56 protein-coding genes and 1 pseudogene (1 of these 57 running past the window's edge) are annotated in these 56642 nt (G+C 59.0%); 16 read left to right on the top strand and 41 right to left on the bottom strand.

What is annotated here, in order from left to right:
* The 3 genes from htpG to NL64_RS01355 all read right to left on the bottom strand — a co-directional run.
* Positions 1–1820: the 5' portion of a molecular chaperone HtpG gene (gene htpG, locus NL64_RS01365; protein ID WP_034146414.1), read on the bottom strand. It extends 85 nt beyond the left edge of the window; the window shows 1820 of its 1905 coding nt (coding positions 1–1820); the start codon lies at positions 1818–1820; its stop codon lies beyond the left edge, outside the window.
* Positions 1821–1901: 81 nt separating this feature from the next.
* Positions 1902–2354, bottom strand: a complete 453-nt coding sequence (locus NL64_RS01360) for a PaaI family thioesterase (protein WP_034146356.1) — start codon at positions 2352–2354, stop codon at positions 1902–1904.
* Positions 2351–2827, bottom strand: coding sequence for a PaaI family thioesterase (locus tag NL64_RS01355; RefSeq protein WP_034146355.1), 477 nt, complete (start codon positions 2825–2827; stop codon positions 2351–2353). Before NL64_RS01355 ends, NL64_RS01360 begins: the two co-directional genes overlap by 4 nt.
* Positions 2828–2984: 157 nt before the next feature.
* On the opposite strand from NL64_RS01355, the gene NL64_RS01350 reads away from it, so the two are divergent.
* Complete coding sequence (locus NL64_RS01350; protein WP_034146354.1) at positions 2985–3221, top strand: hypothetical protein; 237 nt, start codon at positions 2985–2987, stop codon at positions 3219–3221.
* A 77-nt stretch (positions 3222–3298) separates the two neighbouring features.
* Here NL64_RS01350 and NL64_RS01345 read toward each other — a convergent pair whose 3' ends face one another.
* From NL64_RS01345 to sdhC, 12 genes are all read right to left on the bottom strand, one after another.
* Entirely contained in the window at positions 3299–3700 is a 402-nt protein-coding gene (locus tag NL64_RS01345) for an MAPEG family protein (RefSeq protein ID WP_034146353.1), read from the bottom strand.
* A complete protein-coding gene (locus NL64_RS01340) occupies positions 3700–4437 on the bottom strand; it encodes a DUF599 domain-containing protein (protein ID WP_034146352.1) in 738 nt (245 codons plus the stop codon). Before NL64_RS01340 ends, NL64_RS01345 begins: the two co-directional genes overlap by 1 nt.
* A gap of 262 nt (positions 4438–4699) precedes the next feature.
* Positions 4700–6013 carry a branched-chain amino acid transport system II carrier protein gene (gene brnQ, locus NL64_RS01335; protein WP_034146351.1) on the bottom strand — a complete coding sequence of 438 codons (1314 nt, stop codon included), beginning with the start codon at positions 6011–6013 and terminating at the stop codon, positions 4700–4702.
* Positions 6014–6477: 464 nt separating this feature from the next.
* A complete protein-coding gene (sucD, locus tag NL64_RS01330; RefSeq protein WP_008032672.1) occupies positions 6478–7359 on the bottom strand; it encodes a succinate--CoA ligase subunit alpha in 882 nt (293 codons plus the stop codon).
* Positions 7359–8525 (bottom strand): ADP-forming succinate--CoA ligase subunit beta, encoded by a 1167-nt coding sequence (gene sucC / locus NL64_RS01325; protein WP_007898980.1) that lies wholly within the window; start codon positions 8523–8525, stop codon positions 7359–7361. The genes sucD and sucC overlap by 1 nt, the downstream gene beginning before the upstream one ends.
* A 198-nt stretch (positions 8526–8723) precedes the next feature.
* Positions 8724–10160: a dihydrolipoyl dehydrogenase gene (lpdA, locus tag NL64_RS01320; RefSeq protein ID WP_034146350.1), complete on the bottom strand. Its 1437-nt coding sequence runs from the start codon at positions 10158–10160 to the stop codon at positions 8724–8726.
* Between the two features lie 98 nt (positions 10161–10258).
* Entirely contained in the window at positions 10259–11488 is a 1230-nt protein-coding gene (gene odhB, locus NL64_RS01315) for a 2-oxoglutarate dehydrogenase complex dihydrolipoyllysine-residue succinyltransferase (RefSeq protein ID WP_034146349.1), read from the bottom strand.
* A 42-nt stretch (positions 11489–11530) separates the two neighbouring features.
* Positions 11531–14362, bottom strand: a complete 2832-nt coding sequence (locus NL64_RS01310; protein WP_034146348.1) for a 2-oxoglutarate dehydrogenase E1 component — start codon at positions 14360–14362, stop codon at positions 11531–11533.
* 253 nt (positions 14363–14615) lie between these two features.
* On the bottom strand, positions 14616–15320 hold the full coding sequence (locus tag NL64_RS01305) for a succinate dehydrogenase iron-sulfur subunit (protein ID WP_008063297.1): 705 nt from the start codon (positions 15318–15320) through the stop codon (positions 14616–14618).
* Between the two features lie 11 nt (positions 15321–15331).
* Positions 15332–17104: a succinate dehydrogenase flavoprotein subunit gene (gene sdhA, locus NL64_RS01300; RefSeq protein WP_034146347.1), complete on the bottom strand. Its 1773-nt coding sequence runs from the start codon at positions 17102–17104 to the stop codon at positions 15332–15334.
* A 3-nt stretch (positions 17105–17107) separates the two neighbouring features.
* Positions 17108–17476 carry a succinate dehydrogenase, hydrophobic membrane anchor protein gene (gene sdhD / locus NL64_RS01295; protein WP_034146346.1) on the bottom strand — a complete coding sequence of 123 codons (369 nt, stop codon included), beginning with the start codon at positions 17474–17476 and terminating at the stop codon, positions 17108–17110.
* Positions 17470–17844 carry a succinate dehydrogenase, cytochrome b556 subunit gene (gene sdhC / locus NL64_RS01290; protein ID WP_016773673.1) on the bottom strand — a complete coding sequence of 125 codons (375 nt, stop codon included), beginning with the start codon at positions 17842–17844 and terminating at the stop codon, positions 17470–17472. Before sdhC ends, sdhD begins: the two co-directional genes overlap by 7 nt.
* Positions 17845–18207: 363 nt before the next feature.
* Here sdhC and gltA point away from each other — a divergent pair, with 363 nt between their 5' ends.
* On the top strand, positions 18208–19497 hold the full coding sequence (gene gltA / locus NL64_RS01285; RefSeq protein ID WP_017337241.1) for a citrate synthase: 1290 nt from the start codon (positions 18208–18210) through the stop codon (positions 19495–19497).
* 548 nt (positions 19498–20045) lie between these two features.
* On the opposite strand, the gene NL64_RS01280 is transcribed toward gltA, so the two are convergent.
* From NL64_RS01280 to NL64_RS01265, 4 genes are all read right to left on the bottom strand, one after another.
* Positions 20046–21704, bottom strand: a complete 1659-nt coding sequence (locus NL64_RS01280; protein WP_034146345.1) for a cation acetate symporter — start codon at positions 21702–21704, stop codon at positions 20046–20048.
* On the bottom strand, positions 21701–22012 hold the full coding sequence (locus NL64_RS01275; RefSeq protein ID WP_008061165.1) for a DUF485 domain-containing protein: 312 nt from the start codon (positions 22010–22012) through the stop codon (positions 21701–21703). The genes NL64_RS01280 and NL64_RS01275 overlap by 4 nt, the downstream gene beginning before the upstream one ends.
* 251 nt (positions 22013–22263) lie before the next feature.
* Entirely contained in the window at positions 22264–23115 is an 852-nt protein-coding gene (locus tag NL64_RS01270) for a glycine betaine ABC transporter substrate-binding protein (RefSeq protein WP_034146344.1), read from the bottom strand.
* 103 nt (positions 23116–23218) lie between these two features.
* Complete coding sequence (locus NL64_RS01265; RefSeq protein ID WP_223504510.1) at positions 23219–23380, bottom strand: hypothetical protein; 162 nt, start codon at positions 23378–23380, stop codon at positions 23219–23221.
* 34 nt (positions 23381–23414) lie between these two features.
* Between NL64_RS01265 and NL64_RS01260 the strand changes: the two genes are divergently transcribed.
* Positions 23415–25010 (top strand): beta-1,6-glucan synthase, encoded by a 1596-nt coding sequence (locus NL64_RS01260; RefSeq protein WP_034146343.1) that lies wholly within the window; start codon positions 23415–23417, stop codon positions 25008–25010.
* 77 nt (positions 25011–25087) lie between these two features.
* Here NL64_RS01260 and NL64_RS01255 read toward each other — a convergent pair whose 3' ends face one another.
* Positions 25088–25456: a hypothetical protein gene (locus NL64_RS01255; RefSeq protein ID WP_034146342.1), complete on the bottom strand. Its 369-nt coding sequence runs from the start codon at positions 25454–25456 to the stop codon at positions 25088–25090.
* A 225-nt stretch (positions 25457–25681) separates the two neighbouring features.
* Here NL64_RS01255 and NL64_RS01250 point away from each other — a divergent pair, with 225 nt between their 5' ends.
* Together NL64_RS01250 and NL64_RS01245 are read left to right on the top strand one after the other, a co-directional pair.
* Positions 25682–26980 carry a serine/threonine protein kinase gene (locus NL64_RS01250; RefSeq protein ID WP_034146341.1) on the top strand — a complete coding sequence of 433 codons (1299 nt, stop codon included), beginning with the start codon at positions 25682–25684 and terminating at the stop codon, positions 26978–26980.
* A complete protein-coding gene (locus tag NL64_RS01245; RefSeq protein ID WP_034146340.1) occupies positions 26973–27761 on the top strand; it encodes an MlaA family lipoprotein in 789 nt (262 codons plus the stop codon). The genes NL64_RS01250 and NL64_RS01245 overlap by 8 nt, the downstream gene beginning before the upstream one ends.
* A 156-nt stretch (positions 27762–27917) precedes the next feature.
* Here NL64_RS01245 and NL64_RS01240 read toward each other — a convergent pair whose 3' ends face one another.
* A complete protein-coding gene (locus NL64_RS01240) occupies positions 27918–28832 on the bottom strand; it encodes a DUF808 domain-containing protein (RefSeq protein WP_034146339.1) in 915 nt (304 codons plus the stop codon).
* Positions 28833–28965: 133 nt separating this feature from the next.
* Between NL64_RS01240 and NL64_RS01235 the strand changes: the two genes are divergently transcribed.
* Positions 28966–29571 (top strand): TetR/AcrR family transcriptional regulator, encoded by a 606-nt coding sequence (locus NL64_RS01235; RefSeq protein WP_034146338.1) that lies wholly within the window; start codon positions 28966–28968, stop codon positions 29569–29571.
* A 101-nt stretch (positions 29572–29672) separates the two neighbouring features.
* Here the strand turns inward: NL64_RS01235 and NL64_RS01230 are convergent, their stop codons facing one another.
* Together NL64_RS01230 and NL64_RS01225 are read right to left on the bottom strand one after the other, a co-directional pair.
* Positions 29673–30131, bottom strand: a complete 459-nt coding sequence (locus NL64_RS01230; protein WP_034146337.1) for an REP-associated tyrosine transposase — start codon at positions 30129–30131, stop codon at positions 29673–29675.
* A gap of 210 nt (positions 30132–30341) precedes the next feature.
* Positions 30342–30782, bottom strand: coding sequence for a GlcG/HbpS family heme-binding protein (locus tag NL64_RS01225; protein WP_034146336.1), 441 nt, complete (start codon positions 30780–30782; stop codon positions 30342–30344).
* A 267-nt stretch (positions 30783–31049) separates the two neighbouring features.
* On the opposite strand from NL64_RS01225, the gene gcl reads away from it, so the two are divergent.
* The 8 genes from gcl (at position 31050) to NL64_RS01185 (ending at position 40852) form a co-directional block, all read left to right on the top strand.
* A complete protein-coding gene (gene gcl / locus NL64_RS01220; protein ID WP_034146335.1) occupies positions 31050–32825 on the top strand; it encodes a glyoxylate carboligase in 1776 nt (591 codons plus the stop codon).
* A 173-nt stretch (positions 32826–32998) separates the two neighbouring features.
* Positions 32999–33781 (top strand): hydroxypyruvate isomerase, encoded by a 783-nt coding sequence (hyi, locus tag NL64_RS01215; protein ID WP_008026777.1) that lies wholly within the window; start codon positions 32999–33001, stop codon positions 33779–33781.
* A gap of 199 nt (positions 33782–33980) precedes the next feature.
* Positions 33981–34871 (top strand): 2-hydroxy-3-oxopropionate reductase, encoded by an 891-nt coding sequence (locus NL64_RS01210; protein ID WP_034146334.1) that lies wholly within the window; start codon positions 33981–33983, stop codon positions 34869–34871.
* Between the two features lie 165 nt (positions 34872–35036).
* Positions 35037–36317, top strand: a complete 1281-nt coding sequence (locus NL64_RS01205; RefSeq protein ID WP_034146333.1) for a glycerate kinase type-2 family protein — start codon at positions 35037–35039, stop codon at positions 36315–36317.
* On the top strand, positions 36307–37722 hold the full coding sequence (gene pyk / locus NL64_RS01200; protein ID WP_034146332.1) for a pyruvate kinase: 1416 nt from the start codon (positions 36307–36309) through the stop codon (positions 37720–37722). Before NL64_RS01205 ends, pyk begins: the two co-directional genes overlap by 11 nt.
* A 185-nt stretch (positions 37723–37907) precedes the next feature.
* A complete protein-coding gene (locus NL64_RS01195; RefSeq protein ID WP_034146331.1) occupies positions 37908–38819 on the top strand; it encodes an urea transporter in 912 nt (303 codons plus the stop codon).
* 21 nt (positions 38820–38840) lie between these two features.
* Positions 38841–39665, top strand: coding sequence for an ion transporter (locus NL64_RS01190; RefSeq protein ID WP_034146330.1), 825 nt, complete (start codon positions 38841–38843; stop codon positions 39663–39665).
* Between the two features lie 191 nt (positions 39666–39856).
* On the top strand, positions 39857–40852 hold the full coding sequence (locus NL64_RS01185) for a sulfate ABC transporter substrate-binding protein (protein WP_034146329.1): 996 nt from the start codon (positions 39857–39859) through the stop codon (positions 40850–40852).
* A gap of 134 nt (positions 40853–40986) precedes the next feature.
* On the opposite strand, the gene NL64_RS01180 is transcribed toward NL64_RS01185, so the two are convergent.
* Entirely contained in the window at positions 40987–41430 is a 444-nt protein-coding gene (locus NL64_RS01180; RefSeq protein ID WP_034146328.1) for a hypothetical protein, read from the bottom strand.
* A 229-nt stretch (positions 41431–41659) separates the two neighbouring features.
* Positions 41660–42289 (bottom strand): hypothetical protein, encoded by a 630-nt coding sequence (locus tag NL64_RS01175; protein WP_080757822.1) that lies wholly within the window; start codon positions 42287–42289, stop codon positions 41660–41662.
* 235 nt (positions 42290–42524) lie between these two features.
* On the opposite strand from NL64_RS01175, the gene NL64_RS01170 reads away from it, so the two are divergent.
* Positions 42525–43730, top strand: a complete 1206-nt coding sequence (locus NL64_RS01170; protein ID WP_034146327.1) for an MFS transporter — start codon at positions 42525–42527, stop codon at positions 43728–43730.
* 83 nt (positions 43731–43813) lie between these two features.
* Here the strand turns inward: NL64_RS01170 and NL64_RS01165 are convergent, their stop codons facing one another.
* A complete protein-coding gene (locus tag NL64_RS01165; protein WP_034146326.1) occupies positions 43814–44218 on the bottom strand; it encodes a type II toxin-antitoxin system HicB family antitoxin in 405 nt (134 codons plus the stop codon).
* Positions 44218–44430, bottom strand: coding sequence for a type II toxin-antitoxin system HicA family toxin (locus tag NL64_RS01160; RefSeq protein ID WP_034146325.1), 213 nt, complete (start codon positions 44428–44430; stop codon positions 44218–44220). Before NL64_RS01160 ends, NL64_RS01165 begins: the two co-directional genes overlap by 1 nt.
* Before the next feature lie 228 nt (positions 44431–44658).
* On the opposite strand from NL64_RS01160, the gene NL64_RS01155 reads away from it, so the two are divergent.
* Entirely contained in the window at positions 44659–45546 is an 888-nt protein-coding gene (locus tag NL64_RS01155) for a LysR family transcriptional regulator (protein ID WP_034146324.1), read from the top strand.
* Positions 45547–45644: 98 nt separating this feature from the next.
* On the opposite strand, the gene phnP is transcribed toward NL64_RS01155, so the two are convergent.
* The 14 genes and pseudogenes from phnP to NL64_RS30460 all read right to left on the bottom strand — a co-directional run.
* Entirely contained in the window at positions 45645–46394 is a 750-nt protein-coding gene (phnP, locus tag NL64_RS01150) for a phosphonate metabolism protein PhnP (protein ID WP_034146323.1), read from the bottom strand.
* Entirely contained in the window at positions 46385–46951 is a 567-nt protein-coding gene (gene phnN / locus NL64_RS01145) for a phosphonate metabolism protein/1,5-bisphosphokinase (PRPP-forming) PhnN (protein WP_034146322.1), read from the bottom strand. The genes phnP and phnN overlap by 10 nt, the downstream gene beginning before the upstream one ends.
* Entirely contained in the window at positions 46951–48096 is a 1146-nt protein-coding gene (locus NL64_RS01140; protein ID WP_034146321.1) for an alpha-D-ribose 1-methylphosphonate 5-triphosphate diphosphatase, read from the bottom strand. Before NL64_RS01140 ends, phnN begins: the two co-directional genes overlap by 1 nt.
* Complete coding sequence (phnL, locus tag NL64_RS01135) at positions 48086–48805, bottom strand: phosphonate C-P lyase system protein PhnL (RefSeq protein WP_034146320.1); 720 nt, start codon at positions 48803–48805, stop codon at positions 48086–48088. The genes NL64_RS01140 and phnL overlap by 11 nt, the downstream gene beginning before the upstream one ends.
* A 28-nt stretch (positions 48806–48833) precedes the next feature.
* A complete protein-coding gene (gene phnK, locus NL64_RS01130) occupies positions 48834–49640 on the bottom strand; it encodes a phosphonate C-P lyase system protein PhnK (protein ID WP_034146319.1) in 807 nt (268 codons plus the stop codon).
* The gene (locus NL64_RS01125) at positions 49637–50509 is read right to left on the bottom strand and encodes an alpha-D-ribose 1-methylphosphonate 5-phosphate C-P-lyase PhnJ (RefSeq protein WP_034146318.1); all 873 of its coding nucleotides are present in this window, start codon (positions 50507–50509) and stop codon (positions 49637–49639) included. The genes phnK and NL64_RS01125 overlap by 4 nt, the downstream gene beginning before the upstream one ends.
* Entirely contained in the window at positions 50502–51578 is a 1077-nt protein-coding gene (locus NL64_RS01120) for a carbon-phosphorus lyase complex subunit PhnI (RefSeq protein ID WP_034146317.1), read from the bottom strand. Before NL64_RS01120 ends, NL64_RS01125 begins: the two co-directional genes overlap by 8 nt.
* Positions 51578–52168: a phosphonate C-P lyase system protein PhnH gene (gene phnH, locus NL64_RS01115; protein WP_034146316.1), complete on the bottom strand. Its 591-nt coding sequence runs from the start codon at positions 52166–52168 to the stop codon at positions 51578–51580. The genes NL64_RS01120 and phnH overlap by 1 nt, the downstream gene beginning before the upstream one ends.
* Positions 52168–52617 carry a phosphonate C-P lyase system protein PhnG gene (phnG, locus tag NL64_RS01110; protein ID WP_034146315.1) on the bottom strand — a complete coding sequence of 150 codons (450 nt, stop codon included), beginning with the start codon at positions 52615–52617 and terminating at the stop codon, positions 52168–52170. The genes phnH and phnG overlap by 1 nt, the downstream gene beginning before the upstream one ends.
* Before the next feature lie 11 nt (positions 52618–52628).
* Entirely contained in the window at positions 52629–53333 is a 705-nt protein-coding gene (gene phnF, locus NL64_RS01105) for a phosphonate metabolism transcriptional regulator PhnF (RefSeq protein ID WP_080757821.1), read from the bottom strand.
* Positions 53334–53370: 37 nt separating this feature from the next.
* The gene (gene phnE, locus NL64_RS01100) at positions 53371–54153 is read right to left on the bottom strand and encodes a phosphonate ABC transporter, permease protein PhnE (RefSeq protein ID WP_034146313.1); all 783 of its coding nucleotides are present in this window, start codon (positions 54151–54153) and stop codon (positions 53371–53373) included.
* 135 nt (positions 54154–54288) lie between these two features.
* Positions 54289–55302, bottom strand: coding sequence for a phosphonate ABC transporter substrate-binding protein (gene phnD, locus NL64_RS01095; RefSeq protein WP_034146312.1), 1014 nt, complete (start codon positions 55300–55302; stop codon positions 54289–54291).
* Positions 55303–55345: 43 nt separating this feature from the next.
* Entirely contained in the window at positions 55346–56179 is an 834-nt protein-coding gene (phnC, locus tag NL64_RS01090; RefSeq protein WP_034146311.1) for a phosphonate ABC transporter ATP-binding protein, read from the bottom strand.
* A gap of 106 nt (positions 56180–56285) precedes the next feature.
* Positions 56286–56642, bottom strand: a pseudogene (locus NL64_RS30460) (hypothetical protein); the annotation flags it as partial.

The following is a 56642-nucleotide window of genomic DNA, read 5'->3' as shown; positions in this document are numbered from 1 at the left end:
GCCTGATCGAAGAGGATGTGCGACAGGTCGCCGAAGCGCTCGTCGCTCCGCTCGTTATCGAGCTTCTCGATCAACGGGTGAGCCGGGTTGAATTCGAAGATCGGCTTCGAATCCGGAACTTTCTGCCCGCTGGCTTCGAGGATTTGACGCATTTGCAGACCCAAGTCCTGCTCGCCGATGGCCAGAATCGCCGGCGAGTCGGTCAGACGGTGGGAAACCCGCACTTCAGCGACGGATTCGCCCAGCGCGGTTTTCAGACGCTCAACCAGTCCTTCTTTGGACTTGGCGACTTCTTCCGCGGCTTTCTTGTCCTCTTCCGAGTCCAGGTTGCCGAGGTCGAGGTCACCGCGCGCCACGTCGACAAAGCTCTTGCCGTCGAAATCGCTGAGGTAGCTCATCAGCCACTCGTCGATGCGATCGGTCAGCAGCAGCACTTCGATGCCTTTCTTGCGGAAGACTTCCAGGTGCGGGCTGTTTTTGACTTGCGCGTAGGTTTCGCCAGTCAGGTAGTAAATCTTGTCCTGACCTTCCTTGGCGCGAGCCAGATATTCGGTCAGACCGACAACCTGTTCGCCGTCTTCACCGTTGGTCGATGCGAAACGCAGCAAGCCAGCAATTTTTTCTTTGTTGGCGAAGTCTTCTGCCGGGCCTTCTTTCATGACCTGGCCGAAGTTTTTCCAGAAGCCTTTGTATTGCTCAGGCTCGTTCTTCGCCAGTTTTTCCAGCATGTCCAGAACGCGCTTGGTCAGCGCCGACTTCATGGAGTCGATGATCGGGTCTTTCTGCAGGATTTCCCGCGACACGTTCAGCGACAAGTCGTTGGAATCGACCACGCCTTTGATGAAACGCAGGTACAGCGGCAGGAACGACTCCGCCTGATCCATGACGAAAACGCGTTGCACATACAGCTTCAGGCCTTTCGGCGCTTCACGCTGGTACAGGTCGAACGGAGCACGGGCCGGCACGTACAGCAGCGAGCTATATTCGAGCTTGCCTTCGACCTTGTTGTGGCTCCAGCTCAGCGGGTTTTCGAAGTCGTGAGCAATGTGCTTGTAGAACTCCTGGTATTCCTCGTCCTTGATCTCGGTACGCGGACGGGTCCACAGGGCGCTGGCGCGGTTGACGGTTTCCCATTCAACAGCCGGCTTCTCTTCGCCTTCAGCGGCTGCCACTTCTTTCGGCAACTCGATCGGCAAAGCGATGTGGTCGGAGTACTTCTTGATGATGTTGCGCAGACGCCAGCCATCGGCAAATTCGTCTTCACCGGACTTCAGGTGCAGGACGATGCGAGTGCCGCGCTCGGCTTTCTCGACTGTCGCCACTTCGAAGTCACCTTCGCCCTTGGACGACCAGTGCACGCCTTCGCTGGCAGCACTGCCGGCACGACGGCTGTACACGTCGACTTTGTCGGCAACGATGAAGGCAGAGTAGAAACCAACACCGAACTGACCGATCAGATGCGAGTCTTTCTTCTGGTCGCCGGTCAGGTGCTTCATGAAGTCGGCGGTGCCAGACTTGGCGATGGTGCCGAGGTGCGTGATCGCATCTTCACGGCTCATACCGATACCGTTGTCTTCAAGGGTGACGGTTTTAGCGTCTTTGTCGAAGCTCACGCGGATTTTCAGTTCGGCGCCACCTTCCAGCAATTCTGGCTTGGACAGCGCTTCGAAACGTAATTTGTCTACAGCGTCAGAGGCGTTCGAGATCAGTTCGCGAAGGAAAATTTCCTTGTTGGAATACAGCGAATGAATCATGAGGTGCAGCAGTTGCTTCACCTCGGTCTGGAAGCCCAGGGTTTCCTTTTGAGTTTCCACACTCATGGTCATCAAACTCCAATCAGATGGCATAAGCCGCGACCTTGAGGGTCGGCGGCGGGTTGTCATCAGAGTTGGGGGCTGTGTTCAGGATTTCAAGGGCTCATCAAGTTTGAAATGCGCCCGGGCCGTGGCGATGGGTTCCGCTTCGGTACTTTGCCAGGCTGTAATCGCCACGTTTGCCACTCGACGCCCCTGGCGACACACCTGGCACCGAGCCCAGGTATCGCGAGATTGCCCGGCGCGCAGGTAGTCGAGAGAGAAGTCGATAATTTTTGGCACGCCGGGTGAACCGGTAAACACCAGCAGATGAAGTGCGGCGGCCAACTCCATGAAACCGGCAATCACACCACCGTGGATCGCGGGCAATAAAGGGTTACCAATGTTGTCCTTGTTGGCCGGAAGACGAAACAGCAGCTCATCCCCCACGCGTGAGCATTCGACGCCAATCAATTGGGCGTAGGGAATCAGGTCCAACAGCGGGCCGTAGTCCCCCCGCTCATGGGCCTGTTGCAGTTGCTCCTTGAATGACTCGCTCATTTCGCACCTCCGGCGATGGCGCCGCCAAATCCTTTGGTCCCTTTAATGGCTTTGCCCATGCGCATGAAAGTGCCCACCACATGGGCAATGGGTTGCTGGGGATCATCCTGATAGGCGAAGCCGCGGGCGAAAATCACGTCGGTGGTTACCCGGTAGCACTGGGCGAAGCCGTAGACATCCTTATGCGGCTCGGCGGCGTGCATGTAGTCGATGCGCAGGTCGAGGGTGGGGCAGACTTCAAATTCCGGCAACACGCAGAGGGTGGACATGCCGCATGCGGTGTCCATCAGGGTAGTCAGCACACCGCCGTGGATCACACCGGTTTGCGGGTTGCCGACGATCTTCGGGCTGTACGGCAGGATGACCGTTAGTCCGTCGCTGCTGGCGCTATGAACGCGCAATCCAAGTACCTGGCAATGTCTGAGCGCCGAAAGAAATCGTGTCGCGCGCTCAAAAACGGGGTTCTCGGTCATGTGATAAACACTCTTCTTAGTATGCAAAAATCGTATTGGGCGGATTCGTAAAAGTTCCCGTGGGAATAATCTTATATATCTGAACGAATTGAGGAACTTAACCCTAATGGCCATGCTCGAAAGGCCAGTAGATATTTTCCATAAGGAGAAACACCCCATGCGTAAGACTTTAGCTATTGCCTTGATGTTGACCGCTTCCCTCGGTCTCGCTGCCTGCGATAAAAAATCCGAGGACAAAGCTCAAGATGCCAACCAACATGCTGAGCAAGCTCAGCAAGACATGAACAAAGCTCAGGATAAAGTGAACGACGCTGCGAAAGAAAACGCCGAAGCTGCCAAAGCTCAGGCCGAATCGAACGAAGCCGCCGCAAAAGAAGCCGCACCTAAAAACTAAGTCGTTTTTAGCGTGTGAAAAGAAAACCCGCCAAGTGCGGGTTTTCTTTTGTCTGCTGTTTTGTTGCCTTCCCGGCGTTAGAGCAAAATCGTTCTAAAAGTCGGACTAATCATCAATAACAACGAACAGATTAAACCCACCAGCCAAACCAGACTGCGCTGCCAGGCGAGATCTTTCCAGTAACACACCAAGTAGATAATGCGCGCGATCACAAAGATGATCGCCAGCCAATCGATCAGCCATCCCGCCGTTTGCGTGGTATGCGCCATCAGCACACCCACCGCAAACAGTATGAACGCCTCGAAGCTGTTCTGATGCGCCGCCACTGCACGGGCACCAAACCCCGTGAGCTGATCTTGTTGCTGGCGCGGCAGGTGATTGTTGTACCCGCCCTGCTCTTTCATCGCCTTGGTCACAGGCATTCGCGCCACGTAAATCAGCAAGGCACTGATAAACACACACCAGAAAGGAATACTCATCAAACAGCCTCTTTACTCACCTCGGGCAACGGCGCCTCAGTAGGGGTATAGACCATCACATCAAGAACGTCGGAGTGAAACTCGCGACGGTACAAAACCAACACCACACCGGCACTCATCAACATGAACAACCATGGACTGACAAACCAGGCCAGCATCGTCATGCCGAAGTAATAAGAACGCAGGCCAAAGTTGAACTGGTTGGCGGCCATTGAGATGACACGCGCAGCGCGGGCGGCAAAAGCTTTGCGCTCCTGTTCGGAGACATGTCGCTCGCCGACCATGGGTGCCGAGCCCACCAGGATGGCCGCGAAGTTGTACTGACGCATGCACCAGCTGAAAGTGAAAAACGCATAAACGAACACCAACGCCAGGCACAACAACTTGATCTCCGACATCCCCTGGGACGCCTGTTGCACCATCGGAATATCCGCCAACAACGACACCGCGCGTTCGGAAGCCCCGAGCACCGTGAGAATACCGGCGAGGATAATCAACGTACTGGAGGCGAAGAACGAAGCGTTGCGCTCCAGGTTGCCAATCACGCTGGCATCGGCGATGCGGTTGTCACGCAGCAACATTCGACGCATCCAGTCCTCACGATACAAGTGCAACACACTGGCCAGGCACGCGGTGTCACGGCCTTTCCATGAGGCATAGCGGGTGTAACCGCCCCAGCAGATGACAAACCAGATGGCAGCAAGGATATGGATCAGATTGGCTTGGATGAACGACATGCAGGTCCTTGTGATGTATTTGCGGAATACACAATCCCTGTAGGAGCAAGCTTGCTCGCGATTGCGACGGGTCAGTCAACAGCACTACTGAATATACCGACGCCATCGCGAGCAGGCTCGCTCCCACAAAGGGTTTTGCAGTGCTTCGACGTTAGCCCAAGAAAAAAGACACTGCATCCAGCCCATAAAAAATGCCCCGTATCGATTGATACGGGGCATTTCTGTTTTGCTCACAGGCCCGCTTGTGACGGGCCGGCAACGCTTAAGCCAACGCTTCTTCGCGCTTGCCCAGCAGACGGTCGCAAACCACAGCAACCACCAGGGTCATTACCGACGGCACCAGCCACGCCAGACCCTGCTCGCTCAACGGCAAATGCGCCATTTGGCTCGGCATCCAGTCCGCCAGGCCGGCACCCTTGAGAGCGTCGATCAGGCCGAAGATGAACGACACCAGCATGACCGGACCGAGGATACGACCCTGCTCATGCCAGAAGTCCTTGCAGAAGCTCAGCGCCACCAGAACGATGCATGGCGGGTAGATCGCGGTGAGTACCGGGATCGAGAACGCAATCAGCTTGGTCAGGCCCAGGTTGGACACCAGCAGCGAGAACGCGGCGAGGATGATCACCAGGGTCTTGTAAGACAGCGGCACCACGCGACTGAAGTACTCGGCGCAGGCACAGGTCAGGCCGACCGCGGTCACCAGGCACGCCAGGGAGATCAGCACCGCAAGGAATCCGCTGCCCAACGAACCGAACGTGTGCTGCACGTAAGCGTGCAATACCGCCGCGCCATTGGTCGCCCCAGCCGCCACTTCATGGCTGCCCGAACCGAGGCGGAACAGGCTGACGTAAACCAGTGCCAGACCTACACCGGCAATCAGTCCGGCGATGATCGCGTAACGGGTGATCAGCGCCGGCGACTCGACTCCGCGAGAGCGGATGGCGTTGACGATGACGATGCCGAACACCAGAGCGCCCAGGGTATCCATGGTCAGGTAACCATTGATGAAGCCTTGGGAGAACGGTGCGGCAACGTATTCAGGGGTGGCGTGACCAATGTCACCGGCCGGCAAGGCGAATGCAGCGATGCCCAGCACGGAGAGCGCGATGATCTTCAGCGGCGCGAGGAAGCGTCCAACAGTGTCCAGCAAACGCCCCGGATACAGCGAAATGAAGAACACCAGCAGGAAGTACACCGAGCTGTAGAGGAACAGCGCCAACGGGCTCTCGCCGGTCAATGGCGCCAGGCCCACTTCGAAAGATACGGTCGCAGTACGCGGTGTCGCGAACAGCGGGCCGACCGCGAGGTAGCACGCCGCGGCCAACAGGCCACCGGCGACTTTACCGATCGGGCTGCTCAGCGCGTCCATGGCGCCGCCAACCTTGGCCAGCGCCACAACTGTGATCACCGGCAGACCGACCGCCGTGACCAGAAAGCCCAGCGCCGCCATCCAGACATTAGGCCCGGACTGCAAACCGACGATAGGCGGGAAGATGATGTTGCCGGCCCCGACGAACAGGGCAAACGTCATAAAACCAAGTGCCAGGATGTCCTGGCCTTTCAACACTTTCATTAGGGAAATACCACACTACTGAATCGGAATTTAGAGAGGGATTTCCCTATGGGTGAGGGAAATGCTGTCGGTCCGTATGGGACCAACCCTTTTAGCGCGTTGCAGCCTTGTGGGCGCGGACGCAAAAATGGCGCGTAGCCTAACGAATTTGGGCGGTAAACGCACTGTTAAAGGGCGAACTATCCGATACGCGACATTTCTGTGTCGCGTTTACATATCTATATTTCATGAAATGTCCCTGTGGCGAGGGAGCTTGCTCCCGCTCGCCTGCGAAGCAGGCGTAATGCCAGACAACGCATTTCATCTTTTAAAACGCGGCAGTATGTTTTTGTTGGCTGCTTCGCAGCCCAGCGGGAGCAAGCTCCCTCGCCACAAAAAAAGCCTCATGTGTTTCTCATACCAGAAACGACAAAGGCCACCCGAAGGTGGCCTTTGTTTGGTGAAGCGTCAGTTAAGCGCGAGGCTTACTTGACAGCCCAACCAGTCAGCTCAGCCAGGGCTTTGCCGATGTCTGCCAGCGAACGCACGGTTTTAACGCCTGCGTCTTGCAGAGCAGCGAATTTCTCGTCTGCAGTGCCTTTGCCGCCAGAGATGATTGCGCCAGCATGGCCCATGCGCTTGCCCGGAGGAGCAGTCACACCAGCGATGTAGGAAACAACCGGCTTGGTCACGTGTGCCTTGATGTAGGCAGCCGCTTCTTCTTCAGCCGAACCGCCGATCTCACCGATCATGACGATCGCTTCGGTCTTCGGGTCTTCCTGGAACAGCTTCAGGATGTCGATGAAGTTCGAACCCGGGATCGGGTCACCACCGATGCCGACGCAAGTCGACTGACCGAAACCGGCGTCAGTAGTTTGCTTCACAGCTTCGTAGGTCAGGGTGCCGGAACGGGAAACGATACCGACCTTGCCTGGCAAGTGAATGTGACCTGGCATGATGCCGATCTTGCATTCGCCTGGAGTGATCACGCCTGGGCAGTTAGGGCCGATCAGGGTGATACCCAGCTCGTCGCACTTAACTTTAGCGTCCAGCATGTCCAGGGTAGGAATGCCTTCGGTGATGCACACGATCAGCTTGATACCGCCGAACGCAGCTTCCAGGATCGAATCTTTGCAGAAAGGAGCCGGAACGTAGATCACGCTGGCGGTGGCGCCAGTTGCAGCTACAGCGTCTTTCACGGTGTTGAACACTGGCAGACCCAGGTGCTCGGTGCCGCCTTTACCAGGCGTTACACCACCCACCATCTTGGTGCCGTACTCGATGGCTTGCTGGGTGTGGAAACTACCTTGCGAACCGGTAATACCCTGGCAGATAACTTTGGTGTCTTTATTGATCAGGACGCTCATTATTTGCCCTCCGCAGCTTTGACAACTTGTTGAGCAGCGTCGGTCAGGCTGGTAGCAGCGATGATGTTCAAACCGCTTTCTGCCAGTACTTTAGCGCCCAGCTCAGCGTTGTTGCCTTCAAGGCGAACAACAACCGGGATTTTCACGCCGACTTCTTTCACTGCACCGATGATGCCTTCGGCAATCATGTCGCAACGAACGATGCCGCCGAAGATGTTAACCAGTACTGCAGCGACGTTGGTGTCGGACAGAATGATTTTGAAAGCTTCGGTAACGCGTTCTTTGGTAGCACCGCCGCCCACGTCGAGGAAGTTGGCTGGTTTGCCGCCATGCAGGTTGACGATGTCCATGGTACCCATGGCCAGGCCAGCACCGTTGACCATGCAACCGATGTTGCCTTCCAGCGCTACGTAGTTCAGTTCGAACTTGGCAGCGTGCGCTTCGCGCGGATCGTCTTGCGACGGATCGTGGAAAGTCTTCAGCTTAGGCTGACGGTACATGGCGTTGGCGTCGATGTTGATCTTGGCGTCGAGGCAGTGCAGATCGCCGTCAGCCTTGATCACCAGCGGGTTCACTTCCAGCAGGGCCAGGTCGTGATCCTTGAACAGTTTGGCCAGACCTACGAAGATCTTGGCGAACTGGGCAACTTGCTTGCCTTCCAGACCCAACTGGAATGCCAGCTCGCGACCCTGGAATGGCTGAGCGCCAACCAGTGGATCGATAGTGGCTTTCAGAATTTTTTCTGGAGTGTCGTGAGCGATTTTCTCGATGTCCACGCCACCTTCGGTGGAAGCCATGAACACGATACGACGGCTCGAACGGTCAACGACAGCGCCCAGGTACAGCTCTTTAGCGATATCAGTGCACGATTCAACCAGGATCTTGGTGACTGGCTGACCATTGGCGTCAGTCTGGTAAGTCACCAGACGCTTGCCCAGCCACTGCTGTGCGAATGCCTTAGCGTCTTCTTTGCTGCGAACCAGCTTAACGCCGCCCGCTTTACCGCGACCACCAGCGTGGACCTGGGCTTTGACAACCCACTCGGTGCCGCCGATTTTGTCGCAAGCTTCTGCTGCTGCTTCCGGGGTGTCTACCGCGTAACCGGTGGAAACTGGCAGGCCGTACTCAGCGAACAGCTGCTTACCCTGATACTCGTGAAGATTCATGCTTATTACCGTCTTCGTTAGGTACTGCGCATTCGGTGCTGCACTTATTGAAGTGCCGCACCACCTGTGACTGCTGCTTGCGTAGCCTTTCCGGACAACCGGTGCAGCTACGCAAGACTGCGTCCAGCGGACATTCCGCGGTGAGTCTTGCATGCAAGGCTCACGACGGGCCGTACCGCCGTGGTTTCTTATTGTGTCTTAACGCTTCTTGCGGTTGGCGATGTGAATGGCGCCGCCATTCACTGCCAGAGCAGCTTCGTGCAAGGCTTCAGACAGGGTCGGATGGGAGAAAACCATCATGCCCAAGTCTTCAGCGCTGGTGCCGAATTCCATACCGATTGCGCCCTGCTGAACCAGTTCTGCAGCGCTTGGGCCGATCACGTGGACGCCCAGTACGCGGTCGGTCTTGGCATCTGCGATGACCTTGACGAAACCGCCGGTATCGTTGGCAGCCATGGCACGGCCAGAGGCTGCGAACGGGAAGGTGCCGACGTTAACTTCTACGCCTTCAGCTTTCAAGGCCTGCTCGGTTTTACCAACCCACGCGATTTCCGGGTGAGTATAAATAACCGAAGGGATCAAATCATAGTTCATCTGGGCTTTGTGGCCCTTGATGCGCTCGACAACCATGATGCCTTCTTCGGACGCTTTGTGCGCCAGCATCATGCCGCGAACCACGTCACCGATGGCGTAGACGCCCGGTACGGTGGTGGCGCAGTGATCGTCAACGTGCACGAAACCGCGCTCGTCCAGGGTCACGCCGCAATCAGCGGACAGCAGATCAGTGGTCACCGGACGGCGACCAACGGCTACGATCAGCTTGTCGAAAGTGATGTTCTGTTCGCCGTTGGCATCGGTGTAGTTCACAACGACTTCGTCGCCGTTCACTTTGGAACCGGTCACGCGAGCGCCCAGCTTGATGTCCAGACCCTGTTTGGTCAGGGTTTTCAGCGCTTCCTTGGAAACGGCAGCGTCAGCGGCCATCAGGAAGGTGTCCAGGGCTTCCAGGACAGTCACTTCTGCACCCAGACGCGACCAGACCGAACCCAGTTCCAGACCGATAACGCCAGCGCCGATCACGCCCAGACGCTTAGGTACGGATTGGAATTCCAGTGCGCCAGTCGAATCGACGATCACATTCTGGTCGACCGGAGCCGGTGGAATGTCGATCGGACGCGAACCTGGAGCCAGGATGACGTTTTCGGCTTCGATGATTTCTACCGAACCGTCAGGCTTGGTGACTTCAACTTTCTTGCCAGCCAGCAGCTTGCCGTGACCCTCGATGGAGGTCACGCCGTTGGCTTTGAACAGGGTCGCAACGCCAGAGGTCAGGCCTTTGACGATGGTGGCTTTACGGCCAACCATTGCACCCACGTCCATGGTCACGCCAGCGTGATTGATACCGTGGATCGCGAAGCCTTCTTTCGCTTCCTTGTATTTCCAGGAGCTGTCCAGCAGCGCCTTGGATGGAATGCAGCCGACGTTCAGGCAAGTACCGCCCAGTGCCAGTTTGCCTTCCTTGTCGGTGTACTTCTCGATGCAGGCAGTGGAGAGACCCAGCTGCGCGGCCTTGATGGCAGCAACGTAACCGCCAGGGCCCGCACCGATCACTACTACGTCAAATTTCTGCGACATTCAAAAAATCCTCTTTAGCGAAAAGCTTCAAGCCGCAAGCTGCAAGCCAAGCTGCGGGTTTTCCGACAGCTCGAGCTTGCAGCTCATGGCTGCTTCTATCAGATATCCAGCAGCAAACGAGCCGGATCTTCCAGCAGGTTCTTGATGGTCACCAGGAAGGTCACAGCTTCTTTGCCATCGATCAGACGGTGATCGTAGGACAGAGCCAGGTACATCATCGGACGGATAACGACCTGACCGTTGATCGCCATAGGACGCTGCAGAATGTTGTGCATGCCCAGGATAGCGGCTTGCGGCGGGTTGACGATCGGGGTCGACATCATCGAACCGAAAGTACCACCGTTGGTGATGGTGAAAGTACCACCGGTCATTTCGTCCATCGACAGCTTACCGTCGCGGGCTTTCTTGCCGAAGGTGGCGATGCCGCCTTCGATTTCAGCCAGGCTCATCAGTTCGGCGTTACGCAGAACCGGTACAACCAGGCCGCGATCGCTGGAAACTGCAACGCCGACGTCAGCGTAGCCGTGGTAAACGATGTCGCCGCCGTCGATCGAGGCGTTGACAGCCGGGAAGCGTTTCAGCGCTTCGGTGGCCGCTTTCACGAAGAACGACATGAAGCCCAGGCGCACGCCATTGTGGGACTTCTCGAACAGATCCTTGTACTTCGAACGCAGGGCCATGACTTCGGTCATGTCGACTTCGTTGAAAGTGGTCAGCATCGCCATGTTCGACTGAGCTTCAACCAGACGCTTGGCCACGGTGGCGCGAACGCGGGTCATCGGTACGCGCTTCTCGATGCGGTCGCCAGCGGCGAACACAGGAGCGGCGGCCGAAGGAGCAGCAGCCTTTGCAGGCGCGGCAGCCGGAGCGGCTTTCTTGGCAGCAACAGCTGCAACCACGTCTTCCTTGGTCACACGACCGCCTTTGCCAGTGCCGGCAACGGAAGCGATGTTGATGCCGTTTTCTTCAGCCAGCTTGCGAGCAGCCGGTGCAGCAACAGGATCGTCTTCGCCTTCGGCAGCTGGAGCAGCAGCTTGTGCAGCGGCCGGAGCAGCAGCGGCAGCCGGGGCAGCCGGGGCAGCAGCAGCGCCGCCCGCTTCGATGGAGCCCAGGACTTCGTCGGACAGAACGGTGTCGCCTTCGTTCTTGACGATAGCGCCCAGCACGCCGTCAGCAGTGGCCAACACTTCCAGCACAACCTTGTCGGTTTCGATGTCGACGATCAGGTCATCACGCTTTACAGCGTCGCCCGGTTGTTTGTGCCAGGTGGCAACGGTGCCGTCGGCAACCGATTCCGGGAAAGTGGGGGCTTTGATTTCGATAGCCATTATCTGTGGGTCCTTAAATTCGGTTTCAGGTGCGCGAAGGCGTTAAACAGTAAAGGCGTCTTGCAGCAGTTTTTCCTGCTGCTCAGCGTGCATCGATGCATAACCGCATGCGGGTGCAGCAGAAGCCTCACGGCCCGCGTACTCGAGTACGAGAGACTTGTCGAGGTTGCTGATGCTGCGACGCATGTGGTGTTGGCTGCAGTACCACGCACCCTGGTTCATCGGCTCTTCCTGACACCAAACGGCATGCTTGACGTTGGTATAAGGAGCCAGGACTTCTTTCAAGTCGTCCTCAGGGAATGGGTACAGCTGCTCGATACGCACGATGGCGATGTCATCACGACCTTCGGCACGGCGTTTTTCCAGCAGGTCGTAGTAGACCTTGCCGCTACACAGGACAACGCGCTCGACCTTGGACGGGTCTTGAGCATCGATTTCCGGGATCACGGTCTGGAACGAACCTTCGGCCAGATCTTCCAGGGTCGAAATGGCCAGTTTATGACGCAGCAGCGACTTCGGAGTCAGAACGATCAATGGCTTGCGCAGTGGGCGAATCACCTGACGGCGCAGCAAGTGATAAATCTGAGCCGGCGTTGTCGGTACGGCTACCTGAATGTTGTGCTCGGCGCACAGTTGCAGGTAACGCTCGAGACGAGCCGACGAGTGCTCCGGACCCTGACCTTCATAACCGTGCGGCAGCAGCATGGTCAGACCGCAGAGACGGCCCCACTTGTGCTCGCCACTGGTGATGAACTGGTCAATAACGACCTGGGCGCCGTTGGCGAAGTCGCCGAACTGGGCTTCCCAGATAACCAGCGCATCAGGCGTGGTGGTCGAATAACCGTACTCGAACGCCAGTACCGCTTCTTCGGACAGGAACGAGTCGTACAGGTCGAAACGTGGCTGACCGTCGTACAGGTTCTGCAACGGGATGTAGGTGCCCGCGTCTTTCTGGTTGTGCAACACGGCATGACGGTGCGAGAACGTACCGCGGCCGATGTCCTGGCCGGTCATGCGGATCGGGTGACCTTCGAACGCCAGGGTCGCGTACGCCATGGTTTCGGCGTAACCCCAGTTGATCGGCAGGCCGCCGGCTTGCATCTTCTGACGGTCTTCGTAGATTTTCGAGACCTGGCGCTGTACCACGAAGCCTTCCGGGATTTCCAGCAGCTTGGCGGACAGTTCCTGCAAGGTCTTGAGGTCGAAGCGAGTGTCGTGACGCGCGGTCCAGGCGTGGCCCAGATACGGACGCCAGTCCACGAACAACTCTTTGTTCGGCTCTTTGACCAGGCTTTTCACTACGTGCAGACCGTTGTCCAGCGCGTTGCGGTATTCGTCGACTTTCGCCTGAACACGCTCTGCGTCGATGACACCGCTCTGGGTCAGACGATCGGCATACAGCTCACGGGTGGTGCGCTGTTTGGTGATCTGCTGATACATGATCGGCTGGGTGCCACTTGGCTCGTCGGCCTCGTTGTGGCCGCGACGACGGTAGCAGACCAGGTCGATCACCACGTCACGCTTGAACTGCATGCGGTAGTCGATGGCCAGTTGGGTCACGAACAATACGGCTTCCGGATCATCACCATTCACATGGAGGATCGGCGCCTGGATCATTTTCGCGACGTCGGTGGCGTACTCGGTGGAACGCGAGTCCAGCGGGTTGCTGATGGTGAAACCAACCTGGTTGTTGATCACGATGTGCACGGTACCGCCGGTCTTGAAACCGCGGGTTTGCGACATCTGGAAGGTTTCCATCACCACGCCTTGACCGGCGAATGCCGCGTCACCGTGGATGGAGATCGGCAGAACCTTCTCACCGGTAGGGTCGTTACGACGATCCTGACGGGCACGGACCGAACCCTCGACCACTGGAGAAACGATTTCCAGGTGGGACGGGTTGAAAGCCATGGCCAGGTGAACTTCACCGCCGGTGGTCATGACGTTGGACGAGAAGCCCTGGTGGTATTTAACGTCACCGGAACCCAGCTCGACCTTCTTCTTGCCTTCGAACTCGTCGAACAGCTCGCGCGGGTTCTTGCCGAAGGTGTTGACCAGCACGTTCAGACGGCCACGGTGGGCCATGCCGATGACGATTTCCTTGGTGCCGTAGGAACCGGAACGCTGGATCAATTCGTCGAGCATCGGAATCAGGCTCTCGCCGCCTTCCAGACCGAAACGCTTGGTGCCCGGGTATTTGGTGCCCAGGTATTTTTCCAGGCCTTCACCGGCAGTGACGCGCTCGAGCAAGTGACCCTTGATGTCGGCCGAGTACGTCGGACGGCCGCGCACGCTTTCCAGACGCTGCTGGAACCACTGGCGCTGCTCGGAATCGGTGATGTGCGTAAATTCAGCGCCGATGGTGCGGCAATATGTCTGCTGCAACGCTTCGTGAATTTCGCGTAGGCTCGCTTCCTCTTTGCCGATGAACAGGTCGCCGGCACGGAAGGTCGTATCAAGATCGGCATTGGTCAAGCCGTAATGATTGATTGACAGGTCTGCAGGTGCAGGACGCTGCCACAGCCCCAGCGGGTCAAGCTGGGCTGCCTGGTGGCCACGCATACGGTAGGCCTGGATCAATCGCAGCACTTCAACTTGCTTCTTCTCGTGCTCACTGCTCACGCTGCCGGCGGAAACCGGTTGGGCGCGGCGCTGGTTCTTTGCCAGCAAGACGAAATGATCGCGAATTGTGGAGTGCGAAACATCGGTGGCAGTGTTGCCGTCAGCAGGCAACTTCTGGAAGTAGGTGCGCCACTCTTCTGGCACAGCGTTAGGGTCGTGCAGGTAGAGCTCGTAGAGCTCTTCCACATAGGCAGCGTTACTACCGGATAGGTAGGCGCTGTTCCACATGCGCTGCATCACGCTTTCTTGCATGCTTGGTCACCCTCGGTTAGGGGAACACCACCGGCGTCGACACCGAGCAAACTTGCAGAAGTCCGAATGCAGCGACTAAAACAAGCCACTAGGATCACACTGATAGTCCGGGTACCAGCCCGGATGCCCCTGCTTGTCTCATTTCTTCAAAATAAGAGCTGCAGCCTTTTAAGCTGCTGCTCAGGTTAAAACTACGGCGCCGGTTGAAGCCTGCGCCGCAGCATCTACGGGTACAGCGGTTACAGCAGCTGAATCACACGCCGCTCGAGAGCAACATGTTACGGATGTGACCGATGGCCTTAGTCGGGTTCAGGCCTTTCGGACATACGTTGACGCAGTTCATGATCCCGCGGCAGCGGAATACGCTGAACGGGTCATCCAGCGAAGCCAGACGCTCGGACGTCTTGGTATCACGGCTGTCTGCCAGGAAGCGGTACGCTTGCAGCAGGGCAGCTGGACCCAGGAACTTGTCCGGGTTCCACCAGAAGGACGGGCAAGAGGTCGAGCAGCAAGCGCACAGGATGCACTCGTACAGACCGTCGAGCTTTTCACGCTCTTCAGGGGACTGCAGACGCTCGATGGCCGGAGCCGGAGTATCGTTCTGCAGGTAAGGCTTAACCTTCTCGTATTGCTTGTAGAAGATGCTCATATCGACGACCAGGTCACGGATAACCGGCAAACCTGGCAGAGGACGAACGATCAACTTGTTACCTTTTACAACGGCGGACAGCGGCGTGACGCACGCCAGGCCGTTTTTGCCGTTGATGTTCATGCCGTCGGAACCGCAAACACCTTCACGGCAAGAGCGACGATAGGAGAAACCCTCGTCCTGCTCTTTGATCAGGGCCAGCACGTCCAGCACCATCAGGTCTTTACCACCGGTATCAACCTGGAATTCCTGCATGAACGGCGCGGCGTCCTGATCAGGGTTGTAACGATAAACGCTGACTTGCAACATGGCGGCCACCCTTAATAAGTCCGAATCTTAGGTTCAAAAGTCGGAACCGTCTTCGGCGAGAAGTTCACGGCACGCTTGGCCACGCGCTTCTCACCCGGGAAGTACAGGGTGTGGCACAGCCAGTTTTCATCGTCGCGATCTTCGAAGTCTTCACGGGCGTGAGCGCCGCGGGACTCTTTACGTACTTCGGCAGCGATGGCGGTAGCTTCGGCCACTTCCAGCAGGTTCTGCAGTTCCAGAGCTTCGATACGCGCAGTGTTGAACGCCTGCGACTTGTCGTTGATCTTGACGTTGGCGATGCGCTTGCGCAGATCAGCCAGCTGGGCAATACCCTTCTGCATGTATTCGCCAGTACGGAATACACCGAAGTAGTTCTGCATGCAGTTTTGCAGTTCGCGACGCAGGGTTGCCACGTCTTCGCCATCGGTACGCTCGTTCAGAGCGGACAGACGCGCCAGGGCCGCAGTGATATCGGCGTCGGTGGCGTCGTCGTATTCGATACCGTCGGTCAGCGCCTTTTCCAGGTGCAGGCCGGCAGCACGGCCGAAGACCACCAGGTCGAGCAGCGAGTTGCCGCCCAGACGGTTGGCACCGTGAACCGATACGCAAGCCACTTCGCCTACAGCGAACAGACCAGGGATGATGGTATCTACGCCTTCGGCGTTCTGAGTGATCGCCTGACCATGAATGTTGGTGGCAACGCCGCCCATCATGTAGTGGCAGGTCGGAACAACCGGAACCGGGGCAACAACCGGGTCAACGTGAGCAAACGTCTTCGACAGTTCGCAGATGCCTGGCAGACGGCTGTGCAACACTTCCTCGCCCAAATGGTCGAGTTTCAGCATTACGTGGTCGCCATTCGGGCCACAGCCGTTACCGGCGATGATTTCTTTAACCATCGAACGGGCAACAACGTCACGACCCGCCAGGTCTTTCGCGTTCGGAGCATAACGCTCCATGAAACGCTCGCCGTGCTTGTTGATCAGGTATCCACCTTCACCACGGCAACCTTCTGTTACCAGTACACCGGCGCCGGCGATGCCGGTCGGGTGGAACTGCCACATTTCGATGTCTTGTACCGGTACGCCAGCACGCAGAGCCATGCCGACGCCGTCACCGGTGTTGATCAGGGCGTTGGTGGTGGACGCATAGATACGACCTGCACCGCCGGTGGCCAGAACAGTAGCCTTGGCACGGATGTAGGTGGTTTCGCCGGTTTCGATGCAGATGGCGATCACGCCGACGAAGTCGCCTTGACCGTTTTTCACCAGATCAACAGCGTAGTACTCGTTCAGGAACGTAGTACCGGCTTTCAGGTTGCCCTGATAAAGGGTGTGCAGCAGGGCGTGACCGGTACGGTCGGACGCTGCGCAGGTACGAGCAGCCTGGCCGCCTTTACCGTAGTCCTTGGACTGACCGCCGAACGGACGCTGGTAGATGCGGCCTTGTTCGGTACGGGAGAACGGCAGACCCATGTGGTCCAGTTCGAAAACTGCAGCCGGGCCTTCCTGACACATGTATTCGATAGCGTCCTGGTCACCGATGTAGTCGGAACCCTTGACGGTATCGTACATGTGCCAGCGCCAGTCATCGTTCGGGTCAGCGGACGCGATCGCGCAGGTGATGCCACCCTGTGCCGATACGGTGTGCGAACGAGTCGGGAAAACCTTGGTGATTACGGCAGTCTTGTGACCACCTTGTGCCAGTTGCAGCGCTGCGCGCATGCCGGCACCGCCACCACCAATAATGATGGCGTCGAAAGAAATCGTTGGAATGTTAGCCATGACTCAGATACCCCAGAGAATCTGCACACCCCAGACGAAGTAAGCGAACATCGCAACGCCGCATACTGCCTGGAAAAGGAAACGTATTGCAGTCGCGGACTTGCCGAACGCCATTGGCGTCAGGTAGTCGGTCGCGATGGTCCACATGCCGACCCAGGCGTGAGCGCCGAGGGCAACGAGGGCCAGGAGACTGAAGATACGCATCCAGTTATTGGCGAACAGTTCATGCCATTGGGCGTACTCGAGGCCAGGGTGGGCCACGACGTATCCGATCAGGAAAATGAAGTAAGCCGCGAGAACGACCGCAGACACACGTTGCGCCATCCAGTCATAGAGGCCCGAACGCGACAGGTTCGTGACGTTAGTTACCATATCCAAACTCCTGCCAGAACGATTACCACCACGGAAACGGCGATAACGATTTTCGAGCCCAGCTTGCCGCCTTCCAGCGTCTCACCGATGCCCATGTCCATGATCAAATGGCGCACACCGGCAACCAAGTGATACAGCAGAGCGGACAGGATGCCCCAAATCACTAGCTTGGCTAGCGGACTGGTCAGACACGCTTTCACCTGACCGAAGCCTTCCTCGGAACTCAGCGACTTGTCCAATGCGTAAAGCATGATGGCAAGGCACACGAAGAGGATGACACCGGAGATACGGTGAAGAATGGACGTGTAAGCAGTGACTGGGAGTTTGATGGTCCTTAGGTCTAGGTTTACAGGTCGTTGGCTTTTCACGGCTTTTTTTTCACACTGAAGAGCCCCTAACAATCAGGGCAAAGTTGTTGGGGAGTGCACTGGTCAGGTAACCACCACCCAGGGAGGCGACCCCCAATAAAGCAAGCCCAAAAGCCCTTGGCGGTCGGCTGCCGAGTATAGACAGTTAGGCTACTAATGACAACGCAAAGACCTCACCCAAACAGCTGATTGCACAACTGACATAAAAGGCGTAAATGGCAGGCAATTTCGAGAAAAAAGTGCGGTTAAAGCCTTCTGGAGCAATACTTTAGGCAAATTGACATTCGAATTTATCTCACTATAGTGGTGCGGGCCCTGCGTGGGGGGTCTGTCTGATGATTTCAAGCATAAATAGGAGGCCACATGGCTGACAAAAAAGCGCAGTTGATCATCGAGGGCGCAGCCCCCGTCGAGCTGCCCATTTTAACCGGCACCGTTGGTCCCGATGTTATCGATGTTCGGGGTCTGACGGCCACGGGCCGCTTCACCTTTGACCCTGGTTTCATGTCGACCGCTTCCTGCGAGTCGAAGATCACCTATATTGACGGTGACAACGGCATTTTGTTGCACCGCGGTTACCCGATCGAACAGCTGGCTGAAAAGTCGGACTATCTGGAAACCTGCTATCTGCTGCTCAACGGCGAACTGCCGACCGCAGAGCAGAAGGCCCAGTTCGTCAGCACCGTGAAGAACCACACCATGGTTCACGAGCAGCTGAAGACTTTCTTCAACGGCTTCCGTCGTGACGCCCACCCGATGGCTGTCATGTGCGGCGTAGTCGGCGCCCTTTCGGCGTTCTACCACGACTCCCTCGACATCAATAACCCGCAGCATCGCGAAATCTCCGCGATCCGCCTGGTTGCCAAGATGCCGACCCTGGCAGCGATGGTTTACAAGTACTCCATGGGCCAACCCATGATGTACCCGCGCAACGACCTGACGTACGCGGAAAACTTCCTGCACATGATGTTCAACACCCCGTGCGAGATCAAACCGATCAGCCCGGTGCTCGCCAAGGCCATGGACCGGATTTTCATCCTCCACGCCGACCACGAGCAGAACGCATCGACCTCTACCGTTCGTCTGGCGGGCTCTTCGGGTGCCAACCCGTTCGCCTGTATCGCCGCCGGTATCGCTGCACTGTGGGGCCCTGCCCACGGCGGCGCGAACGAAGCTGTTCTGACCATGCTTGACGAAATTGGCGATGTTTCGAACATCGACAAGTACATCGCCAAGGCCAAGGACAAGAACGATCCGTTCAAACTGATGGGCTTCGGTCACCGCGTTTACAAAAACCGCGACCCACGCGCCACCGTAATGAAGCAGACCTGCGACGAAGTGTTGAAGGAACTGGGCATCAACAACGATCCGCAACTCGAACTGGCCATGCGCCTGGAAGAGATCGCCCTGACCGACCCGTACTTCATCGAACGCTCGCTGTACCCGAACGTCGACTTCTACTCGGGGATCATCCTCAAGGCGATCGGCATTCCAACCAGCATGTTCACCGTGATCTTCGCCCTGGCGCGGACCGTTGGCTGGATCTCCCACTGGAAAGAAATGCTCTCCAGCCCGTACAAGATTGGCCGTCCACGCCAGCTGTACACTGGCTACGAGTCGCGTGACATCACCAAGCTGGAAGACCGCAAGTAAGAGTTCTCTTGCTATAGCGTGTTGAGTTGCACCGGAAACGGCCTCCTGCTTTATATAAAGAGCAGGAGGCCGTTTTTGTTTGTGCTGCTTTTAGCGATCAAAAGATCGCAGCCTTCGGCAGCTCCTACAGAGATTACTCATTCCCCCTGTAGGAGCTGCCGAAGGCTGCGATCTTTTGATCTTGCTGTTGCTTTGGCTTTTACTCCACTCACCGCCATTGCCGACAAGCCGGATTCCTACAGGTAGATAAAGGGCATCAGGAAAGAAAATGCCCCGATCTCTCGACCGGGGCATCTCGTAGAACTGCGTTACTTATATAGCAGCCTTCGGCAACTCCTACAGAGGGTACGCATTCCCCCTGTAGAAGCTGCCGAAGGCTGCGATCTTTTGATCTTGCTGTTGCTTTGGCTCTTACTCCACTCACCGCCATTGCCGACAAGCAGGACCCCTACAGATAGATAAAGGGCGATCAGCGAACAAAAAAATGCCCCGATCTCTCGACCGGGGCACCTCGTACAACTGCGTTACTTATATAAAAGCTTCAAGCCTTAGTGCGAAACCGCCCCACTCGCCCCAAGACCTGTCTGCGAACGAACAAACTGCGGGAAGAACAGCGCCCGCTCGTTATCAGCCGCAGTCGACTTGTCGGTGATCGAGAAGAACCAGATCCCGACAAAGGCAATGATCATCGAGAACAGCGCCGGGTACTCGTACGGGAAGATAGCCTTCTCGTGATGCAGGATCTGCACCCAGATGGTCGGACCGAGCACCATCAAGCCAACGGCACTGATCAAGCCCAGCCAGCCGCCGATCATCGCACCGCGAGTGGTCAGCTTTTTCCAGTACATGGAAAGCAGCAGGACCGGGAAGTTGCAGCTCGCCGCGATGGAGAACGCCAGGCCCACCATGAACGCAATGTTCTGGCTTTCGAACAGGATGCCCAGGCCGATCGCCAGCACCGCCAAAGCGATGGTGGTGATTTTCGAGACGCGGATTTCATCCTTCTCGTTGGCCTTGCCCTTCTTGATCACGCTGGCGTACAGGTCATGGGACACCGCCGAAGCACCGGCCAGGGTCAGACCGGCAACCACTGCCAGGATGGTCGCGAACGCTACCGCCGAGATGAAGCCCAGGAAGATACTGCCACCGACCGCGTTGGCCAGGTGCACCGCCGCCATGTTGTTGCCACCCAACAGCGCGCCAGCCGCATCTTTGAACGCAGGGTTGGTGCTGACCAGCAGGATCGCGCCGAAGCCTATGATGAAGGTCAGGATGTAGAAGTAGCCAATGAAGCCGGTAGCGTACAGCACGCTCTTGCGAGCTTCTTTCGCGTCACTCACGGTGAAGAAGCGCATCAGGATGTGCGGCAGGCCAGCAGTACCGAACATCAGTGCCAGACCAAGGGAGAACGCCGAAATCGGATCTTTCACCAGACCGCCCGGGCTCATGATCGCTTCACCTTTCGGGTGAACCTTGATCGCCTCGGAGAACAGTGCGTTGAAGTCGAAGTTGACGTGCTTCATGACCATCAGCGCCATGAAGGAAGCGCCGGACAGCAGCAGGACAGCCTTGATGATCTGAACCCAAGTGGTCGCCAGCATGCCGCCGAACAACACGTACATGCACATCAGGATACCGACCAGGATTACCGCAACGTGGTAGTCGAGACCGAACAGCAGCTGGATCAGCTTGCCGGCACCGACCATTTGCGCGATCAGGTAGAACGCCACCACCACCAGCGAACCGCAGGCGGACAGCGAGCGGATCTGGGTTTGCCCAAGGCGATAGGACGCCACGTCGGCAAAGGTGTATTTACCCAGGTTACGCAGGCGCTCGGCGATCAGGAACAGAATGATCGGCCAGCCCACCAGGAAGCCGATCGAGTAGATCAGGCCGTCGTAGCCGGAGGTGAACACCAGCGCGGAAATACCCAGGAAAGACGCCGCAGACATGTAGTCACCGGCAATCGCCAGACCGTTCTGGAAACCGGTGATCTTGCCGCCCGCCGCGTAGTAGTCGGAGGCCGACTTGTTTTTCTTGGACGCCCAGTAAGTGATGCACAGGGTCGCACCAACGAATGCGACGAACATCAGAATCGCGGACACGTTAAGCGGTTGCTTCTGCACGGCGCCGGTCAGGGCGTCAGCCGCCCAGGCGCCCGGTGCGAAGGCTGCGATGCTCAATAGAGCCATTAGACGCCGGATCATTGCTGAGCCTCCTTGAGAATCGCATTGTTCAGGTCGTCGAATTCGCCATTGGCGCGTCGCACGTAGATACCGGTCAGTATGAAAGCCGAAACAATCAGCCCGACACCGATCGGTATGCCCCAGGTAATCGATGACTCAGGGCTGATTTTCGCCCCCAGTACATGCGGCCCGTAAGCAATCAAAAGGATGAATCCGGAGTAAAGCCCTAGCATGATCGCCGAAAGAATCCAGGCGAATCGTTCCCTCTTGCTAACCAGCTCCTTGAAGCGCGGGCTGTTTTGAATCGAGAGGTAAATGCTGTCGTTCATTGTTTTTATCCTCGCAGCACAGATTTAGTTGGAACGGTATCCACTCTATGCGGCTGCGGGGCAGGTTCCAGACGACCTTAGTCTTAGAACCACATGACGTATTTGCCAATTATCAGCAGGAAACAATTTCCCGACCTTCCACATGACTGTAGGAGCTGCCGCAGGCTGCGATTTTTCGATTTTGCTTTTTAAAGCGAAGATCAAAAGATCGCAGCCTGCGGCAGCTCCTACAGGGTCAAGCGCGGTGCCTGTTATTTGATCCAGTCAGCCACACGCTCCGGGTGTTTGGCGACCCAATCCTTTGCCGCGGCATCAGGCTTGGCGCCTTCCTGGATCGCCAGCATGACTTCGCCGATTTCGTCTTTCGAAGCCCACTGGAAGTTCTTCAGGAACTTGGCCACTTCGGGTGCCTTGGTGGCCAGTTCTTTGCTGCCGATGCTGTTCACGGTTTCAGCCGCGCCATACACGCCTTTCGGATCGTCGAGGAAGCGCAGTTTCCACTTGGCGAACATCCAGTGCGGCACCCAACCGGTGACGGCAATGGATTCGTTTTTCTTTTCGGCACGGGTCAGCTCGGCAATCATGCCGGCGCCGGAACTGGCCTTGAGTTGATAGCCGGTCAGGTCGTAATCCTTGATGGCCTGCTCGGTCTTGATCATCACGCCTGAACCGGCGTCAATGCCAACGATGCGTTTTTTGAAGCTGTCATCGGTTTTCAGGTCTTCAAGCGACTTGGCCTTGACGTAGTCCGGCACGATCAAGCCGATTTTCGCATCCTTGAAGTTAGGGCCGAAGTCGACGACCTGGTCTTTGTTCTTGGCCCAGTAATCGCCGTGGGTCACCGGCAGCCAGGCCGACAGCATGGCGTCCAGTTTACCGGTGGCCACGCCCTGCCACATGATCCCGGTAGCGACGGCTTGCAGCTTCACGTCGTATCCGAGTTTCTGCTTGATTACTTCAGCCGCAACGTGAGTGGTCGCAACGCTGTCGGACCAGCCGTCAACGTAACCGATGCTCAGGGTTTTGTTCTCGGCATTGGCGAATGTGGAGCCAATCGCAAGCACCAGAGCGGCACCTGCGCCTAAAAGTCGTCGCATCTTCATCGTTACTTCCCCGAAAGTGCTGCGCTCGACGGATGCCGAGTCGCGTCAACGTATAGTTATGGTGCACAGCGCCCCCATCACGCCCCACCCGCAAACTCGATCATCAGCGCGATTTATCAACGAGGGTACTGACGCCTCCGATAATCAACCTGACGCCCATGGCGACCTGCTCTGCCAGCGACCTCAAGGCATCGAGAAACGACATCAGAACGCCATGAGTCAGCAACAGCGCCAACGCACCGGCCGATCCGCCCGAACTTTGCATGTCAAAATCATGCAGCGCACCAAGCGCGGGACAAATGCAGGTAACATGCGCCGCTTTGCTCCCAGACGGCCTGATCATGCCCGCGACATCGCGCTTTCCTTTTTCTGCTTATCTATTCGCCTGCCTCCTGGGGCTGTTTGCCCTCGGCGGGTTCTGGTACGGCCTCGGTAAACCGGTGATTCTGCCGGACGCCGCCAGCGCCACGCACAAGCTGCAATGTGCCTCCTATACCCCGTTCGACAAGGACCAATCGCCGTTCGACGTGCCGTTCAACTTGCGCCCCGAGCGCATGGACGCCGACCTTGGGTTGCTGTCGAAAAGTTTCGAGTGCATTCGCACCTACTCCATGACCGGCCTCGAAGCCCTGCCCGACCTGGCGCGAAAACACGGTTTGAAGTTGATGATCGGCGCTTGGGTCAACAGCAATCCGGTGGACACCGCGAAGGAAGTCGACCTGCTGATTGCGTCGGCCAACGCCAACGCCGACGTGGTGACCGCCGTCATCGTCGGCAACGAAACACTGCTGCGCAAGGAAGTCACCGGCGCACAATTGGCGAAGCTGATTAATAAAGTCAAAAGCCAGGTCAAACAGCCTGTCACTTATGCCGACGTCTGGGAGTTCTGGCTCAAGCATCCTGAAATCGCACCGGCCGTGGATTTCCTGACTATCCATTTGCTGCCGTACTGGGAAGATGATCCGTCGAACATCGACGCGGCGCTGCAACATGTGGCGGAAGTGCGCCAGGTGTTCGGCAACAAGTTCGCACCCAAGGACGTGATGATCGGCGAAACCGGCTGGCCGAGCGAAGGCCGCCAGCGTGAAACTGCGCTGCCGAGCCGGGTCAACGAAGCTAAATTCATTCGTGGATTTGTCGCCATGGCCGAGCAGCAAGGCTGGCACTACAACCTGATCGAAGCCTTCGACCAACCGTGGAAACGCGCCAGCGAAGGTGCCGTCGGCGGTTACTGGGGGCTGTTCGATGCCGACCGACAGGACAAAGGCGTGCTGGCTGGTCCGGTAACAAACGTGCCGTACTGGTCGCAGTGGCTGGTGGTCGGCGGGTTTATCTTCTTTGGCACACTGATTCTCGGTGGACGTGTGCGCAACACTCGCTCCGCGTTGGTTCTACCGCTGCTGGGTGCCTTGGCCGCGTGCTCGATTGGCGCCTGGGGTGATCTGGCGCGGGTCACCACACGCTTTACCAGCGAGTGGCTGTGGGTCGCTTTGCTGACCGCATTGAATGTGTTGGTGCTGGCCCACGCCGCACTGACTTTGAGTCCGCGTACTGGTTGGCGTGGCTGGGCGTTCAATGCGTTGGAACGTCGGGCGGGCTGGATACTGGCAGTGGCCGGTTTTGCTGCTGCGGTGATGATGCTGGAATTGGTGTTCGATCCGCGCTATCGCAGCTTCCCGAGTGTCGCCTTCATCGTGCCGGCACTGGTGTATCTGTGCCGCCCGGTGAGCGTGCCACGTCGGGAAATTGCACTACTGACCTTCATCATCGGTGCCGGCATTGCGCCGCAGTTGTTCCGTGAAGGTTTGCAAAACCAGCAGGCCTGGGGTTGGGCGCTGGTGAGTGTGTTGATGGTGGCGGCGTTGTGGCGGTGTTTGCGAGTTCGCAAAAGGTAAAAATCAAAAGATCGCAGCCTGCGGCAGCTCCTACACTGATCTCTGTAGGAGCTGCCGCAGGCTGCGATCTTTTTCCATCAGGCGCGTCGGCCTTCTCGAACCAACCGCAACCCCGCAATCACCACCGCAAACACCGCCATCGTCGTGTTGTACAACGCCAGCGCCGGAAACCCGAACACCAGTGCCAGCACCGCCAGCCACCACCCTGCCCGGCCCGGCAACACAAAGCCGATCACGGCAGCCGCCAATGCTCCCCAGCCCAATACCTGGAAGTGAATCATCAGGCCCAGACTCGAGCGGACCTGGCATTCCCAGCGACTCGCCTCATCCACGCAGATGCCAACCCATTGCGCATCTTCCATGAAGCCATAACGCGCGCCATAACTGGCGGCCAGCCACAATGGCAGCAAAACAAGCAGCAGAATCACGGGCAAACGGCGGGACATGGAGCACTCCAAAAAGCGAAAAACGGCGGCCAGCTTAATCGCCCGGCAAGCTTACGCAAGCGCTAACAACACTTAACTAGTCATTCAATCGCTGCAAAGTGTATCGTCCAGCTACTATTACTTCGAAATTAGGCCTGTTTGGTGCCGATGCGTGGCACTTTGGCGCAAATCCGGTGGTCATAGCCTGCGAACTTTATTCGGCACCTTTTTCTAAGGGATTTAGTCATGCTCCGATCCTTGCGCTTCGCCGCCCTGTTTGGCGGCCTTATATTGAGTGCGTCCGCACTGGCGGTCGATATCGACGCCGCCAGTTATGGCTATCCCTTGACCAACCCGTTTGAGGCGACCATTGCCACGACGCCGCCGGACCTGCGTCCGGAGTTGCCGCTGGACGATGACATCGAACAGTCGGACCGCAGCCTAACCTTGCGACCGGAGCGGGCCTTCGAATTGCCGGACAACTTTTGGGCGGTAAAGAAACTCACCTACCGTATCGCCACTCAGGATAAACCCGCACCGCTGATCTTCCTGATCGCCGGCACCGGCGCGCGTTATGACAGCAGCCTCAACGAATACCTGAAAAAGCTCTACTACAAGGCCGGCTATCACGTGGTGCAGCTGTCGTCGCCCACCAGCTTCGACTTCGTCAGCTCCGCCTCACGATTTGCCACGCCCGGCATCACCAAGGACGACGCCGAAGACATGTACCGTGTGATGCAGGCCGTGCGGGCGCAAAACCCGAAACTGCCGGTCACCGATTACTACCTGACGGGCTACAGCCTGGGTGCACTGGATGCAGCATTCGTCGCGCATCTGGACGAAACCCGCCGCAGCTTCAACTTCAAGAAAGTGCTGTTGCTCAACCCTCCGGTCAACCTCTACACCTCGATCACCAACCTGGACAGACTGGTCCAGACCGAGGTCAAGGGCATCAACAACTCCACCACCTTCTATGAGTTGGTGCTGAACAAACTGACCCGCTACTTCCAGCAGAAGGGCTACATCGATCTCAACGACGCACTGCTCTACGACTTCCAGCACTCCAAGCAGCACCTGACCAATGAACAGATGGCCATGTTGATCGGCACCTCGTTCCGCTTTTCGGCGGCCGATATTGCCTTCACCTCGGACCTGATCAATCGTCGTGGCCTGATCACGCCACCGAAAACGCCCATTACCGAAGGCACCAGCCTCACGCCGTACCTCAAGCGTGCGCTGCAGTGCGATTTCGACTGCTACATCACCGAACAAGTGATCCCGATGTGGCGCGCACGTACCGATGGCGGCAGCCTGCTGCAACTGATCGACCAAGTGAGCCTGTATGCGCTGGAGGATTACCTGCACAACAGCCCGAAAATCGCCGTCATGCACAACGCAGACGACGTGATTCTCGGCCCGGGCGACCTTGGTTTCCTGCGCAAGACTTTCGGCAATCGCCTGACCGTTTACCCGCTGGGCGGCCACTGCGGCAACCTTAACTACCGCGTCAACAGCGACGCCATGCTGGAGTTCTTCCGTGGCTAAATACCTCCTGCTTATCGCCGCGTTACTCTGTGCAGGCGTGGCCAACGCCGACAACAGCAAGGCCAATGCTCCGGTGGTCGTCGACAGTGACGGCTTCAAGGAGCCACTGAGCAAACTCAAATTCAACCCGGGCCTGGATCAGCGCGAATTCGAACGCTCGACGCTCAGCGCCCTGAACGTCTACGACCCGCTGGAAGAGTGGAACCGCCGTGTTTACCACTTTAACTACCGGTTCGACCAATGGGTGTTCCTTCCGGTGGTCGACGGTTATCGCTACATCACGCCGAGCTTCTTGCGCACCGGTGTCAGCAACTTTTTCAACAACCTCGGCGACGTACCGAACCTGCTGAACAGCCTGTTGCAGTTCAAAGGCCAGCGTTCGTTGGAAATCACCGGTCGGCTGTTGCTCAACACCACCATCGGCATCGCCGGCCTGTGGGACCCGGCCACCGCCATGGGCCTGCCGCGCCAGAGCGAAGACTTCGGCCAGACCCTTGGCTTCTATGGTGTTCCGGGCGGCGCCTACTTCGTGCTGCCGATCCTCGGCCCGTCGAACCTGCGTGATACCGGCGGCCTGCTGGTGGATTACAGCGCCGAGAATGCGATCAACTTCCTCAACGTGGCCGAAGTCAGCTCCAACCATCCGGAAGTCTGGATCCTGCGTGGCATCGACAAGCGCTACCAGACCAGTTTCCGCTACGGCCAGCTGAACTCGCCGTTCGAGTACGAGAAGGTGCGTTACGTGTACACAGAGTCACGCAAGTTGCAGATTGCCGAGTAATTTCGGCGGCAACAAAAAAGGCCATTCGATGCGAATCGAATGGCCTTTTTCATACCTTGTAGAAATCACCTGTAGGAGCTGGCTTGCCAGCGATGGCGTTCGTAAGAACCACGCAAGACTCAAGCCCCATCGCCAGCAAGCCGGCTCCTACAATTTTTAGCCTTTGATCGCGCGCCAGATCTTGCTGACAACCATCACCACCGCCAACACCACCGCCCCTGCCACAATCCCCGCCACCCCATTGAGTAACGTCGGCACGATAAATCCGGCACCGCCCGCCCCTGCGCTGACACTTTCAATCCAGTGATGCACCACCGGTACGCCGTGGGTGAGAATCCCGCCACCGACCAGGAACATCGCCGCCGTGCCGATTATCGACAGGCTTTTCATCATGTACGGCGCCGCGCGCAAAATCCCGCTGCCGATGCTTTTGGCCACTTGCCCAGGCTTCTGGGTCAGCCACAGGCCCAGGTCATCGAGCTTGACGATGCCCGCCACCAGTCCATAAACGCCGATGGTCATGACGATCGCGATACCCGAGAGCACCACGACTTGTTGGGTCAGCGCCGAGTCGGCCACGACGCCGAGGGTGATCGCGATGATTTCCGCCGAGAGAATGAAATCGGTGCGAATGGCACCCTTGATCTTTTCTTTTTCAAACGCCACCAGATCGACCGCCGGATCCGCCACTGCCTCGACCAATTCGGCATGTTCGGCCTGATCTTCAGCCTTGCTGTGCAGGAACTTGTGAGCGAGTTTCTCGAAGCCCTCGAAACACAGGTAAGCGCCGCCGAGCATCAACAAGGGCGTGACCAGCCACGGAATGAACGCGCTGATGGCCAATGCCGACGGCACCAGGATCAGCTTGTTGATAAATGAGCCCTTGGCGACCGCCCAGACCACCGGGATTTCCCGCTCGGCGCGCACACCGCTGACCTGCTGGGCATTGAGCGCCAGATCATCGCCGAGCACGCCGGCAGTCTTCTTGGCGGCCATTTTGGTCATCAACGCCACATCGTCCAGCACGGCGGCGATGTCGTCGATCAGCACCAGCAAACTGCTTCCTGCCATGAATCGGGTTCCTTCTTGAATGAATGCCGTGCAGCATAGCGCGGCCGAGCGCCGCACGGCGCATTCTTGAGCGCTGCCGAAGGCCGGTGATACCATGCGCAACCGCCAGAACAGGCAAGGAACCACCTGGTTTATGAGCACTATCCGCGAGCGCAACAAACAACTGATCCTGCGTGCCGCCAGTGAAGAATTTGCCGACAAGGGCTTCGCTGCGACCAAAACCAGCGATATCGCAGCCAAGGCGGGATTGCCCAAGCCGAATGTCTACTACTACTTCAAATCCAAGGAAAACCTCTACCGCGAGGTCCTGGAAAGTATCATCGAGCCAATCCTGCAGGCATCGACGCCGTTCAACCCGGACGGCGTGCCCAGTGAAGTGCTGAGCGGCTACATCCGCTCGAAAATCCGCATCTCCCGCGACTTGCCGTTCGCCTCCAAAGTGTTCGCCAGCGAAATCATGCACGGCGCCCCGCACCTGAGCACCGACCTGGTCGATCAGCTCAACGGCCAGGCCAAGCACAACATCGACTGCATCCAGACCTGGATCGACCGCGGCCAGATCGCCCCGATCGACCCCAATCACCTGATGTTCAGCATCTGGGCCGCCACCCAGACCTACGCCGACTTCGACTGGCAAATCAGCGCCATCACCGGCAAGGCCAAGCTCGATGAAGAGGACTATGAAGCGGCGGCGCAGACGATTATTCGGTTGGTGTTGAAGGGGTGTGAGGCGGACTGATACACCGCGGTGCGGCTTTTCGCGAGCAGCCTCACTCCTACATTGAAATGCGTTCCCTGTAGGAGTGAGCCTGCTCGCGAGGAAGGCCACTCGGTTCCAGCTCAAACCCAAACTGCATCCCACAACGGATAGTCGCCAAGCTTATCCACCAGTCCAGCCCGCAAAGGGTTGGCCACCACGTACCGAGCCATCTTCACCAAATCCTCCTCCCGCCGCAGTGCCCGGTCATGAAAGCCTCTCTGCCAGAAAAAGTTGCTTTGACCGTTAACCTGCCTAACCGCCTTGGTACTCATTGACTTGGTCTTTTGCATCAGCTCACTCAAAGATCCCTGCTGCAATTCAATCAACCAGTGAAAGTGGTCGGGCATGACAACCCATGCCAATGAATGCGCCAGTCCAAGATTCTGTGCATTTCGAAACTGATCGACCACTAACCTGCCCAAGGTGAAATCCCTGAAAGCCGGGGTCCTGTGAAGAGTGTTGGTGGTTAACAGATAGATTCGATTGGCTTCGGCATAGCGTCCGACTCGCAATCGGTGTGCAGCAGGTAGATCGGGCATTCCTTTGCCTCCCAAGATCAGGTCATGAGAAGGCTAGCTCTGCGGATTCAAGTGGGTAGGGCAAACCTTTGGCGAGATGTGTCTGGTAGATTGCTATCGCGAGCAGGCTCACTCCTACAGGGGATTTGTGGTGTTCAGACATTTTGTGTCCAACCCCGATCCTTGTAGGAGTGAGCCTGCTCGCGATGACATTAGATCAGGCGACGCAGATCAAGCCACAACCCCAGCATCCGCCCTCAACCCCAACGCCTCGATCGCATTGATCGCGCACTGTTCATCAACATCCGACAAATCCCCGCTGATCCCCACCGCTCCCAGCACATTTCCATCCTGATCCCGAATCAGCACACCGCCCGGTGCCGGCACCACGCTGCCCTGCCCCAGGCTGTTCAACGCCGCGATGAATGCCGGGCGTTGTTGGGCGTCCAGGGCCAGCAGGCGTGAGCCTTTGCCCAAGGCGATGGCGCCCCAGGCTTTGCCGATGGCGACGTGCGGGCGCAGCAGGCTGGCGCCGTCTTCGCGTTGCAGGGTGATCAGGTGCCCGCCGGCATCCAGTACCGCGATGGTCAGCGGTGCTGCGCCGATTGCACGCCCCGCGGTGATGGCCTCGTTGACCAGGTTGACTGCGACTTTCAAGGTTAAAGCGCTCATGGTGCCGTCCTCATTTTGTTTTTCGGAAAGCCGTTGGGCTGCGCGTTTGTGCCGCAGCCCGATGCAACAAATAGAACACAATGAGTTATTTTTTTGTATACAATAATTCTCGAAAAGCGCCACATGCGACGAAAAGCCACAGCAGATAGGGCTTCAGACGAATGAAACGAGCGCTTGAGAAAATGAATTGACCTGCGCCGTCCGCCGTGAATACACTCTGCGCAAAGCCACTTGTATACAATTACAAAACGTAAGAGGCACAAAACCATGAGCAAAATGAGAGCAATCGAAGCCGCCGTTCTGGTGATGCGCCGTGAAGGGGTTGATACCGCTTTTGGCATCCCAGGTGCCGCCATCAACCCGCTGTACTCCGCCCTGCAAAAGGTCGGCGGCATCGATCACGTCCTCGCTCGCCACGTTGAAGGCGCGTCGCACATGGCCGAGGGTTACACCCGCACCAAGGCCGGCAACATTGGCGTGTGCATCGGCACTTCCGGCCCGGCCGGTACTGACATGGTCACCGGGCTCTACAGCGCCTCGGCCGACTCGATTCCAATCCTCTGCATCACAGGGCAAGCACCCCGCGCCCGTATGCACAAGGAAGACTTCCAGGCTGTCGACATCACCAGCATCGTCAAGCCGGTGACCAAGTGGGCGACCACGGTACTGGAGCCGGGCCAAGTGCCTTACGCGTTTCAGAAAGCGTTCTTTGAAATGCGCTCCGGCCGCCCAGGCCCGGTGCTGATCGACCTGCCGTTCGACGTGCAGATGGCCGAAATCGAATTCGATATCGACGCTTACCAGCCACTGCCGTTGGCCAAGCCGACCGCCAGCCGCGTTCAAGTCGAGAAAGCTCTGGCCTTGCTCGATCAAGCCGAGCGCCCATTGCTGGTGGCCGGTGGCGGCATCATCAATGCCGACGCCAGCGATTTGCTGGTCGAGTTCGCCGAGCTGACCGGTATTCCGGTTATCCCGACCCTGATGGGCTGGGGCACCATTCCCGACGATCACCCGCTGATGGTGGGCATGGTCGGCCTGCAAACTTCGCATCGTTATGGCAACGCCACCCTGTTGAAATCCGACGTGGTGCTGGGTATCGGTAACCGTTGGGCCAACCGTCACACCGGTTCGGTCGATGTGTACACCGAAGGCCGCAAGTTCATTCACGTCGACATCGAAGGCACGCAGATCGGCCGTGTGTTCACCCCGGACCTTGGCATCGTTTCCGACGCTGCCGCCGCGCTGACCGTGTTCATCGAAGTCGCTCGCGAATGGCAAGCCGCCGGCAAGCTGAAAAACCGCAGTGCCTGGCTGCAAGACTGCCAGCAGCGCAAAGCCAGCCTGCAGCGCAAGACTCACTTCGACAACGTGCCGGTCAAGCCTCAGCGCGTTTACGAAGAGATGAACCAGGTGTTCGGCAAAGACACTTGCTACGTCAGCACCATCGGTTTGTCGCAGATTGCCGGCGCGCAGTTCCTGCACGTCTACAAGCCGCGTCACTGGATCAACTGCGGTCAGGCCGGCCCGTTGGGCTGGACCATTCCGGCGGCGCTGGGCGTGGTCAAGGCTGATCCGAACCGTAAAGTGGTGGCCCTGTCGGGGGACTATGACTTCCAGTTCATGATCGAAGAATTGGCAGTGGGCGCGCAGTTCAAGCTGCCGTACATTCACGTTGTGGTGAACAACTCGTACTTGGGGCTGATCCGTCAGGCGCAGCGCGGTTTCGAAATGGACTACTGCGTGCAGCTGTCCTTCGATAACCTCAACGCGCCGGAACTCAACGGTTACGGTGTTGACCACGTCGCGGTGGCCGAAGGCCTCGGTTGCAAGGCGCTGCGTGTGTTCGAACCGGCCCAGATCCAGCCTGCCCTGCGCAAGGCCCAGGAGCTGATCGAAGAGTTCAAGGTTCCGGTGATCGTCGAGATTATCCTGGAACGCGTGACCAACATTTCCATGGGTACCGAGATCAACGCCGTCAACGAATTCGAAGACCTGGCGCTGGTCGGCAACGACGCACCGACGGCGATTTCGTTGCTTGATTAACGGTTGATCGCTCCCTTTTGTGGGAGCGAGCCTGTGTGGCGAGGGAGCTTGCTCCCGCTGGGACGCGAAGCGGCCCCAAAAGCTTTGCGACTGCTTCGCAGCCGAGCGGGAGCAAGCTCCCTCGCCACACAGCTCGCTCCTACGGGGAACTCATACAAATTCTGGAGACCACCATGCCGCGTTTCGCAGCCAACCTGTCCATGCTGTTCACCGAACAGGACTTCCTCGCCCGTTTCGAAGCGGCCGCCAAGGCCGGTTTCAGTGGTGTCGAGTACCTGTTCCCCTACGACTTCAGCTCGGCCGAAATCAAGGCCAAGCTCGACGCCAACGGTCTGACCCAAGTGCTGTTCAACCTGCCGGCCGGTGACTGGGCCAAGGGCGAGCGCGGTATCGCGTGCCTGCCGGACCGGGTTGAAGAATTCCGCGCGGGTGTCGATCTGGCGATTGCTTACGCGCAAGTGCTGGGCAACACCCAGGTCAACTGCCTGGCCGGTATTCGCCCACAAGGCGTCGACGATGCCACCGTGGAAAAAACCTTCGTTGCCAACCTCAAGTACGCGGCCGACAAGCTGCAAGCGGCGGGTATCAAACTGGTGATGGAAGCGATCAACACCCGCGACATTCCAGGCTTCTACCTGAACAACACGGCGCAAGCCCTGTCGATTCGCGAGCAGGTCGGCAGCGCCAATCTGTTCCTGCAATACGACATCTATCACATGCAAATCATGGAAGGCGATCTGGCCCGCACCCTGCAATCGCATCTGGGCGAGATCAACCATGTGCAGCTCGCGGACAACCCGGGGCGCAACGAGCCAGGTACCGGTGAAATCAACTACCGCTTCCTGTTCGAACACCTTGACCGTATTGGTTATCAAGGTTGGGTTGGCTGCGAATACAAACCGCTGACCACCACGGAAGCGGGCCTGGGCTGGCTGAAAACCCATAACGCAATCTGATAATGACACCGGCTTATTGTGGCGAGGGAGCTTGCTCCCGCTCGGCTGCGAAGCAGTCGTAAACCTGCGAAACGGTTTGGCTTGATGCACCGCAGTGAATGGCTTTAGGGGGGCTTCGCCCCCCAGCGGGAGCAAGCTCCCTCGCCACAAGGTGTGCCAGGTTCATTAATTGGCAACACAAAAACAAGAGGATTTTCTCATGGCTAAAATCGGATTTATCGGCACCGGCATCATGGGCCACCCAATGGCGGCGAACCTGCAGAAAGCCGGTCACAGCCTGTTCCTTTCGCAACACCACGACGCCGCGCCTGCCGACCTGATCGCCGCTGGCGCAGTCGCCCTGGCGAACCCGAAAGAAGTCGCGCAAGAAGCCGAATTCATCATCGTCATGGTCCCGGATACCCCGCAGGTCGATGACGTGCTGTTCCGCGCCGATGGTATTGCCGCCGGTGTTGGCAAAGGCAAAGTCGTGATCGACATGAGCTCGATCTCGCCGACCGCCACCAAAGCCTTCGCCGCCAAGATCAACGAAAAAGGTGCGCAGTACCTCGACGCGCCAGTGTCCGGCGGTGAAGTCGGCGCCAAGGCTGCCACCCTGAGCATCATGGTCGGCGGTGATGCCGATGCCTTCGAACGCGCCCTGCCGCTGTTCCAGGCGATGGGCAAGAACATCACCCTGGTCGGTGGTAACGGCGACGGTCAGACCGCGAAAGTGGCCAACCAGATCATCGTGGCGCTGAACATTCAGGCGGTGGCCGAAGCCCTGCTGTTCGCTTCGAAAAACGGTGCCGATCCTGCCAAGGTCCGTGAAGCGCTGATGGGCGGTTTTGCTTCGTCGAAGATCCTCGAAGTGCACGGCGAGCGCATGATCAAGGGCACCTTCGATCCAGGCTTCCGCATCAGCCTGCACCAGAAGGACCTGAACCTGGCCCTGCAAGGCGCCAAGGAGCTGAACATCAATTTGCCGAACACCGCCAACACCCAGCAAGTGTTCAGCACCTGCGCGGCCATCGGCGGCAGCAACTGGGACCACTCGGCGCTGATCAAGGGCCTGGAACACATGGCGAATTTCTCGATTCGCGATAAATAACATTCGCCGCAATACCTGTGGGAGCTGGCTTGCCAGCGATGGCATCGCCTCGATCTACCTGAACGAGCGCGGCGCCTGAATCGCTGGCAAGCAAGCTCCCACAGGACCGGCGTCGCAACACCTGCTGTCGTCTTATCCCAATAACAAGAATTCCGGGAGCCCGCCATGTCGGTCGATCCGCAACAATTCCTGCGCGAGCTGTTCGCCACAGCCATCGACGCGGCCCATCCGCAGCAAGTCCTCGAAGCCCATTTGCCTGCCGACCGCAGTGGTCGTGTGATCGTCATCGGCGCCGGTAAAGCCGCCGCCGCCATGGCTCAAGTGGTAGAGCGTTGCTGGCAGGGTGAAGTGTCTGGTCTGGTGGTGACCCGTTACGGTCACGGCGCCCCGTGCGAAAAAATCGAAGTGGTCGAAGCCGCGCATCCGGTGCCTGATGCTGCCGGTCAGGCCGTTGCCAAGCGTGTCTTTGAACTGGTCAGCGACCTGACGGAAAACGACCGCGTGATCTTCCTGCTCTCCGGCGGCGGCTCGGCTCTGCTGGCATTGCCGGCCGAAGGCATCACCCTGGCCGACAAGCAATCGATCAACAAAGCCCTGCTCAAATCCGGCGCGACCATCGGCGAGATGAACTGCGTGCGCAAGCACCTCTCGGCGATCAAGGGCGGGCGTCTGGGCAAAGCCTGCTGGCCTGCCACTGTTTATACCTATGCGATTTCCGATGTGCCGGGCGACCTCGCCACGGTCATCGCCTCCGGCCCCACCGTGGCCGACCCGAGTACCTCGGCTGAAGCGCTGGCGATCCTCAAGCGCTACAACATCGAAGTGCCGGCCTCCGTGCGCAACTGGCTGCAAAGCCCGGAATCGGAGACGGTCAAACCCGGCGATCCGAGCCTGGCCCGCAGTCATTTCCAATTGATCGCCCGTCCGCAGCAATCCCTGGAAGCGGCGGCGGTGAAATGCCGTCAGGCCGGTTTCAGCCCGTTGATCCTCGGTGACCTGGAAGGCGAATCCCGCGAAGTAGCCAAAGTCCACGCCGGTATCGCCCGCCAAGTGGTGCTACATGGACAGCCGTTGCCGGCGCCGTGCGTGATTCTCTCCAGCGGCGAAACCACCGTGACCGTGCGCGGCAATGGCCGCGGCGGACGCAACGCCGAGTTCCTGCTCAGCCTGACCGACAGCCTCAAGGGCCTGCCTGGCGTTTATGCGCTGGCCGGTGACACCGATGGCATCGACGGCTCCGAAGACAACGCCGGCGCGATCATGACCCCGGACAGCTACGCCCGCGCCGCCGCCCTCGGTTTGAGCGCCAGCGACGAGTTGGACAACAACAATGGCTACGGCTATTTCGAGGCGCTGGATGCACTGATCGTTACCGAGCCGACCCGCACCAACGTCAACGACTTCCGCGCCATTCTGATCCTCGAGAGCCCTAAACATGACGCCTGATAAAAAGGTCAAAATCCTCGCCACCCTCGGCCCGGCCACCAACGGGATCGACGACATCCGCGAGCTGGTGCAGGCCGGGGTCAACATCTTCCGCCTGAACTTCAGCCACGGCGATCACGCCGACCATGCCAAGCGCTATCAGTGGATCCGTGAAGTCGAACGCCAGCTGAATTATCCGCTGGGCATTCTGATGGACCTGCAAGGCCCGAAGCTGCGGGTCGGCAAGTTCGCCGAGGGCAAGGTGCAGTTGCATCGCGGCCAGGCTTTGCGCCTGGACCTCGACGCCACGCCGGGCGATGAGCGCCGGGTCAACCTGCCGCACCCGGAAATCATCGCCGCGCTGGAGCCGGGCATGGACCTGCTGCTTGACGACGGCAAGTTGCGCCTGCGAGTGGTCACCAAATACGCCGACGCCATCGACACCACCGTGCTCAATGGCGGCGAACTCTCGGACCGCAAAGGCGTGAACGTGCCGCAAGCAGTGCTCGACCTCAGTCCGTTGACCGCCAAGGATCGTCGCGATTTGAGTTTCGGTCTGGAACTGGGTGTGGACTGGGTGGCGCTGTCGTTTGTGCAGCGTCCGGACGACATCCGCGAAGCCCGCACGCTGATCGGCGACAAAGCGTTCCTGATGGCCAAAATCGAGAAACCTTCGGCCGTTGAACAACTGCGCGAGATCGCCGAGTTGAGCGACGCAATCATGGTGGCTCGCGGTGATCTGGGCGTGGAAGTGCCCGCCGAAAGCGTGCCGCAGATCCAGAAAAACATCATCAGCACCTGCCGCCAACTTGGCAAACCGGTGGTGGTGGCGACGCAGATGCTGGAGTCGATGCGCTTCTCACCGGCGCCAACCCGCGCCGAGGTAACCGATGTGGCCAACGCCGTGGCCGAAGGTGCGGACGCGGTGATGCTGTCAGCGGAAACCGCGTCCGGCGAATACCCGCTCGAAGCCGTGCAGATGATGAGCAAGATCATCCGCCAAGTGGAAAACGGCCCGGATTATCAGACCCAACTGGACGTCAGCCGACCGAAAGCCGAGGCCACGGTTTCCGATGCCATCAGTTGCGCGATTCGCCGCATCAGCAACGTGCTGCCGGTGGCGGTGCTGGTGAACTACAGCGAGTCAGGCACATCGAGCCTGCGTGCGGCACGGGAACGGCCGACCGTGCCGATCCTCAATCTCACGCCGAACCTGCAAACCGCGCGTCGCCTGACTGTGGCGTGGGGTGTGCACTCGGTGGTCAATGACCGCCTGCGTCAGGTCGATGAAGTGTGTTCCACAGCGTTGGAAATTGCCCAGGCCCAGGGCATGGCGCAGCGTGGCGATACGTTGTTGATCACCGCGGGTGTGCCGTTTGGGCAGCCGGGGTCGACTAACTCACTGCGTATCGAGACGTTGATTTAACAAACATTATTTGTGGCGAGGGAGCTTGCTCCCGCTCGGCTGCGCAGCAGTCGTCGCTTTGATGACGGGTTCCACAGAGAAACCGCGTTCAGCGAATTAGGGCTGCTTCGCACCCCAGCGGGAGCAAGCTCCCTCGCCACAGAGTTTGTGCAAGACCTTGGTTTTCCCACTGCCCAGACTTCATCATGCCTGCCAACCATTTCAACACCTGCCCCGACTGGGCGGAAGCTTTGCTCAACGGCTTCAGCCAGATATTCCTCCAGCGTCATCCGCTGTTCGGTCTTTTGTGCCTGCTCGCCATCCTGTGTACCGCGCCTGCCTTGCTCGGCGGTGCACTGCTCGGCGGTGTCGCCGGGTTGCTCACCGCGCAGCGTCGTGGCTATGCCAAGGCCGATCGCCAGGCCGGGCTTTTCAGCTACAACGGCGTCTTGCTCGGACTGTTGCTGAGCCTTTATTTTCCCTGGTCGGCGATGATGCCGCCGCTGATTCTGGCTGCCGGCGGCCTGAGTGCGATGATCACGCAACAGTGGCTCAAACGCGTGCGGGTCAGCCAATACCTACCGGCCTACACCGCGCCCTTCGTCGTGCTGAGCTGGTTGCTGCTGTGCTTCGCAACCCCCTCGACCCAGGCGCATATGATCGAAGTCAGCACACTGAACATGCTTGCCGCACCACTCAAAGGGCTCGGCCAGGTGATGTTCCTCGGTCATCCGCTGGCCGGTGCGTTAATTGCCGCCGGTTTGCTGATCGCCGATCGTCGCGCGTTCTGCTGGGCGTTGTTGGCGTCTGTCGCGGGCATGGGTTGGAGCCTGCTGCACCACGACTTCTATACCGCATTGCTCGGCCTCGGTGGCTACAACGCCGTGCTCGCCGCCCTCGCCCTCAGCTCGCAACGCCAGCAGCCATGGCTGCCGCTGGTCGGCATTGCCTTGGCGCTGTTGCTGACGCCGATGTTTGCCGCCATCGGTCTGCCCACGCTGACCGCACCGTTCATTCTTGCCTGCTGGCTGGTTCGCAGTGCTGTGCAAATGTTTGCCAAGGCCACGGTCACCCGTACGCCTTGCACTCTGGAGGAGAATCAACCTAGGCTGCGCTGATCATTGAGTCAGGCGTTTTCCATGGACAGCAGCAAAAACTGGCGTGAAGAGCTTTACGTCATGATTTTCCAGAGCGACACCAAGGCGGGTCGGCGCTTCGACGGCATTCTGCTGTTGATCATCCTCGCCAGCCTGGTGATCGTGATGCTCGACAGCATCGACAGCATTCACAAAAACTACGCCGATGTACTCGCCTACATCGAGTGGGGTTTCACCGTCATCTTCCTGGGCGAATACATTCTTCGGCTGTATTGCTCGCCCAAGCCTTTGCGCTACGCCTTCAGTTTTTACGGGCTGGTGGATTTGCTGGCGATCGTGCCCGGGATCCTCGCGCTGTATTACGCTGATGCGCAGTATTTGCTGATTATCCGGATCATCCGGATGCTGCGGATTTTCCGCGTGCTCAAGCTCAGCCCTTACCTGAAACAAGCCAATTACCTGATGTCCGCCCTGCGCGGCAGCAAGCAGAAGATCGTGGTGTTTCTGGTCAGCGTCTGCACGCTGGTGACGGTGTTCGGCACGTTGATGTATGTGATCGAAGGCCCGGAACACGGCTTTACCAGCATCCCCAAAGGCATCTATTGGGCTATCGTGACCCTGACCACCGTGGGCTTCGGCGACATCGTGCCGAAGACTCCGCTGGGTCAGGTGATTTCGTCACTGGTGATGATCACCGGTTACTCCATCATCGCCGTGCCCACCGGGATTTTCACCGCCGAACTGGCCAACGCCATGCGCGGTGAACAGCTGCAACACAACTGCCCGGTGTGCCGCAAAAGCAACCACGAACACGGCGCCGCTTTCTGTTCCCGTTGCGGCAATGCCCTGTTCAAAAAACTGGAATAAGCAAAGTGCTTTTTAATCTTTAAAGGACTATGCGAGCCCGGCTATAGTCGCTGGCAAAATGGTATCGCTTTCAACACACAAAACCCGTAGGAGCTGCCGCAGGCTGCGATCTTTTGATCTTGATTTTCAGGAGCAAGATCAAAAGAACGCAGCCTGCGGCAGCTCCCACACAACAGAACAAGGAATTCGCAGTGAAAAAAATCTTTGGCGCTTCACTTCTGGCCGCTGGCCTGGCCCTGACCAGCATGGCTCAGGCCGCACCGACCCTGCTCAACGTTTCCTACGACGTGATGCGCGATTTCTACAAGGACTACAACACTGCGTTCCAGAAGCACTGGCAGGCCGAGCACAACGAAAACATCACCCTGCAGATGTCCTTCGGCGGTTCGAGCAAACAGGCGCGCTCGGTCATCGACGGCCTGCCGGCTGACGTGATCACCATGAACATGGCCACCGACATCAACGCCCTGGCGGACAACGGCAAACTGGTCCCGGACAACTGGGTCACCCGCTTGCCAAACAACAGCGCGCCCTTCACTTCGGCCACTGTGTTCATCGTCCGCAAAGGCAACCCGAAAGCGCTGAAAGACTGGCCGGATCTGCTCAAGGATGGCGTGCAAGTCATCGTGCCGAACCCGAAAACTTCGGGAAACGGTCGCTACACCTACCTGTCGGCCTGGGGCTACGTGCTGAAAAACGGCGGCGACGAAAACAAGGCTAAGGACTTCGTCGGCAAGCTGTTCAAGCAAGCGCCAGTGCTGGATACCGGTGGTCGCGCCGCTACGACGACCTTCATGACCAACCAGATCGGCGACGTGCTGGTGACCTTCGAGAACGAAGCTGAAATGATCGCCCGCGAGTTCGGCCGTGATCAGTTCGAAGTGATCTACCCAAGCGTCTCCGCCGAAGCTGAGCCGCCGGTGTCGGTGGTCGACAAAACCGTCGACAAGAAAGGCACCCGCGCCGCCGCCGAGGAATATCTGAAGTATCTGTGGTCGCCGGAAGGCCAGGAAATCGCCGCCGCCAACTACCTGCGTCCGCGTGACCCGGCCGTGCTGGCCAAGTACACCGACCGCTTCCCGAAAGTCGACTTCCTGTCGGTAGAGAAGACCTTCGGCGACTGGCGCACCGTGCAGAAGACCCACTTCAATGATGGCGGGATTTTCGATCAGATTTATGCGCAGTAAATAAAAGGCTGAGAAAAACGTAACCTTCTGTAGGAGCCGGCTTGCTGGCGATTGCGATTCGTCAGGCGACAACTGTGTCGACTGTACGTACGAGATCGCCAGCAAGCCGGCTCCTACAGGTTTAGCGCTCGCGATCAGCTCAAATTCCCGCAAAAGATAGCCTGATGGCCATCCGCCGGACTTTCCCGCACCACTAACGCATAACCGCCCGCCCGAAGTGTTTCCACGGCTACCGGTGCGCTTTTCCAGAAATATTGCATCGATGCCTGCGAATAAAACCGCGCATTCGGTCCTTCGTTCATGTCATAGGCCGGTTTCGAACCCAGGCTCGCGCAACTACCCGGATAGATGTAGGCCATCAAACGGCCTGGCAATGCGCTGCCCATGGACTCGCCACTGACCGCGAACCAGAACACCGTTGAATGCCCGTCGGGCATCATGATGGGCCGGGCGATATTCCCGGCATTAATGGAAGTAGCGTTCAAGGGAATGTTGGTGACCTGATTGTCAGGCACTGTCGAACACCCGGAGATGCACCCAACCGCTACCACCAACGCCAGCGAAGATACGATTTTCATCGTGGAACTCCCGCTTAACAAGGACGCGTTGAAGTGATTCCCCCTGTAGAGTCTAGCGTTCAGGGGATTACGGGCGGTTCTTCGGATGGTCGGTCATGGTGGTTTTGACTGTGTCCTGTAGGAGCTGCCGCAGGCTCGGGCCACGTTCGGACGATCTTTTGATCTTGATCTTTTAAAGTCAAAAGATCGCAGCCTCGTTGCACTCGACAGCTCCTACAGGGGGACGGGGTTACATCGGGGGTGTGACACCATCCTTGCCTGCGGAAATGGACTGTGCGGTGAGCGTACCGTCCGCGCTTTGGGTCGCGAACGTGACGATTTTCACGCCCACCTTGAGCAAGCTGCGGTCACCCGGTATCAGGTTGACGATCGGCACGTCTTCCGGCACCAGGATTTTCTGTTGGCCGCCCTTGTAGTTGACGGTCAGCACCCGGCCATTGCTCACCACCAGATCCCCGACGCTGCCGTTGGTCATGCTGCTGCCCTTGACCAGGTCGAAAGGCCGATGACCGTCGCCACTGCCGGCCAGCTCCGGCGGGAAGACGTGGACTTCCAGCGCCTTGAGGGTGCCATCCTCTTGAGGAATGGCGGCGGAACCAATGTAGCTGCCGGGCTTGATGTCTTCGATGTTGGCCAGGGTGACGGCGCGGACTTTGGTGTCCTTGGTCAGGTTGATGACCACGTTTTCGCCGCTGGTGGCGTGCACTTTCAGCACGTCAGGGCTGACGCCGGTAATCTCGCCGCGCACACCGATGCGCATGCCCGGTGCGTCCTGTGCCAGGGCCATGCCTGCCGTAAACAGGCTGACCAGCGTAGCAACCGAAACGCCGCGAATCAGGTGACGAACCATCGTATTCATGGAGTAGCCTTCCTGTCAGGAAACGTGAAGTGCGAACATAAGCACGCTATCGAACAAGATGTAAGTGAATGTATCATCGCTCCCTGAAGTTCTGACGCAACGGCCATCGGCCGACGGCACGCTCGTTCGTCACTCATTCCGCAATGGAATGACTGCTATCACTCCAATCCCACTTCCGCCGTTTCAGTCAGCCCTTTAGCCTGCGCGCATTCCCATCTGTTCAGCGAGACACGTTATGAACCCAGCGACTCAGGTGCCTCACGGCACCGCGACAATGACCCGAGGCATGGTGCTGCTGTTCGCCTTCTGCTGCGGCGCCATCGTGGCCAACATCTACTACGCCCAACCGATCATCGGCCTGATCGCGCCGGACATCGGCCTGACCAATACCATGGCCAGCCTGATCGTTTCTCTGACCCAGATCGGTTACGCGCTGGGCCTGTTTTTCCTGGTGCCGCTGGGGGATTTGCTGGAGAACCGGCGACTGATGATCATCACCACGCTGGTGGCGATTGCCAGCTTGTTGGGCGCGGCGTTTACCGATCAGCCGAATGTGTTTTTGCTGATTTCCCTATTGGTCGGATTCAGTTCGGTGTCGGTACAGATCCTGATTCCGCTGGCCGCACACCTGGCGCCGGAAGAATCTCGCGGCCGAGTGGTCGGCGGGATCATGGGCGGATTGTTGCTGGGGATTCTGCTGGCGCGACCCGTGTCCAGTGTCGTCGCCGACCACTTCGGCTGGCGCGCGATGTTTGTGATTGCGGCCGTGTTGATGGCGGCCATCAGCATCGTGCTGGCCCTGACGATTCCCAAGCGCCAGCCTGATCACAGTGCTTCCTATGGCCAACTGCTGGGTTCGCTTTGGACCCTGTTGCGCAAACAACCGGTCCTGCGCCAGCGTGCGTTTTATCAGGGTTGCATGTTCGCCACCTTCAGCCTGTTCTGGACCGCGGTGCCGTTGGAACTGGCGCGCAATCACGGCTTGTCGCAATCGCAGATCGCCATTTTCGCGCTGGTCGGGGCCATCGGTGCCATCGCTGCGCCGATCGCCGGACGACTGGCCGATGCCGGGCACACGCGCATCGCCTCGTTGCTGGCCCTGCTGTTCGCCAGCCTGAGCTTCCTGCCGGCCTTCATTCATCCGGCCTACAGCGTCATCGGCCTCGCGGTGACAGGCGTGGTGCTCGATTTCTGCGTGCAGATGAACATGGTTCTCGGCCAACGCGCGGTCTACGCCCTCGACGCCAAAAGCCGCAGCCGCCTGAATGCGCTGTACATGACCAGCATCTTTATCGGCGGTGCGTTCGGCTCGTCGGTGGCCAGTGCAGTGTATGAACACGGTGGCTGGTTGTGGATCGTGATCGTCGGCAGTGCGTTTCCACTGTTGGCGCTGTTGCGGTTTTTGAGTGTTTCAGAGAAACCATCGTTGGCGACGGCATAAGAAGCCAAAAGCATCGCGAGCAGGCTCGCTCCCACAGGTCTGATACGAACCTGTGGGAGCGAAGGCGATTAAGCTGACGCGACTCAGTGTCGAACCAGCTTCTCCATCGCCGCATCCGCCAAAAAAGACGAACGACTTTTGACGTTGTGCTCGCGAACGTAACGGTCGATACGCTGGATCACGTACCCAGGCAACGTCACATTGACCTTCTCGGTCTTGCCCATATAGGGCGAGATGTCGATTTCCAGCATGCCCCAGCCCATCCCGATGTAGTCGGGATTGCCGAGATGTTCAGCCGTCGACGTTGGCATCGGAATATCCCGGCCTTCGGCCGCGATTTCCTGCAGCAATAGGTGGGCAATTTCCACGGCGGCGTTATAGGCATCTTCAAACGTATCCCCGGCGGTTGCCGCACCGGGAATATCGGGGATCTGAATACCGATGGCGGTGTTCTCGTCGCCCCACTCGATACAGATGGGATATTGCATTATGGATCTCCTGCGTAACTGGCGGGCGGGCAAAATAGCCCGGCGCGCCTCCTGATGCTCTTGACCGTCCCGATCGGTAAATCCTTTTTCGGATGGGGGACGGGAATCGTGTGTGGGTTGTATCGGTGAGTGAAGATGTGATGACTGCCCGTGATTCGATCCAGCACCCAACCAGCCTCTTCCAGCTCCTTGATCAATAGCCTGCTCTGCACCAACAGCCTCCTTGCTACGGTCAAACAAAAATAACTCTAGAGTTATCTTTACTCAAGCACAGAAATACCGATCACGACGTCCGGTTGTTTTACAGAGTGTGATTCGTTACGCCGGGATCGACCCGGATTACACTCAACGGCCACGCGGACAGCGCTAATCCTTTGTAGGAACGAGCCTGCTCCTACAATGGCCCAGCGCCAACTTTCAGAATTGAAAAAGGACCTACGATGGACCGTCTCGCCGCAATGGAAACTTTCGTCTACGTGGTGGAAACCGGTTCATTTTCTGCTGCCGCACGACGCCTGAATATCGGCCAGCCCGCCGTTTCGAAAGCCATCGCGCAGCTTGAGGCGCGGCTTGCGGTTCGGCTGTTGTTGCGCTCGACCCGTGGCCTCACGCCCACCGAAGCAGGCCTGGCATTTTTTGAACGAGCCAAACGCGCCATCGAAGAATCCGACGAAGCTGACAACGCCGCTCGCGGCGCCGCCAGTGGACTGAGTGGCAACCTGCGCATTTGCGCCGCCGTGACCTTCGGCCGGCTGCACATCGTGCCGCAGCTGGGGCCGTTTCTCGATCAGAACCCGGAACTGAACATCGACCTGATGCTCGATGATCGCAACATCAATCTCGTCGAAGAAGGCGTCGACCTTGCCCTGCGCTTGGGCGCCCTGAGTGACTCAGGCCTCACCGCGCGCAAGATTGCCGAATGCCGGCGCGTAGTACTCGGTACACCCGCTTACTTTGCCAAACACGGCGAGCCCACCTGCCCCGCCGATCTGAGCGAACATCAGGCAATCATCTACAGCCTGGGCGGCAGCGCCAATGGGCCGTTCAAGAAGGCCGATGAAGAACAGCCCGTGATCATCAACGGTCGCATCCGCGTCAGTGCGGCCGAGGGTCTGCGTGCTGCGGTGCTCACCGATCAGGGGCTAGCCTTGGCGTCGGAGTGGATGTTTGCTTCAGAACTCGCCAACGGTACTGTCAGGGAAGCCATGCGGGATTGGACGCTGCCGAATCAAGACCTGTGGGCCGTGTTTCCAACCGGTAGAATGGCCAGTGCCAAGGCTCGGGCGTTCGTGGAGTATGTGCAGGGATTGCTGACGAAAGAGGTCTGAAGGCCCTCAAACAAGATCAAAAGATCGCAGCCTTCGGCAGCTCCTACAGGGAGTCGCGTGACTTGTAGGAGCTGCCGAAGGCTGCGATCTTTTCGGCGTCAAACCACACACCCATCAAACCCCACACTGACATTACCCGGCAGCTCACCTCGATGCTCCATCAACCACGCATCCAGCGTATGCCCGACATGCGTCAACACCGCCGAAGCCGGTTGCAACTCGCCAATGCACTGCAACGCCAGGTTCAGATCATTATGGTTGCGCGGCGCCTGTGGCTGCGGGGGCATGGAGCAGTCGAGCACCAGCACATCCAGCGGCTGGCGTTGCAGAAACTCCGTGGTGGCCGGTGGCAGGCCGACGGTGTCCGTCAGGTAAGCGATATGCCGCCCCTCGCCTTCCAGCAAATAACCGAGGGTCGGTTTGGAGTGCAGAAGAGGCAGCGCGGTCACGCTCAAGGTTCCGAAGGTTTGGGTTTCGAAGGCCTCGAACGGTTGGCTGAAATCGAGAATGCCGGGATGTTTGTAGAGGTCAGCCAACCCTTCCGGGTCCACGGGCCCATGAACCGGAATCACCAGGCCCTGGCCCCAGCGCAGATGCAGCAACCCTTGGGCATGATCGGCGTGATAGTGGGTCTGGAAAATGCCGTTGAAGCTGCGCGGGGGAAAGCGTTCGGTAAGGTTTGCCAGACCACTGTCGATCAGCCAGCGCTGATCAGCGCATTCGATCAGCGCGCAGCACGGTTGTCGGCGCCAGCGGTCATCGGTGTGCGCCCGAACACAGGCCGGGCATTCGCAACCGTAGACCGGCACCTGTCTCGCATCACCGGTGCCCAGCAGTGTCAGGCGCATGCGGCTGGCTCTTCAATGCAGGCCAATAGCCGTTCGACCGTGCGTTCGATCGGTCCGGAGTTGTCGAGCAAATGCACATCCGAATTGTCAGCCAGCAGATTTTCACTGAATCGCGCATTGCGCGCCAATCGCTGATCAATCTCCGCGACGGACTCACGCCCGCGCGCCAACAGTCGCTCGCGCAACACGGCTTGATCCACCGTCAGCAACAACACCAGCACATGCGGATAGCGCTCACGTGTTTGCTTCAGATGCCCGCGCGAACCATTGACCAACACGTCCTGACCCGCCGCCAGCCAATCATCGATTTCCAGCGGGATGCCATAGGCCAGACCATTGGCGTGCCAGCTCAGGGCAAACGCGCCCTGAGCTTCCATCCCGGCAAACCGCTCCGGGCTGACGCCTTGCGCCGCTTCACCCACCGCTTCCGCCGAGCGGGTGATGACCCGCCGCACGATGCGGCAGCCGCGCTCGGCCAACCGCGTTCGTGCGGCATCCAGCAGGCTGTCCTTGCCCGAACCTGAAGGCCCGATGAGATAGATCAACCTGCCCGCCATCAAAACACCCTCTTCGCTTGTCGCCAGACTTGTTGGACCACCGGCAGGCCGTCCAGGCTCCGTGCTTGCAGCAGATCCGCACGCAAGCCCGGTGCAATTTCACCACGATCACTCAACCCGGCAGCCCTGGCCGGGGCGAGGCTGACCATGCGCACCGCTGCGGCCAGGCCGATGCGGTTATTCTGGGCCGCCAGCGCAAATGCGGCTTGCAGCAGACTCGACGGGTAGTAGTCACTGGACAGGATGTCCAGCAGCCCTTCTCCCGCCAGATCAGCGGCGGCCACGTTACCCGAGTGCGAACCGCCGCGCACGATGTTCGGTGCGCCCATCAACACCTTCATGCCCTGCTCCCGGCAACCGCGCGCCGCCTCGACGGTGGTCGGGAATTCGGCGATGGTCATGCCGTAGCGAGCCGATTCTTCGACATGGGCCAGGGTCGCGTCGTCATGGCTGGCCACTGACAGGCCACGCGCCAGGCAATGCTCGACAATCGCCGCGCGATAGCGGTCGCTGTATTCCCGGGAGTTAGCCATCTGCAAGGTAATGAATTCGTCCATCTGGGTCGTGGTCAGGTGGTATTTGCCCATGTAGTACTCACGGTACTTGGACTCCAACACGAATTGGCGCTGACCCGGCGAATGGTCCATCACCGACACCAGTTGCACCAACGGATGCTCTACCAGATCGCGGAACACACTCAGAGTGTCCGGGTGGCACAGTTCGCAGCGCAAGTGCAGACGATGCTCGGCGCGGGTCAGCCCGGCGTCGGAGGCGCTGGAGATTGCTTCGAGCATCGCCGGCAATTTCTGCATGCGATTGCCCTTGGGGTTGACGTCGCCGATGGACACGGCGTCGAACACCGTGGTGATGCCAGCCGCGATGATCTGCGCGTCATGGCTGAGCACGGCCGAGCGCGACGGCCAGTCCACGCCGGGGCGCGGGGTCATGTGCTTTTCCAGGTTGTCGGTGTGCAATTCCACCAGGCCGGGCAGCAGATAATCACCGTTGAGATCCTGAGCCTGAGGCAAGCGACTCGGGCCTTCGGCGATCTCCGCGATCAAGCCGTCACGCAGCACCACGGTGCCGTAGAACACACGATCGGCGGTGACCAGTTGGGCATTGCTGAGGATCTGTTCAACGGGCATCGGCGTATTCCTCTTGGCTTGCAACGGCAGGCGTCATGTCCAGATGGCGGTCGGCAACCGCCTCGCGAGCGACACGGTCGTGGAAGATGCCGATCAGCGCGGCACCCGCTTCCTTGGCTTCGTTCATCAGTTCCAGCACCACCTGACGATTGTTGTCGTCCAGCGAAGCGGTCGGTTCGTCGATCAACATTACCGGCCACGCCACCATGAAGCCGCGGGCGATGTTGACCCGCTGCTGCTCGCCCCCGGAGAAGGTGCCGGGCGCCAGTTGCCACAGGCGTTGCGGAATGTTCAGGCGCGTGAGCAGCAATTCGGCGCGCGATTGCGCCAGCTGTTTCGACCACCCCCGGGCCAGCGCTGGCTCCATCACCACGTCCAGGCACGCCACTCGCGGAATCACCCGCAGAAACTGGCTGACGTATCCGAGGGTGCGTTGGCGCACTTGCAGAATGTCCCGAGGCTCGGCGCCCACCAATTCCAGCCACTGGCCGTCGTGCTGCACGCGGATGCTGCCGCCCGCCGGCAGATAGTTGCCATACAAGGTGCGCAGCAAGGTGCTTTTGCCGGCGCCGGACTGGCCGTGCAGCACCAGGCATTCACCACCCGCCACGCTGAAATCCACGCCACGCAGCACGTTGAGGACCACGCCGTTCTGCTGATGCAAGGTGAAGGTTTTCGAGAGGTCACGGACCTCGATCAAGGTATTCATCGCTCGGTTTCCACAGTTGGACGGGGCTTCACGGCTGCAACACCGAAGACACCAGCAGTTGCGAATAAGGGTGTTGTGGATCGTCGAGGATCTGGTCGGTCAGGCCGGTTTCCACCACCCGCGAACGGCGCATCACCATCAAGCGATCGGCCAGCAGACGCGCCACCGCCAGGTCGTGGGTGACGATCACCACCGCCAGGTCCAATTCCCGCACCAACCCGCGCAACAGATCGAGCAAGCGCGCCTGCACCGACACATCGAGGCCGCCAGTCGGCTCGTCCATGAACACCAGACGCGGGCTCGACACCAGGTTTCGGGCGATTTGCAGGCGTTGTTGCATGCCGCCGGAGAAAGTCCGGGGCAAGTCGTCGATGCGCTGCGGATCGATTTCCACCTGGCTCAGCCAGTCGAGTCCGGCACCGCGCAGTTGCTGATAATTGCGCACGCCTTGGGCCATCAAGCGCTCGCCGATGTTGGCCCCGGCGGACACGCCCATGCGCAAACCATCACGCGGGTTCTGCTCGACGAAACCCCATTCGGTGCGCAGCAAGGTGCGGCGCTCGGCTTCGCTGGCGCTGTACAGGTCCAGCCATTGGTCCTGTTTGTCGCGGTAACCGATGCGGCCGTTTTGCGGCGGAAGGCGTCCGCTGAGCAGCGAGAGCAAGGTGGATTTGCCCGAACCCGACTCGCCGACAATCCCCAGCACTTCACCGGGGTACAAATCGAAACTGACGTCCTGACAGCCTTTCTCCGGTCCATACAACAGCGACAAATCATGCACTTGCAGCAAAGGCTCGGTGGACACGGGCAGTTGGTTTTTCAGCGCCTGGTTCATTGGCCCTGCTCCTGCTGGCTGACGCGCTGGGCGCAGTAATAGGTGTCGGAACAGACGAAGCTCTGGGTGCCGGCGTCGTCGAGAATCAGCTCGTCAAGGAACGAGTCGTGGCTACCGCAAATGGCGCAGCACTCTTCCCACTTCTGCGCTTCGAACGGGTGATCCTCGAAGTCGAGGCTGGTGACTTTGGTGTACGGCGGCACCGCGTACAGACGCTTCTCGCGACCGGCGCCGAACAGCATCAGCGCCGGGCTCATGTCGAGTTTCGGGTTGTCGAATTTAGGGATCGGCGACGGGTCCATCACGTAGCGCTCATCGACCATCACCGGGTAGGCATAGGCCGTGGCGATGTGGCCGAAGGTGGCGATGTCTTCGTAGAGTTTGACGTGCATGACCCCGTAATCGTTGAGGGCGTGCATGGTCCGGGTCTCGGTTTCCGACGGTTCGATGAAGCGCAGCGGCTCGGGAATCGGCACTTGGTAAACCATGATCTGGTCGGCGTGCAGCGGCGTTTCCGGGATGCGGTGACGGGTCTGGATCACTGTCGCGTCCGGGGTGCTTTCAGTGGTCGCGACACCCGCCGTGCGAGCGAAGAAGCGACGGATCGACACGGCGTTGGTGGTGTCATCCGCGCCCTGGTCGATGACCTTGAGCACGTCGTCGTCACCGAGAATCGCGGCGGTCAATTGCATGCCTCCGGTGCCCCAGCCGTAAGGCAACGGCATTTCGCGACCACCGAACGGCACCTGATAGCCGGGGATCGCCACGGCCTTGAGCAAGGCGCGACGGATCATGCGCTTGGTCTGTTCATCGAGGTAGGCGAAGTTGTACGCCGCGTCTCGTACCGGCGCCTGGGTCATATCATTCATGGCTTTGCCCCTCGGCGGGTTTGCGCAGTTTGCGGATCAGTTCCAGTTCGGCCTGGAAGTCCACGTAGTGAGGTAATTTCAGGTGCGAAACAAAACCGGCGGCCTCGACGTTGTCGCAGTGCATCAGCACGAACTCTTCCTGCTGCGCCGGGGATTCGATCTCTTCGTTGAACTCCTTGGCGCGCAACGCACGGTCGACCAGCGCCATGCCCATGGCCTTGCGCTCGGCGTGCCCGAAGGCCAGACCGTAGCCACGGGTGAACTGCGCCAGCTCCGTTGCGGAACCGACGAACTGGTTGACCATCTCGCACTCGGTGACTTCGATGCAGCCCAGATTGATCGGGAACCCCAGCTCTTCAGGCTCGATCCACACCTCGACTTCACCGATACGAATTTCCCCGGCGAACGGGTGATTGCGCCCGTAACCGCGCTGGGTCGAATAGCCCAGCGCCAACAGGAAACCTTCATCACCACGGGCCAACGCTTGCAGGCGTTCGGCGCGGCTGGCGGGCAGTTCCAGCGGATCGCGGGTGATGTCGGCTACGGTTTCATTGTTGTCGGTTTCGTTCTTGATCAAGCCTTCCTGGGCCAGCAGACCAAGGACTCGCGGGCATGGTTCGAGGCGGGCGTTCGCGGTTGTTTGCGGTCCCGGATATTCGCCTTCGGCAAGCAAGGCAAAATCCAGCAGACGATGGGTGTAATCGAAGGTCGGCCCCAGCAGTTGCCCGCCCGGCACGTCCTTGAAGGTTGCCGACAAGCGACGGCTGAGCTGCATGTTCGAAGTATCGATCGGCAGGCTCGGGCTGAAGCGCGGCAACGTGGTGCGGTAGGCACGCAGCAGAAAGATCGCTTCCACCAGATCCCCCGCCGCTTGCTTGATCGCCAGCGCAGCCAGCTCTTCGTCGTACAGCGAGCCTTCGCTCATCACCCGCGCCACTGCCAGCGGCAGTTGCTGACGAATCTGCTCGACGCTCAGCTCAGTGACCGAGGTGTCGCCCCGGCGTTTTTTCGCCAGCAGGCGGTGGGCATTGTCGATGGCCTGTTCGCCACCCTTGACGGCTACGTACATCAGACGCGCTCCTTTGCGATGCGGGTGCTGCGCGGCAGACCGATCAGCTCATGGTCGGCGGTGAAAAACAGGTCGAGGCCCCGGGGGAATTCGTTGCGCCGTTCGCGTTCAGTCCAGAAGCCCTCGGCCACTGGCAGCGCCACGCCGTGTTCGGTTTCGATTCCCGGCCCGCGCCACATCAGCCCTGCTCCGCCGTCGAGAGTTGGCAGCTGAACCAGCAGCGTGCATGACTGATCGGGGTAGCGATCGTTGCCGTGATCGAAGCCGCTCAGGTCGAGCAAATCGTCGGCGGCAAGCAAGGCGAATCGCGCGGCCTCTCTGTTTGCGGTGAGCGGGCAGCCACAGTGGAACGTCAGGTTGGCGCGGATCTGCGGCGTGTCGAAGGACGGTGCCAGCCACAGTGGCGTGTCGACATCCAGCAGCGCGAGACACAAGGCGTAGGTCGCAGGCTCCAGCCCTTCGAGGCTCGGCGAGGCTTGCAGGGTCTGGATCAGACCGGGGCCGGCCAAGGCTTTCAGTGCCGCGCGGAAACCGCGTTGGGCATCCAGCACCGGGTCGGCGAACGCCGGTTGCAACAGCTGTGCGCTCATCAGTTTTCTCCTCGCACGAGGGTGAAGAATTCCACTTTGGTGGCGGCGGTTTCCGCCTCTTTTTGCGCCCGACGTTCGGCCTGAATGGCCGCCAGTGGCGTGATCATTTCCGCCAACCAGTGACGCTGTTGCACACCCTGCAAATGCGCGTCGGCCAAGGCGGCGAGTTCTGCGTGGACCTTGTCGCGCCCGGCCAGATAGCTGTGGCCGGTACGGCCATCAGCCAGGCGCACCACGCAACGGGTCACGCTCATTTCGCCAACGTTGAACGGCGCACCGTTGCCGCCCATGCGGCCACGCACCAGGGTCATGCCGATTTCCGGGGCGCGAATCAGTTGGTACTCGATGTCGCGCAGCGCCGCTTCATGGGGCTGTAATTCATCGCGGCGGGCGCGGGCCAGCACGCCGATCCAGTGCTGGCGTTCGGTGTGAGGAACAAGGTTCTGCATGGCGTTCTCCATCAGGTGACGACCTGGTACTGGAAGCGATCCGAACGGCTGGTGGACTGGGCAAGCTCCACCGCTCGGCCGTCGCGATCACGGGAAAGGGTGAACACACTCAGCGCCGGCAAATGCCGGGGCATCATCAAAAGCGCGGCTTCTTCGCGGTTGGGCAGGCGTGCGCCGATCAGACTTTGGGTGCGAATCAGGGGCAGGTCCCGCTCGCTCAGGTACTGGCGCAGCGAACCACCGGTGTAGTCAGCCAGCAGCGGCGCATGGCTGGCGCAGTAGCGATGGCGAATCAGGCTGACCGGTTGGCCGTCGAGCTTGCGCAGGGTTTGCAATTCGATCATCGGCGCCATCTCGCTCAGGCCCAGGTGCTGGGCTTCTTCACGGCTGGCGAAGCAGTAGCGACGCTTGAGCAACACCGCCTCGACGCCCAAACCCTGGGCCGACAGCGACTGGCTGTAGGCACTGTCGGCGGCCATCGGGTAAATCAGCGGCCGTTCCAGCACTTGGGTGCCTTTGCCCTGACGCCGAAGCAGGCTGCCTTCGAACACCAGCTCATCAATGGCGCGGCGCAAGGTATGGCGGTTGACGCCGAAGCGTTCGGCCAACTGCACCTCGGCGGGCAGGAAGTCCCCGGCGCGAAAGTCACTCAATTCACGACGCAGGATGTCGGCGAGTTCGCGGTACACCGGTTCATCTTGTCTAGACAACTGCATGCTTTAAAAAAAGCGCCCGCAGGCACCCCTCCGAAGATCAGATGAACTGCTTGCGCAGGCGTTGCGAGAGGATGTCGATCAGGCTGACAACGACGATGATCACCAGCAGCACGGCGCAGGTCTGGACAAACTGGAAGGCGCGGATGTTCTCCCAGAGGATCACGCCGATCCCGCCGGCACCGACCATGCCCACCACCGTCGCCGAGCGCACGTTGGCCTCGAAACGGTACAGCGCGTACGAAACCCACAGCGGCATCACTTGCGGAATCACGCCGTAGATCACCTCTTGCAGCGCACTGGCACCGGTGGCGCGAACGCCTTCGACCGGGCCTGGATCGATGGCTTCGACCGCTTCGGCGAACAGCTTGGCGAGTACGCCGGTGGTGCTGATCCACAGCGCGAGAACGCCGGCAAACGGACCGAGGCCGACCGCCACCACGAACAACATGGCGAAGACCATTTCGTTGATCGAACGGAACGCGTCCATCACCCGACGCAGCGGTTGATGAATCCACCAAGGAGTGATGTTTTCCGAGCAGAGGATGCCCAGCGGCACCGAGCAGACAATCGCCAACACCGTGCCCCACAGGGCGATTTGTACGGTGACGATCATTTCCTTGAGGTAAGCGCGCCATTCATGGAAGTCCGGCGGGAAGAAATCTGCGGCGAAGGTCGCCATGTTTCCCGAGTCGCGGTACAGCGCCATCGGATTCATTTCAGCGCCGTGCCAGGCCCAGGCCAGCAGGACCAGAAAAAGGCCCCAACCGGCGTACTGCGGCCAGGTTCGTTTGCCGACGGCTTCAGCGTGGAGAGTGGTCATGAGGGTTCTCTAAATTGCGTTACGCAGAACCTGTAGGAGCGAGCCTGCTCGCGATGGTCGTAAACGATGACGCGGGAAACCGGGAGAAATGCGGTGTCCCTACGTTCATCGCGAGCAGGCTCGCTCCTACAGGGGTTAGCCGTTGGCTGCGGATTTTTTGTCGACGGTTTTGTCGAGCAAGGTGATGCGCTCTTGCAGCTTCGCCAGCTCAGCATCGATATCGGCGAGCTTCTTGGCCTTGTCTCCCGCTTCAAGCTTGGTGTCGGCAATGATCGTTGTGCGCTGCTTGAACAGTTCCAGCTGACGAATCGGCAGCAACTGGTCGTCGCTCGACTTGAGGAACTTGCCCAACTGCATACCCGCAAGCACGGCCTTCTCGGCGTCGGTGTCGCCGTAGCTGAAGATGAAATCGCGGATCTTCTGCTTCTCGCTGTCGCTCAGCGCCTTGCTCCACACCAGCGGGTCGGCGGGGATCAACGGCGACTTCCAGATCACTTTCAGCAGCGCGGCTTTATCGGGCTGGGTGACTTCCAGGCGATCCCAGCTTTCGGTGTTGAAGGTCGCCACATCCAGTTGACCCTTGGCCACGCTCAGCGCGTTGACTTCATGGCTGGAGTTGAGGGTGCGCTTGAACGCGGTGGCGGCGTCGACGTTGTTCTTGGCGAACACGTAGTAGCCCGGCACCAGATAGCCCGAAGTGGAGTTAGGGTCGCCGTTGCCGAAGGTCAGGTTCTTGGCGTTTTTCAACATGTCTTCAACGGAGTTGATCGGGCTGTCCTTGCGCGCGATCAACACACTCCAGTAGCCGGCGGCGCCACTGGCGGCTGCGGTCTGGGCGAAAATTTCACCGTTGGAACGGTCCACAGCTTCGATGGCAGCCTTGTTGCCCAGCCACGCGACATCGACCTTGTTGAAGCGCATGCCCTGGATCAGGCCAGCGTAGTCGGAGGCAAACGTGGCGTTGATTTTCAGGCCGGTCTGCTTCTGCATGTCATCCAGGAACGGCTGCCAGATGCTCTTGAGGTTCTGCGAGGACTCGGTGGACATGATGCCGAAGTTGATGGCTTTTTCTTCAGCCTGGGCGGTGCCCATGACGCAACTGGCGAGCAGTGCTGCACCAGCAAAAACGCGACCGATACGGTTCAACATGGAAAGGCTTCCTGAGGGTGAACGGTTGGGAATTGAGGGATGTTTAGGCGCGGGCCATTACCAGCCGGGGCGTGGCTTCGTTGGCGCGGATGTGGTCGGAACACATCAGGCTGGTGTCGATGTCGGCACCATACAAATCGTTGAGGAACTGCCCGCTCAGCTCGGCGGCACGACCATCGAAATGGATGCGCCCGCCCTTGAGCGCCACGGCACGCGGACAATAGCGGGTGGCGTAGTCGACTTGATGCAGGGTCACCACCACGGTCTTGCCGTCGCGGCGGTTGATGTCGGCGAGGATTTCCATGACTTTGCGTGCCGATTCCGGGTCGAGGGAGGCGATCGGCTCATCCGCCAAAATCACTTCGGCTCGCTGGGTCAGTGCACGGGCAATGGCCACGCGTTGCTGCTGACCACCGGAAAGGGTCGACGCTCGTTGCGCCGCCAGATCAGCCAGGCCGACACGGTCCAGGGATTCCATGGCGAACTGTTTTTCTTCGGCATTGAACAGGCTCAAATTGCCACGCCAGCGCGGCATGCGGCCCAGGCAACCGAGCAGCACGTTGTCGAGCACGCTCAGGCGGTTGACCAGGTTGAATTGCTGAAAGATGTAGCCGATGTCCGCCCGCAGGCGCCGCACCTTGCCATTGAGCCGCCCGCTCGCCTGCACTTCCCGACCCAGCACCTTGACGCTGCCGCCGTTGTTTTTATCGCAACAGGCCAAGCCCGCGAGGTGGCGCAGCAGGGTGGACTTGCCGGAGCCGGACGCGCCAATCAGCGCGACCATCTCACCGGCCGCGATGGTCAGCTCGAGGTCGACCAGTGCGGTTTTACGCGCAAAGGTCTTGTTCAGATGATCGACATGGATAGCTGCGTTCATGGGCTTCTCTGTCTGGTTGAACAGCCGTCCGTGGCTGCATTTGAGTTCAACAGACTTTAGGCACGGGCTGTGTCAGCCCTATGACTCGCACATGTCACTGGATTAACTATTTGATGAAGGTTTTGTGAATGGTTGAGCTGGCCATTCGCCCGGTTGGTCCTTGTTTGCACAGCCCTTTGATCACCAGCGATCCTTGTGGGAGCTGGCTTGCCAGCGATGGCATGGCGCCCTGACAGTCGACCAATGTTCCTCCTGATGTCCACGTTCCTCTGTGGGAGCTGGCTTGCCAGCGATTGCGGCCTGACAGCCAACCAATTTCTTTCAGGTGTACATATCCATTCCTGCGGTAACGACCTCTTAGGGTTCCGCCCTTACGGCGGGTCACTTGGAAAAGCCCCAAGTAACCAAGGGCTTTGCCCCTGTCGTTCGGTGCCTCGCTAATGCTCGGCATGCCCTCGCTCCG

It is taken from the genome of Pseudomonas fluorescens (assembly GCF_000802965.1).
Taxonomy (GTDB): domain Bacteria; phylum Pseudomonadota; class Gammaproteobacteria; order Pseudomonadales; family Pseudomonadaceae; genus Aquipseudomonas; species Aquipseudomonas fluorescens_A.
The sequence above is the reverse complement of the archived record's forward strand: the minus strand, read 5'-3'. Positions and strand labels throughout refer to the sequence as shown.

Bases quoted from the DNA above. Each gene is read 5' to 3' on its own strand.
- NL64_RS01360 (WP_034146356.1), bottom strand. From the start codon at position 2,354: ATGAGCGAGTCATTCAAGGAGCAACTGCAACAGGCCCATGAGCGGGGG.
- NL64_RS01355 (WP_034146355.1), bottom strand. From the start codon at position 2,827: ATGACCGAGAACCCCGTTTTTGAGCGCGCGACACGATTTCTTTCGGCG.
- NL64_RS01350 (WP_034146354.1), top strand. From the start codon at position 2,985: ATGCGTAAGACTTTAGCTATTGCCTTGATGTTGACCGCTTCCCTCGGT.
- NL64_RS01345 (WP_034146353.1), bottom strand. From the start codon at position 3,700: ATGAGTATTCCTTTCTGGTGTGTGTTTATCAGTGCCTTGCTGATTTAC.
- NL64_RS01340 (WP_034146352.1), bottom strand. From the start codon at position 4,437: ATGTCGTTCATCCAAGCCAATCTGATCCATATCCTTGCTGCCATCTGG.
- brnQ (WP_034146351.1), bottom strand. From the start codon at position 6,013: ATGAAAGTGTTGAAAGGCCAGGACATCCTGGCACTTGGTTTTATGACG.
- sucD (WP_008032672.1), bottom strand. From the start codon at position 7,359: ATGAGCGTCCTGATCAATAAAGACACCAAAGTTATCTGCCAGGGTATT.
- sucC (WP_007898980.1), bottom strand. From the start codon at position 8,525: ATGAATCTTCACGAGTATCAGGGTAAGCAGCTGTTCGCTGAGTACGGC.
- lpdA (WP_034146350.1), bottom strand. From the start codon at position 10,160: ATGTCGCAGAAATTTGACGTAGTAGTGATCGGTGCGGGCCCTGGCGGT.
- odhB (WP_034146349.1), bottom strand. From the start codon at position 11,488: ATGGCTATCGAAATCAAAGCCCCCACTTTCCCGGAATCGGTTGCCGAC.
- NL64_RS01310 (WP_034146348.1), bottom strand. From the start codon at position 14,362: ATGCAAGAAAGCGTGATGCAGCGCATGTGGAACAGCGCCTACCTATCC.
- NL64_RS01305 (WP_008063297.1), bottom strand. From the start codon at position 15,320: ATGTTGCAAGTCAGCGTTTATCGTTACAACCCTGATCAGGACGCCGCG.
- sdhA (WP_034146347.1), bottom strand. From the start codon at position 17,104: ATGGCTAACATTCCAACGATTTCTTTCGACGCCATCATTATTGGTGGT.
- sdhD (WP_034146346.1), bottom strand. From the start codon at position 17,476: ATGGTAACTAACGTCACGAACCTGTCGCGTTCGGGCCTCTATGACTGG.
- gltA (WP_017337241.1), top strand. From the start codon at position 18,208: ATGGCTGACAAAAAAGCGCAGTTGATCATCGAGGGCGCAGCCCCCGTC.
- NL64_RS01280 (WP_034146345.1), bottom strand. From the start codon at position 21,704: ATGATCCGGCGTCTAATGGCTCTATTGAGCATCGCAGCCTTCGCACCG.
- NL64_RS01275 (WP_008061165.1), bottom strand. From the start codon at position 22,012: ATGAACGACAGCATTTACCTCTCGATTCAAAACAGCCCGCGCTTCAAG.
- NL64_RS01270 (WP_034146344.1), bottom strand. From the start codon at position 23,115: ATGAAGATGCGACGACTTTTAGGCGCAGGTGCCGCTCTGGTGCTTGCG.
- NL64_RS01265 (WP_223504510.1), bottom strand. From the start codon at position 23,380: ATGCAAAGTTCGGGCGGATCGGCCGGTGCGTTGGCGCTGTTGCTGACT.
- NL64_RS01260 (WP_034146343.1), top strand. From the start codon at position 23,415: ATGCAGGTAACATGCGCCGCTTTGCTCCCAGACGGCCTGATCATGCCC.
- NL64_RS01255 (WP_034146342.1), bottom strand. From the start codon at position 25,456: ATGTCCCGCCGTTTGCCCGTGATTCTGCTGCTTGTTTTGCTGCCATTG.
- NL64_RS01250 (WP_034146341.1), top strand. From the start codon at position 25,682: ATGCTCCGATCCTTGCGCTTCGCCGCCCTGTTTGGCGGCCTTATATTG.
- NL64_RS01240 (WP_034146339.1), bottom strand. From the start codon at position 28,832: ATGGCAGGAAGCAGTTTGCTGGTGCTGATCGACGACATCGCCGCCGTG.
- NL64_RS01235 (WP_034146338.1), top strand. From the start codon at position 28,966: ATGAGCACTATCCGCGAGCGCAACAAACAACTGATCCTGCGTGCCGCC.
- NL64_RS01230 (WP_034146337.1), bottom strand. From the start codon at position 30,131: ATGCCCGATCTACCTGCTGCACACCGATTGCGAGTCGGACGCTATGCC.
- NL64_RS01225 (WP_034146336.1), bottom strand. From the start codon at position 30,782: ATGAGCGCTTTAACCTTGAAAGTCGCAGTCAACCTGGTCAACGAGGCC.
- gcl (WP_034146335.1), top strand. From the start codon at position 31,050: ATGAGCAAAATGAGAGCAATCGAAGCCGCCGTTCTGGTGATGCGCCGT.
- hyi (WP_008026777.1), top strand. From the start codon at position 32,999: ATGCCGCGTTTCGCAGCCAACCTGTCCATGCTGTTCACCGAACAGGAC.
- NL64_RS01210 (WP_034146334.1), top strand. From the start codon at position 33,981: ATGGCTAAAATCGGATTTATCGGCACCGGCATCATGGGCCACCCAATG.
- NL64_RS01205 (WP_034146333.1), top strand. From the start codon at position 35,037: ATGTCGGTCGATCCGCAACAATTCCTGCGCGAGCTGTTCGCCACAGCC.
- pyk (WP_034146332.1), top strand. From the start codon at position 36,307: ATGACGCCTGATAAAAAGGTCAAAATCCTCGCCACCCTCGGCCCGGCC.
- NL64_RS01195 (WP_034146331.1), top strand. From the start codon at position 37,908: ATGCCTGCCAACCATTTCAACACCTGCCCCGACTGGGCGGAAGCTTTG.
- NL64_RS01190 (WP_034146330.1), top strand. From the start codon at position 38,841: ATGGACAGCAGCAAAAACTGGCGTGAAGAGCTTTACGTCATGATTTTC.
- NL64_RS01180 (WP_034146328.1), bottom strand. From the start codon at position 41,430: ATGAAAATCGTATCTTCGCTGGCGTTGGTGGTAGCGGTTGGGTGCATC.
- NL64_RS01175 (WP_080757822.1), bottom strand. From the start codon at position 42,289: ATGAATACGATGGTTCGTCACCTGATTCGCGGCGTTTCGGTTGCTACG.
- NL64_RS01170 (WP_034146327.1), top strand. From the start codon at position 42,525: ATGAACCCAGCGACTCAGGTGCCTCACGGCACCGCGACAATGACCCGA.
- NL64_RS01165 (WP_034146326.1), bottom strand. From the start codon at position 44,218: ATGCAATATCCCATCTGTATCGAGTGGGGCGACGAGAACACCGCCATC.
- NL64_RS01155 (WP_034146324.1), top strand. From the start codon at position 44,659: ATGGACCGTCTCGCCGCAATGGAAACTTTCGTCTACGTGGTGGAAACC.
- phnP (WP_034146323.1), bottom strand. From the start codon at position 46,394: ATGCGCCTGACACTGCTGGGCACCGGTGATGCGAGACAGGTGCCGGTC.
- phnN (WP_034146322.1), bottom strand. From the start codon at position 46,951: ATGGCGGGCAGGTTGATCTATCTCATCGGGCCTTCAGGTTCGGGCAAG.
- NL64_RS01140 (WP_034146321.1), bottom strand. From the start codon at position 48,096: ATGCCCGTTGAACAGATCCTCAGCAATGCCCAACTGGTCACCGCCGAT.
- phnL (WP_034146320.1), bottom strand. From the start codon at position 48,805: ATGAATACCTTGATCGAGGTCCGTGACCTCTCGAAAACCTTCACCTTG.
- phnK (WP_034146319.1), bottom strand. From the start codon at position 49,640: ATGAACCAGGCGCTGAAAAACCAACTGCCCGTGTCCACCGAGCCTTTG.
- NL64_RS01125 (WP_034146318.1), bottom strand. From the start codon at position 50,509: ATGAATGATATGACCCAGGCGCCGGTACGAGACGCGGCGTACAACTTC.
- NL64_RS01120 (WP_034146317.1), bottom strand. From the start codon at position 51,578: ATGTACGTAGCCGTCAAGGGTGGCGAACAGGCCATCGACAATGCCCAC.
- phnH (WP_034146316.1), bottom strand. From the start codon at position 52,168: ATGAGCGCACAGCTGTTGCAACCGGCGTTCGCCGACCCGGTGCTGGAT.
- phnG (WP_034146315.1), bottom strand. From the start codon at position 52,617: ATGCAGAACCTTGTTCCTCACACCGAACGCCAGCACTGGATCGGCGTG.
- phnF (WP_080757821.1), bottom strand. From the start codon at position 53,333: ATGCAGTTGTCTAGACAAGATGAACCGGTGTACCGCGAACTCGCCGAC.
- phnE (WP_034146313.1), bottom strand. From the start codon at position 54,153: ATGACCACTCTCCACGCTGAAGCCGTCGGCAAACGAACCTGGCCGCAG.
- phnD (WP_034146312.1), bottom strand. From the start codon at position 55,302: ATGTTGAACCGTATCGGTCGCGTTTTTGCTGGTGCAGCACTGCTCGCC.
- phnC (WP_034146311.1), bottom strand. From the start codon at position 56,179: ATGAACGCAGCTATCCATGTCGATCATCTGAACAAGACCTTTGCGCGT.